Below are 56,991 nucleotides of genomic sequence, written 5' to 3'. Positions count from 1 at the left end.
GCACTTCTTCTAAGAAATGTCTGCCCGGATAAATGTCGCGTTGCCGAAGTGCTCCTTCACTTCGGCCCAAACGTCAGGCCTCACCCTTCAGCAGGTGGTCTGCCACGAGTTGCGCCACCTGCCTGAACGGCAGAACACCGGCGCTCCCCCGCCACGGCCTCGGATTGCCGGCGAGAAGCAGCGGAACCCGCTCGCGCGTGTGGTCCGTGCCTGTCCAGGTCGGGTCGTTGCCGTGATCGGCGGTCAGCATGAGCAGATCGCGGGGGCGCAGTTTTGGCAGAAGCCCGGCCAGGCGGCGATCAAACCACTCCAGCGCCCGCGCATATCCCGCCACATCGCGGCGATGACCGTAATGGCTGTCGAACTCGACGAAATTGGCAAAGACGAGATCGCCATCGGCTGCGTTCTCGACGGTCTCCAGAAGCCGGTCGAACAGCGCATCGTCGCTCGGCCCCTTCAGCACGCGGGAAATGCCCTTGCCGGCAAAGATGTCGCCGATCTTGCCCACGGCATGCACGGTGCGGCCGGCGGCCACCACACGGTCGCAGATTGTTTCTCCGGGTGGTGCGATGGCGAAATCGCGCCGGTTGGCGGTGCGGGTAAAGCCGCTTTCCGCATCCCCCACGAAAGGCCGGGCGATGATGCGCCCGACATTCATGGGATGGAAGATTTCGGCCGCTGCCTCACAGAGTTGCAGAAGCCGTTCGAGACCAAATGTCTCCTCATGCGCGGCGATCTGCACCACGCTGTCCGCCGAGGTGTAGACGATCGGCGCGCCGGTCTTCACGTGCTCCGCCCCAAAACGCTCCAGCACGTCCGAACCCGAGCCATGCGCATTGAAGAGCGTGCGCTCCAGCCCGCCCGCCTCACGAAGGCGCGCCATCGCCTCTTCCGGAAAGGCTGGAACTTCGTGCGGGAAATAGTGCCAGTCCCGGGCGAGCGGCAGGCCCGCCAGTTCCCAGTGTCCGGTCTGGGTGTCCTTGCCCGCACTTTCTTCCTGAAGTGCTGCCCACGAAGCATCGGCCTCGGGCTCGGAAAGCCCCGGCGCAGACTGGCCGCAGGCCAGTTCGAGCGCGGCCCCAAGGCCAAGCGCGGAAAGACTGGGCAGATGAAGCGGGCCGGAACGTCCTTCCTCAGCCCGGCCTGCGGCGCAGGCTTCGGCGATGTGCAGAACCGTGTTGGAACCGGCATCGCCGAACCGTTCGGCATCCGGTGCGCCGCCTATGCCCACCGAATCCAGAACGCACAGGAAGACACGACCGTTCACAGTCATCCGCTACCCTTCCGCGAAGTGCGCGTCCATGCGACGCCGCAACGCTTCAATCAGTTCATAAAAGCTCCAGCCCATGAGCAAGAGGAGCAGCACCATGCCGATCACTGTGGCCGTGTCGGCGTTCTCCTGTCCAGAGGAAAGGAGATAGCCCACGCCCTCATTGGCGCCCATCAGCCCGCCGATCAAGGCGGCTGTCATGGCAAGCGTGGTCGCCACTGTCGCACCGGCAGGAGCTGCGATCCCAGCCCGGCGCCATCGCCTCCAATGTAGATCGAGAGCAGGCCGCATGGGTTTTGCGCGGCTCACCCAAGCACCTCCGGACACTATCGCTTTCGGTGCGCGTTCGAGGGACAGCACATCGCCGGAATGGGCAATGCGCCGTGCCCTTTTGGACAGCGACTCTCAGGCTGGCGGATACAGGAGACGACCCCGCATCCGCCTGCCTCGCGAGGCCGTGTGCCTGGATCAGCAGTGGCCGATCATCCACTTCTTGCGCGGAGAAGGCGGGCCCTTTTTGCCGATATTGCACAGCGAGCAGCCGCAGCCGGCCAGATGCTCCTTCTTGACCACGCGCGGCTCACTGCCGCTCTTTTCCGAGCGCGCCAGCGCGCGCCGGAGTGTGCCGTTCATCAGGCTGAGGCTCGGTGCGGCCACGTCGCGGTTGCTCGGCGTCTGGCAGCTCGGGCAGGCGCATGCATTGCCTGCATCGGCCATGGACGTCCACTCGTCGAAAGGTCCGCAATCTTCGCAAACGTAATTGTAAAGCGGCATGTTGGTCTCCGAAAATTCTGTCTCGCATGGTGCGGCGGCCTGACGCCGCCGCACGAAAAAGCTCAGAGCATTCCCTGAAGCAGCAGGAACCCCGGCAGCCAGCCGGTGACGATGCCCGTGAGGAGCGTGACGACCGCAGTGGCCTGCAGGATCGGACGCTTCAAGGCAAGCAGCAGGAAATACATGAACCAGAGCACCGCCCAGATGGCCCAGTTGAGGCCGAGCCAGGTGTCGGTGAAGGTCTGCGCGCCGGCTAGCCCTTCAATCGCGATGGGCACGACGGTGATCGCCACGAACAGGCTGAACCAGCCGAGCCCGCGGCCATCGACCGCGACCACGCGGTTGTAGGCGACCCAGAGATAGGTGGTGGTGAACAGCAGCGTCAGCGCCGCAGACTTGATCGACGCAGCATCCGCCGCAGCGCCGAATGCCGAAGCCAGCGCGACGCAGAGCGTGACGAAGCCGGACACGACATTGATGACGACAATCTCCCTGTCGTCGATCTTTCCCATCAGCCACAGCCCGTTGAGAAACAGGACGGCGCCGACGTAAAGCAAGGCAAACCCGAGCAGCATGGCAGCTCTTCCTCCCGAAAGGCGGGTTCAGCCGGGTCCCACCCCGGCTGTCCCGTTTGTTTCATTGAATATGCCCGTTCAGGCGTCAGCTTGTTCGCGCGACATCCACGCCGGAGACCTGTTTGGTCGGCCCGGTCGAATTTGGATTGATGTCGAAATCGAAGATCGCTGTCGGAATGGCGAGCGTGGCGCACACATTCGGTATGTCCACGATGCCGGCTATTCGGCCCTCCACCGGCGCTGTGCCGAGGATACTGTAGGCCTGCTCGCCCGTGTAACCGAACTTCTTCAGATACTCGATCGCGTTGAGACAGGCCCGGCGATAGGCCACATGCGCGTCCAGATAATACTGTTCGCCCGTGTGCTCATCGACCGAGATGCCTTCGAAGATCAGGTAATCGTCGAAATGCGGATCGATCGGGCTCGGCTTGAAGATCGGGTTGACGACACCGTATTTCGCCATGCCGCCCTTGATGACATCGACGCTGATGTCGATCCAGCCGGCCATTTCGATGGCGCCGCAGAAGGTGATTTCGCCATCGCCCTGCGAGAAGTGGATGTCGCCCATCGAGAGACCGCCACCCTTCACATAGACAGGGAAATAGACCTTCGAGCCGCGCGACAGGTTCTTGATGTCGCAATTGCCGCCATGTTCGCGCGGCGGCACGGTGCGCCATGCTTCGGCAGCCGCCTTGCGCGCTGCATCACCCGACATCTGGCCCATGAGCGCCGTGTCGGAATAAGGCAGTGCTGCGAGCGGCGGCACCCGGTTCGGATCGGTCGAAACCAGCTCTTCCTCACGGCGGTTCGCTTCGGCCAGAAGCGCATGATCGGGCAGACAGCCGATCAGGCCCGGGTGAATGATGCCCGGATAGCGCACGCCCGGAATGTGGCGCGAGGTCGTGTAGATGCCCTGGAAGTCCCAGCACGACTTGGTTGCGTTCGGATAGTGCTCCGTCAGGAAGCCGCCGCCATTTTCCTTGGCGAACAGGCCGTTGAAGCCCCATTCGGATTCAGGCATTGCGCCGATATCGAGAATGTCGACGACCAGCAGATCTCCTGGCTCTGCGCCCTCGAAACCGAATGGACCGCTCAGATAGTGAACGCGGGTCAGGTCGACATCGCGCACGTCGTTGGCGCTGTCATTGTTGCCGATCTGACCACCGGTCCAGTCGTAGCACTCGACGCGGAACACTTCACCGCGCTTGAAGGTCTCAACCATCGGAATGTCGGGATGCCAGCGATTGTGCGTCTTGATCGCCTGATCCTCGGGTGCCTTGTTGAGATCGACTGAAAACACTGTTTTAGGCATAGGTCTCCTCCTCTTGAACGGCCAGTCGGAGGTTCCAGTGTCGAGCCCCCCGTCATTTTTGCGCCCGCCCGCAAGATGCGACCGGACGAAACCGTGCCGGAGAAGATTAGGTCTGGACTGTAAGCCGATTGGCTCTGGAGAACGCCCGCTTTGTAATTTTTTGTAACCGGCCGGGGACATTCCTGAGAATTCGTTTGCGCTTGAACAGCCGGAAATAAGCACGCCATTTCAGTCATTTGCCATCGGCGCATCCAGAGCCGCCAGCGTCGTGCCCGCCCCGGTTACCTTTGGCCGGATACAAAAGGCGCATTTTCCAAAAGACCGGAGCAAACTCCCTTCTCGACCGATGCAACCGTTTGCGACTATCGTATGAGCCATGGGGATCACGGACGAAAAACATCGCGTACTTGTTGTCGATGATGATCAGCGTCTTCGGCGCTTTCTTCAGCGTTTCCTCACGAGCGAAGGCTATGCCGTGACCAGCGCCGAGGATGGGCGCTCCATGCGCCGCGCAATGGCGGATGAAGACTTCGATCTCGTCATTCTCGATCTGACCTTCCCGGTCGGCGAAGACGGTGTTTCGCTGGCGCGCAGTCTGCGCGCCCAGCACGACCTGCCGCTGATCATGCTTTCAGGCAAGAACAACACGATCGACAAGGTGGTCTGCCTGGAGCTGGGGGCGGACGATTACGTGACCAAGCCGTTCGAACCGCGCGAGCTTCTGGCCCGCATCCGCACCGTCATGCGCCGCTTTGCCAAGCGCATCAGCATGCCGGAACCGCAGGAGAAAAGCCGCTCGCCGATCATGTGCTTTGCTGGCTGGCAACTTGATCCCGCACGGCACCAGCTTTCCTCGCCCCGGGGAGAATCGGTGCGTCTGACGAGCCAGGAATTCCAGCTTCTGGCGGCGCTGGTGGAGCGGCGCGGGCGCGTTCTTTCGCGCGAGCAGATCCTCGACATCGTCGCCAACCGCAACTGGAACCCCTATGACCGCAGCATCGACGTGATGATCGGCAAGATCCGCCGCAAGCTGCGCGACAATGCCCGCGACACCCAGTTCATCAAGACCATTCGCGGTGTCGGTTACATGTTCGCGCCTCAGTCCGAGGAATAGTGCGCCGGCAAATACAGATTGACACTGGTGCCCTTGCCGGGCGTGCTGAGAATGCCGAGCCGGCCACCAGCCTGCCGCACGAAACCATCCACCATCGACAGGCCAAGACCGCTGCCCTGCCCCGGCGGCTTGGTGGTGAACATGGGCTGGAGCGCGCGGCGACGCACCGCCACCGGCATGCCATGACCGGTATCGCGCACCGAGAGAAGCACATAGCGCCCCGGTAACAGCCCCGAAGCGACGCGCGCATCCTCCGGGCGGACGATCACATTCGACGCATCGAAATGCAGGCTGCCGCCACCCGGCATCGCATCGCGCGCATTGAGCGCCAGATTGACGAGGCTCGGCTCGAGTTGCCCTGCGGGAATGAGCACGCTGTTCAACCCGTCTGCGACATTGAGCGTGACGGACACCGTGTCCCCCAGCGTACGCCCCAGAACCCGCATCAGCGGCGGAAGCGCCTCGCCAAGCTCGACCACCGCAATGTCTTTCGCGCGCTGGCGGCCAAAGCGCAGCAGGCGGTCGGTGAGTTCGGAACCGGACCTGGTGGCCTCGAGCGCATCGGTGACCAGTTCGGCCAGTTCCGGCTGATCGGCCAGCCGTTCCTCCAGCCAGCGCAGATTGCTCAGGAGAACGGCGAGGATGTTGTTGAAGTCATGCGCGATGCCACTGGTGAGCTGGCCCATCGCCTCCATGCGCTGCTTCTGCCCCAGCCGCTCGGCGGCCAGCCGCTTTTCTTCCAGAAGCCGAATGCGCTCGAAGCAGCGGGCGAGCGTGGCGAGCAGGTCTTCGCTGTGAAACGGCTTGCAGAGGTAGTCATAGGCGCCGGCCTGCAGCGCCTCGACGGCCGTGTCGATGGAAGCGTAGGCGGTGACCATCACGCACACCACGTCCGGCTCGCGCTGGCGGATCTGGCGCACCAGATCGACGCCATTGCCGGTGCCGAGCCGCACATCGACCAGAGCGACCGCAATCCGCGCGTCTTCGAGGAAAGCGAGTGCTGCCTGCGGATCGTGGGCAACCACGATCCTGTAGCCTTCGAGTTTCAGGAGGCCCGACAGGCTTGCGGCGAAATCCTCGTCATCGTCGACGATCAGGACGCAATGGTCTTCCGCCGGCGTGGTCTCGCGCAGCGGATGTTCGCCGATGACTTCTGCGGGAAGGTCGATCTCGCGATCGCTCATGGCGCATGCTCTCCCGCGCATGGCAGAACGAGCGACACGGTGGTGCCGACACCCTTCTGACTCTCAATGAGCACGTCGCCGCCATGCTGCTCCACGATACGCTTGACGAGTGGCATGCCGAGCCCAACGCCAAACGCCTTGGTGCTGAAGAGTGGCTCGAACACGCGCTCTGCCACATCCTGAGACATGCCACCGCCATTGTCGGACACCGACAGGTAGACCCGGTCGCGCAGGCGCTGCGTGGAGATGATGATCTGACTGCTCTGCTTCCCGCGCTCCTCGCAGGCCTGCGCCGCGTTCTGCAGAACATTGGAGAAGGCCTGCCGCAGACGCTCGGCATCGGCAAGCACATCGCAACCGGCATCGAGCTTGAGCGTGATGAGATGCGCGATCTCCTGATCCTCTTCGCTCAATTGCTGCTTGACCCAGCGGTCGATGGCGACGGGCGACATGACGGGCGCGTGCTTGCGCGAGAAATCCAGAAGATCCTCGATGATGCGCACGCAGCGCCAGGCATTGCGCTGCAGGCGCTGCAACTCCCCGGTGACCGGCTCATCCGCATTCTTGAGCGAGCGGCGCAGAATGTCGGCGGAGGTGACCATCGTGCCCAGCGGATTGCGCAGCTCATGGCTGACCGTGGCGGTGATCTGGCCGATTGCCGCCAGACGCTCATTGGAGGCGAGTTCCTGCTGCGCCTGCCGAAGCTTTTCAAGCGATGTCACCAGATCGCGCTCCGCAAGCTCGCGGCTTTCATGCGAAAGAACGATCCACCACGCGCCGATGGCGAGCAGCGGCAGGAGCGCCAGAAACACCCGCAGGAGAAGCGCGCCGCTTTCCACATGCGGCTGAAGCGCGGTCGGCTCGATCAAGCGGTAGGTCAGCAGAAAGACGGCAGCCGTCATCACCGCCAGCGAGAACAGAACGCCGCTCACCTTGAGCAGGCGCTGCGTCATGCGTGGCGCGATCTTGCTGCGCAGGGCGCGGCCCAGATAATGCGGCGCTTCCAGATTTGCGCCGGGAACCTTGCAGGCATCGTGGCAGTGGGAATCGAGACTGCAGCAGAGCGAGCAGATCGGGCGCTGATAAAAGGTGCAATGCACCATGTCCGGCCGCTCATATTCCAGCTCGCAGATTTCGCAGCGGACCACCGGCTTGTCCGGCTCGGCAAGCGGCACGCGCGGACGGGCGAGATAATAGCGGCCGCGTGTCGCCACGCCGATAAGCACCGCGCTTGAGAGCGCGGTGAAGAAGGCGATGGGGGCGGCATAGGCTTCCGCCAGATCGCCGAAACTGCCCATGAAGCAGATGATCGCGAACAGCGAGGCAAACGCCATCGACCCGCAGCCCACCGGATTGAAATCGTAGAGATAGGCGCGCTTGAACTCGGTGAAGGGCGGGCTGACGCCCATCGGCTTCAAGATGGCGAGATCGGCGAAGATGGAGCCGATCCAGGCGGCGGCGATGACCGAATAGACCGCCAGCACCAGCTCAAGCGTCTGGAAGATGCCGAGCAGCATCAGAAGCAGCGAGATCAGGATGTTGAAGATCAGCCAGACCACGCGGCCGGGGTGATAATGGGTGACGCGGGAGAAGAAATTGGACCAGGCGAGCGAACCCGCATAGGCGTTCGTCACATTGATCTTGACCTGTGAAATGAGAACGAAGATCGCCGCCAGCGCCAGCACGGTGCGCGGGTCGTCGCTCACATATTCATAGGCCTTGATATACATGTGGATCGGCTCGAGCGCCGTCGATGGCGAGAGGCCGGCAGAGACCGCAAGCACGGCCAGAAGACTGCCGCACAGGATCTTGAAACCGCCGACCACGATCCAGCCGGGACCGGCGGAGATGACCGCCGCCCACCAGCGCCAGCGGTTTTCGCGCGTCTTGTCGGGCAGGAAGCGCAGATAATCCACCTGCTCGCCGATCTGGATGGAGAGCGCGCACAGAACACCGATGGCGGAACCGAAGGCGAGCACATCGAACCCGCCATCCGGCGTTTCGCTGCCGGCGAACGCCATCCACTGATCGAGCGTTTCGGGATGGCCGACCGCGATGTAGATGAAAGGTGCAAGCAGCATTGCGATCCAGATGGGCTGGGTGACCATCTGCAACTTGCTGATCATCGTCACGCCCATGAAGGTGATCGGAATGATGACAAGCGATGAGATGATGTAGCCCAGCACCAGCGGCACATCCGCGAACAGCTTCAGCGCCTGCGCCATGATCGCGCCTTCGAGCGCGAAAAAGATGAAGGTGAAGGTCGCATAGATCAGCGACGTGATGGTGGAGCCGATATAGCCGAACCCTGCTCCGCGCGTGAGCAGATCCATGTCGATGTTGTAGCGGCTGGAATAATAGGCGATGGGCAGGTTCGTCACGAAGACGAACAGGCAGGTGATCAGAACGGCGGGAAACGCATTGGCGAACCCGTAGCTGAGCGTGATCGCCCCGCCGATTGCCTCCAGAGCCAGAAACGAGATGCCGCCGAGCGCTGTGTTGGCGATGACGAACGGAGACCAGCGCCGGAACGACCGCGCCGCATAGCGCAGCGAATAGTCCTCCAGCGTCTCATTGGCGATCCATGAATGATAGGACCGTAAGGCAGGCGATTGCGGCGTTTCCACTAACCCGCACTCCGCCCTGCACACCGCCGGTCAGGCGAAGCCTGTGCTTTACGCATCTTGTTGAGGTTCTCCCATTCTCCCCTTCTGGATGATCACACAAAGCCGGCGTCGAAACCAGCCCACGGGCCTGCTGGCGATCCGGTGGCTGCACATTCCCGTCAATAGGTGACCGTCACGACCACCGTATCCACATAGGTTCCCGGCGATGGGGTGTGTTGTGGGGGCACACGTCCGTAGACTGTAAAACTCTGGCCGCTTCCACTGCCGCTGCCGGACACCGTCGTGCCTGCCGTGCTCCCCCAGGGCTGGCTGCGGGCGGCATCCCTGTAGAGACCGTAGATCACGGTTTCCGTTCCCTTCGACATTTCCCGCTGTGTTGGCGGGGCACCCGCATTGCCGCCATCCAGAGAGATCGTGTAGGCACTGCCGGGTGTGCATGTAACGTCGACCTGACCCGTCGCATCGACATTTGTGGCCAGCACGCCCCGTGCACCGAAGTCGACATCCTGGGTGTTCACCTGGCAATTTGCCGGCACCGTCGCTGACACGGTGAACCCTGGCCGCTCGACATTGCCAAGGGACGTGCTGCAGTCGCTGGAAGTGGTGTAGCGGTAGTAAATCTCGACGTCGCTTCCGGAAAATGAGGACAGGTAGGATCCGGGCGGCGCACTTGCCTGGCCGCCAAACAATCGTCCGTAGATTATGACGGTTCCGCTGCCCTGCCCCAGAACACTGAGTGTCAGCGGATATGCCGGCGGCCCCGGCGCAAATGGCCACGAATTTGATCCCCAGACCACACTGCGTCCGGAATCGACGTAGAGCTGGTAGTTGAGCTGGTTGCCGCCAGAAGCCAGTTGCCGCGCTGAAGCCGTTGCACCGCCACTGCCGCTGCCAATTCCCGGGCATATGAGTATGCGCGTCAACGGCAGGCCGGTACAGTTGATGCTCATTGAGGTGGAGCTGTCGGCTGGTGCGCCGGACAGCGTATCGATCTGACCGAAACTCATGCCGGATATGCCAAAGCTGCAGCTTTGTGCTTTCGCATGGCCACTGGCCAGACAGGCGAGTATTGCCGCAGCCAGCACCCGTTTGTTGAGGAAACCTATCTGCATGTGACACCCTGGATTGTCACCTGACTGCCCGGGTCGGGCTCGTAGGAAAATTCTGCGGAACATGACGTGCCGTCCTGTCGTTGAACCGTGAGGGCATTCCGGGCTCGAAGTCCGGTCAGATAGGCCTGACCGTCATAGCCCACGACGAACTCGTCCCCATCGCGTAGCCTGCCGGACAGGCCCACCGGGAGAGGAATGCCATCCGCATCGACCAGCTCCACAAGGGCTGCGTTCGGGGTGTCCGAGACACCGAAATCCAGCACAACACCGCTGCCATATGCAGGCACCACAACTTCTCTGGTGGCCGGCACACTGGCGTCCACCGGGAGATTTTCCGGGTCGATGGACACGGTGTTGCGCTCATAGGAATTCAGACGGGGAACAAGGATCCTGCCCTGCCGATTGGTCCTGCCCACCGGCCTGTTCTGGTGCTTCACGACGACATCGCTCGCCCCGACATCAACAACCGCGAACGCATCGTCAATGCGGTTCGTGGCGAACACGCCTCCGCCGGCCACCACGATGGCCCCATCGACCTGCACCGTCGCCCTGGTTTTATCGTCGTGCTGCTGTATCCCCGCTTCGAACCGCGCAAAGGACGCGCGATAGCTGGCGGATGCCCTGCGGTTCGGCGTTTCTCCTTCAGAGGTGCGGAGCCGCCAGCCGAAACTGCCATTCTCCAGCTTTTCGGATTTGGCGAGTTCGACAAATCCGTTCACGCCATCCGGCCGGCTTTCGACGCCGGAGGTCACATTAACGTCGCCGCCGAGAGGGAATGACACACCGGCGAAGACGCCGAAACTGTCGTCGTCTTCCAGATCCGTGAAGGCACTGGCATAGAGGTTGCCCCTCTCGAATATACGCTGGCTGTATGACAGGCCGAGAATCTGGCTTCTGTCCCCGTCGGCATCCTTCAGATGCGTATAGGAGAGATTGAGACTGGAAAGGTCCAGTGGCATGGGCAGGCCGATGGCGACCTGGTCGACAGCCCGGGGCACGCCCGCGCTGAACACCGGGAGCCCACTTACGGCTGAGACCCGGTCTGCGGTGATCGATGCCACATCCTGATAGGAATCGAACGCGCGCTGGATGCGCCCGTAAAAGCTCCAGTCGTTGTGGCGCAGTTCAAGCGTTGCGTTCACCAGCCCACCTGTCTGGCCGCCGCTGCGGCTTCCCGCGAGCGCAACGGAGGCGGCGCCGTAGGTTCCAAGTGGGAATGCCACTCCCGCGCCTGCATTCACGAGGTCTTCTCCAAGCTCGACATGCCCCTCAAGCGTCAACCAGTTGGTCAGCCCGTAGCGAACGCTGGCGATGCCATAGACGCGTTCGTCATAGTCACCGGATCTGAGGCCGAAATTGCGCCGCGGAAACCCGGCCTCAACCGAGAAGTCGAGCAGGCCTTCGCGCAGGAGCATGCTGGAGGTGTAGAAGGGAAGGGTTGTCACCGTTTCCCGGCCAAACCGATCGCGAAGAACGACGCGCGCTTCGCCGGAACCCGTGAAGACCGGCAGGTTGACCACCCTGAACGGCCCGGACGACACGTCTCCAGAATAGGTTCTGGCGTTTTGCGTATAGATTTCGAGCGTCGAAGGCACGGCGGCAGTCCCGGAGAATGACGGCAGGGGCAGACTGACCAGATCGGGTCGCAATGAAAAATTGCGCCGCATCTGGAGACCGCCGAGATAGACCGGCCTGGTCCAGGACAATCCTCCGGAGATGAAATCCCCCGCCTTGAAGGTGAGCAAGCGCTCCGGGTCGGAATACGCCCAGGTGGTGTTCAATCGGGTGAAGCCGTTGAAAGCACCGTCGGAATACTCAGCAATGAATGACTGGTTCAGTGTTCCGAACCGGCTGAACAAACGGCCATCGAAGCTGCCTGAAACACCCCGAAACAACGCGCCATCGCCTTCGAAAAGCGCGTTCGAACCAGCAAACAGCGCGTAGTTCAGCACCGCGCCAGTGCCTGAGCGGGGCTTGAGCCTCTCCTGATCTGCCGTAACCGAAAGATCGATCACCCTGGGAGCCCGCCCCGCATCGCCGGTCGACACATAAAGCCGCTGTGCGGCTTCATCGAGGCGATAGGTGAGGCCCGGCAGCCTGTCCAGGCTGATGAGGCCGGTGCGATCCTGCGCCTTGGTGCGTGGCCTGATGCCCAGCTCTGCCAGCTCTTCCGGCGACGAAGCCAATTCTCCATCGGATCGATGCACAAAGGCACCGATCAAATCGGTCGGTTCCTCATTGATGAAGACCTCAAGATAGAGTTCCCGGTCCACCGTGCTGGTTGCCCCCGTTTCCAGAGCCGGCGCATCGGTTGCCTGAGTTTCCGCGATTGCGGGCGATGCGACCAGAGCAAGGAGAACGAGGACCGTCAGTCGGCTAGCGAACCGGGACCGTTGCCTCGACAGGTCCAAGATGGCTCTGTGCCCTCAGCGCCGCCGGCCCGCCCCCAACGCTACCGGCACTTCCGATCGGCCATTGCATCGTTGCCCCGCCCAGGACATAGCCGACCAACCCGTCACGTCTTCCTATGCGCCTCGCGCCCTGGCTGATCCTGACGTCCGAAAGCCGGAGCCTGCCAGCTCCATTGTTCCGGGCGACAAGCATCAGTGTCGCTCCACTCCGGCTGACACTCCAGGCAACCTGAGGCGCGCCCGCATTCTCACTTCTGAAGAAGACCGGGATCGAATGCCGGACCACCAGGCTCACCGTTCCGGCCCTCTGGCGGGCCCGGTCCGGCAGTTCATCGACCACCACGCGATAGCTCTCCTCTCCCTGCACGGGATGCCTGGCCACCCGCACAATGCGGAGAACATAGTCGGCTCCAGCAGGCAATTGGGTCGCGGGAGGGCTTGCAACAACGTCCCTGGTCGGCTGGAGTCGGTCGACACCGCCTTCCTGGGTCCATCTGTAGACGCGCACCTGAACGTTGATGGGTCGATTTGCTTCGTTTCGAAGATTGAGAACCGCGGCGCTGTCGGGTGCGATCATGTCGACGGTCGTCGGCGCAACCCTTAGCGAGGCCGCACTCGAAGGCGATAGACCACACAGCGCGAAAAGTGCGATCGCACCGAGGCCTGTAAGCAGGGTTCGCATGGCGTTTTCCCTCCTGGCTAGGGTCAGGACCTAGAGCGCTTTTGCTTTTCGCTGACTCGCGGAGACGCTCTATCTTATTGTTTTGCGCAATTCCGAACGGAAAGCCGATTCCCACTTTTCCTGGAATTGCTCTGGATCAGTACGTAACGGTGACGGTGACGCTATCGGTGTAGGTGCCGGCTCCCGGCGTGGCCTGCGCGGGCACCCTGCCATACACCGTAATTGCCTGAACACTGCCGTCTCCGGTACCGGCAACCGTATCGGTACCGACCGTTTCCCCCCAGTTCTGCGTTCGTCCGGAATCCCGGTAGAGCGCATAGCCGATCGTGGCGGAGGCCGGTCCGGTCATCAGTCGGTTGGTGACGGTCGCGCCACTGCCGGCTCCCGCCCCGAGCCCTACATTGTAAGGGGTGCCGTCAGTGCATTGAACCGAGATCGTGCTGGTCTGGTCAATGTCAGAAGCAATAATGCCTTCAGTGCCAAAATCGAGATCCGTAGCCGACGTGACGAGACACTCGGCAATGATCTGTATCTGGACATTCATCGAGCCAGTGGCGGTGGCTGCGGAAGCCGGCTCTAAGGTTTCTAAAAATACACCCAGGGCGGTCATTGCGAATAGGAAATGAGTTCGCATGCTGTCCCCTCATGGTTCAGCAAACTCCTGAATCAGGAATTCATTCAGCCACCCACCCGCATAGAAGGGCTGCACAACAATTGTAATGATTCGATTAAATCGGCAAACTATTTTATACCTATATTACGACCTGTTCGGCGGTGTTTTTGATTCTTTAGTCTCTTTCTTTGATCATATGTTCAAAGAGATATAAATATTTATTGCAGCGGGGGATCCTGCATCGCTGCAACGATCCGCACGATCCCGGACTGTCCTATTCCGGAAGGATCGCATCCCATGCCGGTGACCGAAGGTTGAAGGCGACACTCGGCGTCACGTTTTGAATGTCGCGCCGGGTTTTCTGCCCGGCGCATCGACGGAAAACCGGTTTCCACTTTTCCTGGGACTGCGCTAAACACGCACCTGTTTCGGCGTCACGCCATATGCCCTTCGAAAGGCCGTCGTGAAGCTTGAAATGTTGTTGTAGCCAGCCAGATGCGCTGCGTGCGAGATCGGGATGCCATCGTCGGCAAGCGCCGTGCGTGCGGCCTCGAGACGCTTCTGCCTAATGAAGTCGAAGACCGTCATCCCGAAATGCGTCTTGAAATGCCGCTGCAGCGTGGACGCGCTGCAGCCAACTTCGCCGGCTATCAGGCCAATGGTGAGTTCCCGGTCCAGATTGCCAATGACAAAATCACGTGCGCGCTCGCAATAACGCAGGCTCATGAGTGTCGGCGCGGGAAGGTGTTCCTTCCTGTCAGCCAGCATTGTGAGCAATGACTGCCACATCAGGTCGAGCCCCTGCGCTCTCAGATAAAGGGAAGTCAACTCGCCCTCCAGCGCAGGCGGTGGATGCATGATCTTCTGAGCCGATTGCACGATGTGCTGGCCGGGCTGAAACGAAAAGTGGGCGAGGTGCTGCGCAAAAAAGCTCTGCAACGCCGATTTCTGCGCCTCATCCCGTGTGTCGAAGAGACGCTGCAACCAGGGTAATGGCGCCGAAATCATGACCTTGCGCAACGGGGTGCGGCTGTCGTTGAAGAAGCGTAATCGGCTGTCCTTGGCCACGTTCAGCAGGAACACAACCGGAGAGCTCGCCTCCTCGGTGCCCGCATCGATGACGAAATGTCTTTCATCGATCACGAAGTGCTGAGCGCCCTGCAAGAGCACCATCAGCATGAATTTCGGCCAGATGCCCAACTCACGCGTATCGGACGTGCAGTTCGACACTCCCTCGATGGCACCGACAAAAAGTTCCTGTGATGTGTACTGCATTCAATGACCCTGACATCGATCCGGCGCAGCCGCACCAGGCCGGTACAATGCCGTTTGCGCCTAAGAAATTGCGGTTCCCGACAAACTCTTTCGGCTCGACTCCTTTTCGCGGCCAAACATATACATGACTAATCTTCTCAAGATTATGCCGTGCCGGTGCGAGAAGCAAGCCCGCCACCTGAGACAGGCGATGGGCGCCCGGCACGGGGCTTGGGAAGTCCGCATGCGAGGGGGCGATTACGGTGGGGTACGGACGCAGCACGGTTGCATCAGCATGCACGCTCTCTGCGCTTCATCCGGTTTCAGCCCGCTGCATCATCAGACTTATGGCCGCCAAGCCGGGGCCAAGCGCTTGCCGGCCGGGATTAACAGGGAAAGAATATGACGTTCACGCGGATACTGCCGCTTACCGGCGTTTCGTTGCTTGCGCTTTCATCGGCATTGCAGGCGCAGGAAAACAGCCCGACCACAACCGTCCTCGATACGATCACTGTCATCAGCGACGGCAAGGAGAATATCGAGGCGACGGGTGGAACCGTCGTCACGCAGGAAGACCTGGAAACCCTGCAACCGACCAATGTTTCCGAACTTTTCACGCGTGAATCCTCGATCAGCGTCTCGGGCGGTGGCGGCCCTTCCAAGCGCATTCACGTCCTCGGGATGGAACAGTCGCACCTGGCTGTCAGCGTCGACGGCGTGCCGCAGACCGCGACAAGCTGGCATCACACGGGCTCCAACGTCGTCGATCCCGTCTTCCTCAAGCGCGTCGAGGTAGAAGCAGGCGCCGCCGCCGCCGATTCCGGCTTTGGCGCGGCAGCGGGTGCGATCCGCTACGAGACCGTCGGCGCACTCGATCTGCTTGAAGACGGAAAGAACCTCGGTGCCCGGCTCGGCCTCTCTTATGGTACGAACGGCCGCGGCTTATCGGGCAGTGCCGCCGGTTATGGCCGGCATGAAGGGTTCGACTGGTTCCTCATGACCCATGGTGCGACCGGCAAGAACTACAAGAACGGCGACGGGCTGGAAATCCTCGGCACCGAGCCTGCAGCCCGCAACATTCTCGCCAAGCTCGGCTATGAAGCAGAAGGCCATCGCATCGAGCTTGGCTATGAGCGCAGCCGCGACAAGGCCGACCGCCTGATCAAGATGAACATGGGGCTCGCCGGCGATACGCTGCATCCGCTCGAGGTCGCGCGGGATGCCGTGAACCTGAAATACACGACCACCGCCCCCACCGACATGTGGGACCCGGAGGTGACGCTCTATTACAGCGAAAACAACTACTGGCGTCCGAACTACCAGAACCGCACCAACGGCAACATGGCCCTGGATGAAGATCTGTTCGGCGGCAAGGTCCAGAACCGTTTCACCTTCGACTACGGCAACATCACCGCTGGTGTCGACTTCGGGCGGCATGGCTATTTCACCGACAATTACGGCAACAACAATCGCCGCTACCGCGACTTCTCGACCTTTCAGCTCGGCGCTTTCGCGCAGGGGCGCTTCGAATTCGACAACGGCTTCAACCTGTCGACCGGCGTGCGCTATGACGGGCATCGCTTCACCGACTGGAACGACCACAAATTCTCCGACAGCGGTGCCAGCGTGAACGCGACGGTTTCCTATAAGTTCAACGACCATTTCGAAGTGTTTGCCGGCGCCTCGCGCACCTGGCTTGGTTATGTGATCGGCGACTATGGCTATGTGCATGCCCGCGACGACAGTTTCGCCACGGACCCGGGCTTCAGCGCCGGCACGGCGCAGAACCTGAAAGTGGGTGCGAATTTCGGCGGCGAGAACTGGAACGCAGGCGTCACCTTCTTCGATACGCGCATTGACGGTCTTCCCGTTTATGAATGGGGAACGGGCGGCACGCTGCACAATTCTCCGGACGAGGCCCGCTCACGCGGTGTGACGCTGAATGCGGGTTACCGTTGGGAGAATACGAAGATCGGCGCCACGTTCACCAAGGCCAAGGTGACAGTGGGCGGTGTTTCAGCACTGCCCAACAGCGGAACGTTCATGCCAATTGGCGACATGGCCACGCTTTACATCGACCATGAGATCCCCGACTACAATCTGAAGCTCGGCGCATCACTGGCATGGGCGGGCAAGATTTCCGACGCGTATGCCACGGCAGAAGGATTTTACGACCAGCCAGCCTACACGGTGGTCAACACATATGCCGAGTGGACACCTCCATCCTATGAAAACATGACCATCCGCGTCGGCGTCGAGAACCTGTTCGATGAAACCTACTTTGAGCGCACCGGTTTTGCCGCAAGCTCGAACCGCGGTGGCATCGAGCCTGTTTATGCGCCAGGCCGCACCTTCACCTTCCACACCGCGGTGAAGTTCTAGTCTCTCCGAAACCGGTAATGCGAAGATCATCTGAAAGGCCGACCGTACGCCACGGTCGGCCTTTTCCATTTGTTCCTCATCAGTCTCGCCGCCTGGACACAGTGCTGTAACAATCCTGTCGCACGCATTCGCTACGACTACCGGCAGATGCCGCCACAGGCGGCTCGATCCAGCCAAACAGCCAGAGGACTGCCGTCATGAACAAGCAGGATATCGTTCGCCTGTCGTGGGACGAATTCGACGAAATGCGCGACCCGCGCCCTGACAACAACGCTTTCGACGCCGTTGTGGAGCGCGCCATTTCGCGTCGCGGGTTCCTGGGCGGTGTGCTCGCCTTCGGTTCCGCCGCAGCCGTTATGGGAACGGGCGTCCTTTCTTCCACGTCGTCTGCAAAGGCGGAGGGTGCAACGTTCAATTTCGAGCCAATCGGGATTGCCACCGATCACGAAATTCACGTTCCTGCCGGTTATAGCTGGAAGCCCCTGGTGCGCTGGGGCGACCCGCTCTTCAAGGATGCAGAAGGCGCCTATTCACCCGAAACGGGCGTGCCGGTCGAGATGTCGGACAGGGTGTTCGGTGAGAACACGGACGGCATGGAGACCTTTGTCGATGGCGACAGGACGATCCTTGCCATCAATTCCGAATATGTGAACCCGAAGATCAATCTCCCCGCAGAAGCGGAAGGCATGCCCCGCAATGCGGACGAGGTGAAACTCCTCAAAAACATGCAGGGCGTGACGGTGCTGGAAATCGCTGACAGTGGCGATGGCTATGCCGTGGTGCTCGACAGCCCCTATAACCGCCGCATCACGCATGAGACGCCGATGACCATGGACGGCCCTGCCGCGGGCTCCGATCTGGTCAGGACCAACGCCGATCCGGAAGGCCGCTCGCCGAAGGGCACCATGAACAATTGCGGCTCCGGCAAGACGCTCTGGGGCACCTATCTGACCTGCGAAGAAAACTTCAACGGCTATTTCGGCACGACAGCCGAACGCGAGGCCACGGAAGGCGAAGTGCGCTACGGTATCGGCGGCGAAGGCCGCTACGCCTATGAAAAATTCGACGAGCGCTTCGACCTGTCCAAAGAGCCCAACGAGCCGAACCGCCACGGCTGGGTGACAGAGATCAACCCGCTCGATCCGGAATCGACGCCTGTCAAGCACACCGCGCTCGGACGTTTCAAGCATGAAAACGCCGAGATGGTGCAGGCTGCCGACGGGCGCGTCGTGGTCTATATGGGCGACGATGAGCGCGGCGAATTCATCTATCGTTACGTATCCAATGGCACCTGGGCCGAAGGCCAGCCGACGGACGGGCTGCTTTCGGACGGCACGCTCTACGTTGCCAGGTTCAATGACGACATGACCGGCGAATGGCTGGCCCTGACGCCGGAGACCACCGGCATGCCGATCGAGGAAATCCTCGTCTTCTCCCGCATGGCCGGATCGAAAGTCGGTGCCACCACGATGGACCGTCCGGAATGGGTGGCCGCCAATCCGCTGCGGGTCGAGGTTTATTGCGCCCTGACCAACAACAAGAACCGCGGCGTCAAGGCCAATGCCGGCGGCGATGAACAGCCCGTCGGCGGCCCCAACCCGCGCGAGACCAACAATTTCGGCCAGATCGTTCGCTGGCGGCCGGAAGGCGAAGACCATGGCGCCGACACGTTCACCTGGGACCTCTACGTCATGGCCGGCAATCCGAAGGCCTACAACAATGTCTATGCCGGCTCAGACAACATCAACGAAGGCAACATGTTCAACTCGCCCGATGGCATGGCTTTCTCTTCCGACGGGATGCTGTGGATCCAGACCGATGGCGACGACAGCAATGAAGGCGAGTTCGAGGGGCAGGGCAACAACCAGATGCTGGTGGGCAATCCCGAGACCGGTGAAATCGCCCGCTTTCTCACAGCTCCGAACGGCGCCGAGGTGACCGGCCTGACCTGGTCGGCGGACAGGAAGGTCGCCTTCGTCGGCATCCAGCATCCGGGCGGCAACTGGCCGGACGGCAATGGAAAGCCACGCTCGGCAGTGATCTCCGTCTGGCGCGAAGATGGTGAAGCCATCGGCTGAGAACCGCCAACACAAATGAATGAACGAGGCAGGGAGCACTGCTCCCTGCCTCTTTTTTTGACGTGACAAAGCGTGACGCGCCTGCCTGCTCTGTGCGCATGAAGCACACGCTTGTGGCCAGACTGTTATGGACGGCTTGACGTCGCCCCATTTCCATCCCACCTGTTTGCCGCCCAATTCTACAAATCACCAACCGGACTGCCAAACGTGCAATCGCTCAAGAGCCTGATCGAATCCCGCCGCTTCGAAGCGGTCATCACCCTTCTCATCATCATCAATGCGGTTACGCTCGGTCTCGAGACCTCCGAGCGGGCCATGGACGCTTTCGGTCCACTGCTCCAGACGCTGGATCAGGCAATTCTCGGCGTGTTCGTCGCCGAGCTTCTGGCCCGCCTTGCCGTTTATCGGCAGAGTTTCTTCCGTGACCCTTGGCGTCTTTTCGATCTCGTGGTGGTGGGTATTGCCCTCGTGCCCGCAACGGCCGGGCTCTCGGTGCTGCGCGCCCTGCGTATCCTGCGCGTTCTGCGGCTGGTCAGCATGGTGCCGTCATTGCGCCGGGTGGTTGGAGGCCTTATTGCGGCCCTGCCGGGCATGGGCTCCATCATGCTGCTTCTGGGTCTCGTCTATTACGTGTTCGCCGTCATGGCCACCAAACTGTTCGGCGCTTCTTTTCCGGACTGGTTCGGCACGATTGGCCTCTCCGCCTACTCGCTGTTCCAGATCATGACCCTGGAGAGCTGGTCGATGGGCATTGTCCGTCCAGTGATGGAGGTCTATCCCCTCGCCTGGATGTTCTTCATCCCCTTCATTGTCTCGACCACTTTCACGGTGCTCAACCTGTTCATCGGTATCATCGTCTCGGCCATGCAGGCCGAGCATGATGAAGAGGCTTCGGCAGAACGCACGGCCCTGCAGGCCGAGCAGGAGATCATCCTCAATGAAATCCGCGCCCTGCGCAAAGAGGTGCAGGCACTGACTGTCGAAAAGGCGCGCGAAGAGCGCTGACCCCTGCGGTCAGCGCATGCGAAAGTGCTTGGAGAGCTTCAGCGACTGGCCCTGATAGTTGGACTTCAGGTCCGCGCCGTAGAGCGCACGGGGGCGTGAGAGCATCCGCTCGTAGACGAGACGGCCGACGATCTGGCCGTGTTCGAGAATGAACGGAACCTCATGGCTGCGCACTTCCAGAACCGCACGGCTGCCGGTGCCGCCAGCGGACGAATGCCCGAAGCCGGGATCGAAAAAGCCCGCATAGTGCACGCGAAACTCGCCCACCAGCGGATCGAAGGGCGTCATCTCGGCAGCGTGGTGCGGCGGCACATGCACCGCTTCCTGCGACACTAGAATATAGAATTCGTCAGGATCGAGAATCAGGCCGCCCGCACCGTCGCCGGTCAGCGGCTCCCAGAAATCCGCGATGTCGTGCTGATCGCGCTTGTCCACGTCGATGAGCGCCGTGTGATGTTTTGCGCGATACCCGATCAAGCCGTTTTCGCCACCACTCAGATCGACCGAAAGCGCGATACCGCCGCCGGTGATGTTGGGGTCGTCCGAAGCGACAAGCGTCTCGCGCGCATGCAGGTCCGCCAGCGCGCTTTCATCGAGCAGCGCCTTGCCGGTGCGGAACCTTATCTGCGAAAGGCGCGATCCGGTGCGCACCACGATCGGAAAGGTGCGTGGGCTAACCTCCATGTAGAGCGGACCGGAATAGCCGGCGGGGATCTTGTCGAACTCCTGCCCGTTGTCGGTCATCACACGGGTGAAGATATCGAGCCGGCCCGTCGAACTCTTGGGATTGGCGGAGGCGGAGATGCCATCTGGCAGATCGAGCCCTTCCAGAAGCGGCACTATGTAAACACACCCGGTCTCCAGCACGGCGCCCTCGCCGAGCGCGATTTCGTGCAGCTTGAGTTTCTCGAGCTTTTCGGAAACGCGGTGGTTCGGCCCCGGCAGGAAGCTGGCGCGCACGCGATAGGCAATGGTGCCAAGCCTCAGATCGAGACTGGCCGGCTGAATCTGGTCGCCATCCAGCGGGTGGGCCGAGGCGAGCGCCCCATTGTCGAACAGTGCCGCAATGTCCTTGTCCGGCAGAATTCCCGCTTTTGCCAACGCCCCTCTCCTTGCACAGGGTTTGATTGAACGAGGTTTAGCGCCGCTTGTCGTTGACGCAAGGCGCCTGAAGGTCTAATGGACCTTTATCCCGTGGTGATTTGGCCGGTCGGCTTGCAGCCACGTTAAAGAAGTCGCTAAAAGGCCGCGCTCGATCACCGGACCGGCATGCGGCTTTTCGCGGCCGGTTTTTTTGTTGGGTGTAGAAGCGATGACAGAGAATTCCGAGAACGACTGGAAAGCACAGACCGCGCTTGTTCATGGCGGGGTCACCCGCTCGCATTTTGGCGAAACCTCCGAAGCGATCTATCTGACGCAGGGTTTTGTCTATGATAGCGCGGAAGCGGCGGAAGCCCGCTTCAAGGGCGAGGAACCGGGCTTCGTCTATTCCCGCTATGCCAATCCGACCGTCGACATGTTCGAGCGCCGCATGTGCGCGCTGGAGGGCGCCGAAGAGGCGCGCGCCATGTCTTCCGGCATGGCCGCCGTCACCGCTGCGCTGCTTTGCTCGCTCAGGGCGGGCGATCATGTGGTGGCGGGCCGCGCGCTTTTTGGATCGTGCCGCTGGGTGGTTGAAACGCTGATGCCCCGCTACGGGATCGAGACAACGCTTGTCGACGGCGCGAAGCTTGAAAACTGGAAGGCCGCCGTGCGGCCGAACACAAAGCTCTTCTTCCTTGAAAGCCCCACCAACCCGACTCTTGAAGTGGCCGACATCGCCGGCGTCGCGGCCCTTGCCAACGAGGCTGGCGGGCGTCTCGTGGTCGACAACGTCTTCGCCACCCCCCTTCTGCAAAAGCCGCTTGAGCTCGGCGCGCATGTGGTCGTCTATTCCGCGACCAAGCATATTGACGGTCAGGGCCGGTGTCTTGGCGGTGTTGTTCTTTCGGACAGGGAGTGGATCGACGAGCAACTGCAGGACTTTTTCCGCCATACAGGGCCAAGCCTCTCGCCCTTCAATGCGTGGACTCTGCTCAAGGGGCTGGAAACGCTGCCGCTGCGCGTGCGCCAGCAGACCGAGAGCGCCGGCCGTATCGCCGATCTGCTCGCCGACCACCCCAAGGTCGCCCGCGTCATCTACCCGGGACGCAAGGATCACCCCCAGGCAGATATCATCGCCCGGCAGATGAAGGGCGGTTCGACCCTGATCTGCGCTGAACTGAAAGGCGGCAAGAAGGACGCATTCGCCTTTGAGAATGCCCTCAAAATCTTCCAGATTTCCAACAATCTTGGCGACGCGAAGAGCCTGATTACCCACCCTGCCACGACGACGCACAAGAATCTGTCTGACGAGGCCCGCGCCGAACTGGGCATCGGCGACGGCACGCTGCGCCTTTCGGTGGGGCTTGAGGACGGTGACGATCTTCTCACTGACATCGAACGGGCACTGGACGCGACCTGAAGCGGGTTCAGCCGAACCGTCTGCCCGCCAGAACAATGCGTGACACGGTGGTGTAGGCGGTAAGCACGGCGAACCCGTAGGCAAAAACCGGGAACCAGGACGGTAAGAGACACATGGCCACGAATACGGCCAGTGTCTCGCTCGCTTCGGCAAGCCCCGTGGTGAAGAACAGCGATTTCTCACCGCGCGCATCGCTCTTGAGCCTGCGCTTTTCCGCCATGATCGCATAGGCGAGGAAGCTCGCCCCGTTCACGTAGAACGCCAGCAACAGGACGGCGCCGGCGATTGCGTTGGCACCGGGATCGGCGATGATGAAGCCGAGCGGCACGGCCCCGTAAAAGGCAAAATCCAGAACGATGTCGAGATACCCCCCGAAATCGGTCTTGCCGTGTATCCGGGCAACGGCTCCGTCCAGCCCGTCGCATAAACGGCTGGCCAGGATGAGGGCGAGCCCGGCCCAGTAAGCCTGAAATGCAATGGCGGCAGCGGCGGCCAACCCCAGGACAAGCCCCGCATAGGTGACAGCGTTGGCGCGCACCCCCGCTGCCGCAAGCTGAGCGGCCATGGCCGATAATCCGGGATCGATCTTTCGGTGCGCCCAACCGTCAAGCATGTTTCACCAGCACGTTGTCCTCAATGCCCCATGCTTAACGCCATTCGACCTCTCATGCCGCTCACAATGGCGTCATGAAAGATCATCGAACCTCATACATGAACCGCCATGTCATCTCTGTTATGCTCTTGATCTTTCACGGGAAGGACCCACCCTTCCTGCGTCGGATGCGCGCAAGGCGAGTTTGAACCATGTACAGAGCTGTCACCCAATCGATCGAAGTAAGCGCCGAACCCAGCTACCTGTCCGCGCAGTCGGACCCCGAAAACGGGCATTTCGTCTGGGCTTACCGGATCACGATCACGAACCATTCGCCCGAGACCGTGCAGCTCGTCGCGCGCTACTGGCACATCACCGACGAAACGGGGCGGGTACAGGAGGTGCGCGGAGAGGGCGTCGTGGGGGAACAGCCGGTGCTGCAGCCGGGCGACAGTTACACCTACACATCCGGCTGCCCGCTAACCGCCCCCTCGGGCATCATGGTCGGGCGCTATACGATGCGCGGGCCGCGCGGTGCGTTCTTTGACGTGGACATCCCGGCATTCTCGCTCGATCTGCCGGGTGCCGCCACGCGGATCAACTGAAATCGCCGGGGTCGAACACGTATTCGGTCGAACAGAATTCGCAGGTGACGCGAATGACGCCATCCTCGATGCTGTCAGCCACCTCTTCCGGCGTGAACCCGTCCAGAACAGACCTGATCTTGTCGCGCGAGCACGAACAGTCGTCGCGCACGTCCGCTCCTTCATAAACGCGCACGCCATGCTCATGAAAGAGACGGTAAAGCAGGCGCTCGGCGCCGACCGTGGGGTCAACCAGCTCCGTCATCTCCGCGGTGGCGAGCAGCATGCGCGCTTCCTGCCAGGCGTCGTCTTCGGGATGGGTCGAGCCGTCGTGGTCCTCGTCGCCATCGCCGCCGGGAAGGTCGACGCCGCGCATGCGCTCTGGAGACCCCGGCAGGAACTGCAGAAGTAACCCGCCTGCACGCCAGTGTTCCTGCCCGCTCTCGCCCCCCGGAAGCACCATCTTGGCGACACCGAGACGGACCTCGGTCGGGATCTGCTCGGACTGACGGAAATAGGTGCGTGCCACGTCCTCGAGCGTGGTGCCGTCGAGCTGCACAATGCCCTGATAGCGCTGCATGTCGGAGCCCTGATCAACCGTCAAAGCCAGAACGCCGGCGCCAAGCAGATCCTCGGGAGCGTCCCTGCCTGCAGCGATCGCTTCTTCAAGGCGCGCCTCGTCAAAGCGCGCATAGGCCCGCATGGAACTCGGCGTGGAGAAATCCGCCACCAGCATGTCGACCGGCCCGTCGGAGCGGGTCTGGACGATGAACTTGCCCTCGAATTTGAGCGAGCTTCCCAGAAGCACCGTCAGAACGATGACTTCGGCAAGCAGCCGCGCCACCGGTTCGGGATAGGTGTGGCGGGCAAGGATCTGGTCGAGCATGGGCCCAAGCTGGACCGCGCGACCGCGCACATCCAGCGTATCCACGTCGAACGGAACGACGTGATCGTCGCCGGCAAAACCGAATTCGCCCAACTGCCTCGTTTCGCTCGTCACCGGTTGAGACACCATGCAAGTACCGCTTTCTGTGCGTGCAGACGGTTTTCCGCCTCGTCGAACACCACCGAGTGCGGCCCGTCGATGACCTCGTCCGTCACTTCCTCGCCGCGATGCGCGGGCAGGCAATGCATGAACAGCGCATCGGATTTCGCGTGCTTCATCAGCGCCTCATTCACCTGGAAGGGCTTGAACACGTTGTCGCCACGCGCGCGATGCTCCTGCCCCATCGACACCCAGGTGTCGGTCACAACGCAGTCGGCATCGGCCACCGCTTCCTCGGCCGTTTTCGTGAAAGTCACCCGGCCACCATTGGCGCGCGCCCAGTCGACATATTTTTCCATCGGCTCGCTGCCTGGAGGGACGGCAATGTTAAGCCGAAACTCCATGCGAGCCGAGGCTTCGATCAGCGAGTGCAGCACATTGTTGCCGTCACCCGTCCAGGCAAACAGCCTGTCCCTGACGGGACCGCGATGCTCTTCGAAAGTCAGGATATCGGCCATGATCTGGCAGGGGTGCGTGTCGTCGGTCAGGCCGTTGATCACCGGAACGGTGGCGTTTTCCGCCAGCTCGACAAGACGCTCATGGGCTGTCGTGCGGATCATGATCGCGTCTACATAGCGCGACAGCACCTTTGCCGTATCGGCAATGGTCTCGGAACGGCCGAGCTGCATTTCCGCACCCGTGAGCATGATCGTCTCGCCGCCAAGCTGGCGCATGCCGACATCAAAGGAAACGCGGGTACGGGTCGACGGCTTGTCGAAGATCATCGCCAGCGCCTTGCCCTCGAACGGCTTTTCACGCTCGCCGGCTTTCAGGCGTTCCTTGCGCGCCCGCGCATCGTCGAGCATGAACCGCAGGTCCTGCGGATCAACGGTCGAAAGATCAATGAAATGGCGCAGACCGCTGGCCATGCCCGTCTCCCTGGTTTTCTCAAGCATCGGCTTTTTCAGTCGCCCTCACCGCAGCGGCAGCGTCGTGAATGCGTTTCACTGCCTCGCGGATCTCATCCTCGGTGATGATCAGGGGCGGAAGAAGGCGCAGCACATTGTCGCCGGCCGGCACCACAAGCATCTTCTGGTCGCGCAGCGCTTCCAGAAGGCGCAGGTTCTGCACCCTGCACTTGATGCCCAGCATAAGGCCCTCGCCGCGGACACCTTCAACGATGTCCGGGAACTCGTCCGCAACGGCAGCCAGGCTCTGCTTGAACAGCAGCCCCCTCTGGCTGATGCTCTCCATGAAGCCGTCTTCCAGCACGACATCCAGCACGGCATTGCCCACGGCCATCGCAAGCGGGTTGCCGCCGAAGGTCGTGCCATGGGTGCCCGGGGTCATGCCCTTGGCCGCTTCCGCCGTTGCCAGGCAGGCGCCCAGCGGAAAGCCGCCGCCAATGCCCTTCGCCACCGCCATCAGGTCCGGTGTGATCTCGGCCCATTCATGCGCAAACAGCTTGCCCGTGCGCCCGACGCCGCTCTGAACTTCATCGAGAATGAGCAGCAGACCGTGCCTGTCGCACAATTCCCGCAAACGCCGCAGCGATGCGTTGGGGATCGGGCGAACGCCGCCCTCGCCCTGGATCGGCTCAACCAGGATGGCCGCGGTCTCCGGGCCTATGGTTTTCAGAAGCGCTTCCGTATCGTCGAACGGCACCTGGTCGAAACCCTCGACCTTCGGGCCAAAGCCCTCAAGATACTTGGCCTGTCCGCCGGCTGCGATCGTTGCCAGCGTACGGCCGTGGAACGCCCCCTCAAACGTGATGACGCGGTAGCGTTCCGGGTGCCCGTTGACGTGGTGATAGCGCCGTGCGGTCTTGATGGCGCATTCCAGCGCCTCGGCGCCGGAATTGGTGAAGAACACTTTGTCGGCAAAGCTGTTTTCGACCAGCCGCTCGCCGAGCCGGGCCTGGCCGGGGATCTCGTAAATGTTGGAGACATGCCATAGTTTGCCAGCCTGCTCCGTCAGCGCGGCAACAAGGTGCGGATGGGCATGGCCCAGCGAATTGACCGCGATACCGGCGGCGAAATCCAGATAGCGATCGCCGTCGGCAGTCTCTATCCAGCACCCTTCGCCCCGCTCAAACGCGAGAGGTTGACGAGCATAAGTTCCATAAAGCGCAGATTCACGCATCCACACGGTCTCCGCTGAGCCTGAGATTGGTTTTCGCCCCGCACAGCCACGGGTACGAAAGAATGAAATCAAAATGCCGCCCAAGGGGCGGCACTCGTGAGATTTATCGGTTGTTTCCGCTTGCCTGTCAACGCACGCAGGCACGACAGCTCAGTGACAGCAAAAAGCAGCAAATTGGGGAAAACCCCAAAAACCGAATCAGCTTACGGTAAGGACTCTTGTCACGGAGTCTGCCGATAAGGTAGTTTCAGCCCAAGCAAAAAGACTACATTTTGTGCGGCGGACCACACCTACCATGATCATATGGTGCTCCCTCGGCTTTGGCTGAGCGGGAATGGATTCGGATTCCGCACGCTGGACAGGAGCGTGTCCCGATGAACTGGACTGACGAAAGAGTCGAAACCTTAAAGAAATTGTGGGCGGAAGGCCTGAGCGCGAGCCAGATCGCAGCTCAGCTTGGCGGTGTCAGCCGCAACGCCGTGATCGGCAAGGTCCACCGCCTCAAGCTGTCCAGCCGTGGCCGCGCGACCAGTCCGCGTACCCGCCAGAAAAAGGCGGCGCCATCGACCCAGGGCACGACCACGACGCGCCGCCCCCGCAACGCCCGGCCGACCACGGTCAGTGTTGGCGCGACGGCCCTTCAGGCACAGTTCGATGAAGAGCCGGTGGCGCGGACCTACCTTCGCCCAACCGCGGACGTGGTGGTTCCCATCTCGCGCAAGCTTGAACTCGTGCAACTCACGGAAACCACCTGCAAGTGGCCGAATGGCGATCCGCTCTCGGAAGATTTCAGCTTCTGCGGCAATGAAGCCGGTGAAAACGGCCCTTACTGCACCTATCACTCCCGCCTTGCCTACCAGCCAGCATCGGAGCGGCGCAGGAGCCGCTGATACAGCTAAAACTCTCCTCTGGACTACCCGGCTGACGCATCGTCGCAGCCGGGTTTTTCTTTGCCCGAAGGGATCAGCCTGCTCCAGAAAGGGCGGAACACCACCATTGCCACACGGCCTCCTGCACCGAATTTTTCCTCCCGCGCGGGCGCACAAGGCGGAATTGCCCATAAGAGATGACCGGGCCATCCAGCCGCTGCAGAACGCCTGTGGCGAGCTCTCGCCCGAGCAGGCTGAGGTTTGCAAGGAGGGCGCCCTGACCGCCCATCGCCGCCTGCACGGCGTGGCCCTCATCCGAAAACCACACGATGCGACCGGCGTTTAAGCGCCCGAGACCAGCCGACCGCCACCAGCGCTCCCAATCGGGTGCTTCAGGGTGCGGTGAAGCCCATTCGAACGCCAGAAGAGGCGTATCCTGCAGCGATTGCGGATCAAGCGAGGGAGCCGCCACAGGCGCAAACCGACCCGGCGCAAGATCGAAGCTTTCGAGGTTCGGATCAATATCTCGCTGGAACCGAACGGCAAGATCGGCATCCCCGCTCGACAGGTCGACCACATCATCGGAGGCGAGGATGCGACAGCCCAATTCCGGAAACGCCGCGCGAAACGCACGCACCTGCGGTCCAATCCAGAACGTCGAGACGGCCATGGTCGCCGCGACAACAAGAGAGCTCTGCGAGGCATCGCGCCGCACCGTTTCCAGCGCCTCGCCAATGCGCCCGAAGGCCTCATCCAGCACCGGATAAAGGCGCGCGCCCTCCCGGGTCAGCGATATGCGCCGGACATGGCGTTCGAATAGGGCGACGCCCAGTTGCTCCTCCAGCTTTCTGATCTGATGGCTGACCGCCGTTGGCGTCACATTGAGTGAATCGGCCGCTCTCTTGAAACTCGTGAGCCGTGCCACTTCCACAAAAGTGCGCAGCGCCGGCAACGGCATCCAGGTCAAGATACGTCTCCGCTATAGATGAATAGAACTCATTTATATGATGAGAAATCGCCTTTTGTCACAGGCCAACGCGGAGTTCATAGCTGCTCCATAACCTGACTGGAGAACAGCCATGCAACTCAAGCAAATTGTCACCGATCCCGATCCCTATGCCCCCTACCTGCTTTCTCAGGGGATTCAGGCGGGCAATCTCGTCTTTGTCTCGGGACAGGCCGGTTACGGCGATGACGGCAAGATCGTCGAAGGTGACTTTCTCACGCAGGGCCGGCGCGCTTTCAAAAACCTGGAACGGGCGCTCAGAAGCGGTGGGCTGAGGCTAAGCGACATCGCCAAGGTGACCATCTTCGTGACCGACATGCAGAAATTCGACGATGTCGTCACCCTGCGCCGGGAGTTCTTCTCCGCGCCCTACCCCGCAGACAGCATTGTCGAGGTCAAGGCACTCTACACGCCCCAGGCGATGATCGAGATTGAGGCGATTGCTGTCGCCAATGCATGACGCAACGCTCCGGCCTGCGCGCAGAGCGTGGGCCGGAGCGCAGCAGCACCGGGTTTTAAAGAAGCGCCTACGCGTCCGGCTCCGCAACCACGCTGTGGCTCTGGTCTTCCTTCGGACGCTCGAGCGGCAACTGACGTCCGGTTACGATGTGGTGCACCGTCTCGGCAATGTTGGTCGCGTGATCGCCGATGCGTTCGATGTTCTTGGCGCAGAACAGTAGATGCGTACAGGCCGTGATATTGCGCGGATCTTCCATCATATAGGTCAGGAGTTCCCGGAACAGCGACGTGTACATCGCGTCGATTTCCTCGTCCCGGTCGCGCACGAAACCGATCCGCTCCACCGAACGGGATGCATAGACGTCCAGCACTTCCTTGAGCTGGGTAAGCGCCAGGCTGGCCAGCGCTTCCAGCCCACGAAAGAGACGGACGGGCTGCTTGCCTTCGGTGACGGCGACGACACGCTTGGCAATGTTCTTGCCGAGGTCACCGATGCGCTCCAGGTCCGAGGAGATGCGGATCGCGCCGACGATTTCCCGAAGGTCATCGGCCACCGGCTGGCGCTTGCCGATGATGATGACGGCCCGTTCGCCGATCTCGCGTTCCTTCGCGTCAAGAAAAGCGTCGTCTTCCACCACTTTGCGGGCAAGCCCGGAATCCGATTGCACAAGTGCTGCAACGGCCTCCGCGACCATGCGCTCAGCATATCCCCCCATCGCCGCGATCTGGTCCGACAGGTAATTCAACTCATCGTCGAAGGACCGCATGGTGTGCTGGTTTTGCATGGTTTCATTCCTCCTCGGCCGATCCGGCGTCGCTATATCCCGCACTTTCTAAGTTATTGTGATGGCGGGAAAATGAAAGTCTGACGGTTGAAGCTGGGCCTGGTTTCAGGCGCTTTCGGCGCCGGTGCCAGATGGTGGGACAGGCGGGAAGTGAACCACAAACGTCGCGCCTTTGCCCGATGCCGATTTGACCGACAATCGCGCATCGTGCCGTGTCAGAATGTGCTTCACGATGGACAATCCAAGACCTGTGCCCTTCTGCGTGCGGCTGGTCTCGACGTCGACCCTGTAAAAACGCTCCGTGATGCGGGGAATATGTTCTTCGGGAATGCCGGGACCGAAATCCTGCACCCTGACCCGCACCTCGTCCATGGGGCTTGCCTGATCCGCCGAGACCAGTATCCGTTCGCCCGAACTGCCATATTTGCAGGCATTTTCGAGCAGGTTTTCGAACACCTGAACCAGTTCATCGGAATGCCCGGCCACAAGCAGCGGCGCATCGCCAAGTTCCGAAACGATTTCGACCCCGTTTTCCCGGGCGATATGCCGCATGGATTCAATCACCCCCTTGACCAGCGCCACCACATCAAGCTGGGCGTTCGGCTTCTGATAGGGCTTCATCTCCAGCCGCGAAAGCGAAAGCAGATCATCGATCAGGCGTGCCATGCGCTGCGTCTGGTTCTGCATGATCTGCAGAAAGTTCTCCCGTGCCTTTGGATCATCGCGCGCGGGGCCGCGCAGCGTCTCGATGAAGCCCGCGACGGAGGCAAGCGGCGTGCGCAACTCATGGCTCGCATTGGCGATGAAATCTGCCCGCATCCGATCGATCCGGCGCGCCTCGCTCTGATCCTTGAACATCAGCACGTAGAGACCAGTGTCGTTTCCGATGCGGCTCGCCACCACACGGTAGGCACGCTCCACCGGGACACGCTCCGAATAATTGATCGCCGTCGATTCCTCCGCGCCTGAAATGACACGGCTGACCAGCTCGTGCATTTCGGGAGCGCGGAATTTCAGGCGCAGCGAAACGCTCTTGGTCATCGGCCCAAAAGCAAGGTCCGCAGCCTCGTTGGAATAAAGAATGCTTCCGGCGCCATCGAAAATGTAAAGCGGATCAAGCACGGCCGCCGCCAGATAAACTGCCGGCAGCGAGTCGATGTCGCCACGCACGACACGGGGGCGCTCGCTCTGCTCGGTGGTATTTTTCCGGTTCGCCAAAGCCTGAAGCGCCTGCTTCAGGGGCGCAGCGCTCTTTGCAATGTACCGCAGCATCCGTCTTCGCGGCGTCTGCCGCTCTTCATCACTCATACCGCCAACCAACTCCCACCAACCACCTTCATCGCCGCGGTCGCCAGAGAGCCCTTCATCGAGCTCGTTTCATGAAGACCTGTTGCCGCTTCTTCTTCGCCGCTGGACCTTGTATCAAGCTGCAAATAGCATGGACACTCCCACGGTTCAGGATCGATTTTATGAATAAGCCTCTGGATAACCCCGCATTTGAAAAGATCGAGCCCTTCAAGCTGACACTATCAGGCAAGAAGCGGGTGTTCGATATTGATGACCCGGATCTGCCCGACTGGATCAAGGACAGGGAACTGACTGCGGGCGGCTATCCCTACGAGGAAAAGCTCGACAAGGACGATTACGAGGAGCAGCTGGAGGCGCTGCAGGTTGAGCTCGTCAAGCTTCAGTCCTGGATGCAGGCAAGCGGCGCGCGCGTCATGGCGCTCTTCGAGGGCCGCGATGCTGCTGGCAAAGGCGGAACGATCTCGCGTATCCGCGCCTATCTCAATCCACGCAATGCGCGAAATGTTGCCCTGCCAAAACCAAGCGAGACCGAGCGCGGCCAATGGTATTTTCAACGCTATGTCGCGCATTTTCCGACCAGCGGGGAATTGGTCACCTTCGACCGCTCCTGGTACAATCGGGGCGGCGTGGAACCCGTGATGGGCTTCTGTACACCCGCCCAGCACGAGCAATTCCTGGATGAAACACCCGATTTCGAACGCGCGATCGTCAATGACGGGATTCATTTCTTCAAGTTCTGGCTGAACATCGGTCAGGAAACGCAGCTCGGGCGGTTTCACGACCGCCGGCACAGCCGGCTTAAATACTGGAAATTCTCGCCAATGGATGTGGCCGGCATCAAGAAGTGGGACGACTATACCCACTTCCGCGACCTTATGCTCGAGCGGACACACAGCGCCCATGCACCGTGGACAGTGGTGCGCGCCAACGACAAGCGGCGGGCAAGGCTCGCCGTTATTCGGCGAATGCTCCTGTCGATCTCCTATGATCACCGCGATCTCGGGGCCATCGGCCAGGAGGATCAGCTGGTCATCGGTTCAGGTCCCGGTTTTTTGGAGTGAGGCGCACCCGGTTGCGGCGTTTGTGCGGCGTCTTCTCCCAGTGATGGGGGTTCCAGTAGAGCTGCCAGACGCAGCGCCAGGCAGCGATGGACATCAGGCACCAGTAAGCCGGCGTCCAGAGGATGCATTTCCAGAAGCCCGGCTTCTCGGTCTTCTGGAGTGCGGACCAGCCCAACAGCAGAAAGGCGACGTGACCGAGCACGACATTCAAAACATCGACCAGAAGCAGGATGCTCTCGGTGGGGCGGAACACGCCGCCTAGATACCAATGGATGCCAATTCCCAGCGCGGTCGCCCAGAAGACACTGTAGGCGAGCGCTGAAAAGACCATGCCCGCAAACAGGACCTGCATGACGATGAAGGACAGAAGCCCGATTTCACGGGCGGTCGCGGCCGGATCCCGCATGTGAACCAGCCAGGTCTGCACCCATCCCTTGAACCAACGCGTGCGTTGCGGCACCCAGGTGCGAATGTCGGTGGGGGCATCTTCCTGTGTTGGATTGCAGATCACGTCCGCCCGGTACCCATAGCGATGAAGACGCGCCCCCAGATCGGCGTCTTCCGTCACGTTGTAGGGATCCCACCCCCCCACCGCCTCGAGCGCGGACCGGCGAAAATGATTGGACGTACCGCCCAGAGGCAACAGGAGGCCGCGGCGCGCGAGCCAGGGCAGAACCGCTCGAAAGAGCGCGGCATATTCCAGCGCAAACATCGCCGAAATCCAGCTCTCCCGCCGATTGGAGATGGTCAGGGGAGCCTGCACGCAGGCAAGGCGCTCATCCGCACCGCGAAATGCATGCCAGGCCTCGACCAGTTGAAACGGATGCGGCCTGTCTTCAGCATCGTAGAGCGCGACAAACGCGCCCGACGTCATCGGAAGTGCATAGGACAGTGCCTTCGGCTTTGTGCGCGGCACACCCGGCGGCACCTCAATCACCTCAATGTAGGGGCGTAACTCCTGAGCTCTCAGGGCGGCGAGCGTTTCCTCGTCATCCTGCTCGCAGACCAGTTTGATCTCCAGTTTGGCGCGGGGCCAGACGATCCTGCCAAGCGCGACGAGGAGATCCGGCACAATCTCCGCCTCCTTGTAGAGTGCGATCAGCACCGAGTAGACAGGCATCTCTGCGGGCCGGACCGTCGTCATCCGCGGCTCTGTCGAGACCCGCCCGCCCAACCGGACCATGACTCTCAGCAGAACGCAGGCGAGGAATGCCACCGAAAACAGCACATGCAGTGCGAGCAGGGTCGCCGAAGGCGCAAACAGCGCTGCAAAGGCGAACGATACGGTTGCAGCACCCAGCACCGCCCCCTGCCAGGCATTGGCGACAATGCGCGCCGACATCTCCGGTGCGATTGTAAACAACCTCTCCGTCGCGATGCGCATGAGCGCCTTTTGCGAGCGGACGGAGATCGCGTCACGCAGAACGGTCGGCTGTACCACGCGTATGCGGGTCGACGCTCTCGGGTATCGCTCTACGAACGATCTCAAAGCAGGGATATTCAGCCTGTCTGGCGCGATCAGAACGATCGACTGACCACGCTCATCGACGATCAGGCTCACCCTAGCACCGCCACGCCGTGCCAGCGCAGCCAGACCCTGCCGCTCACGCATGACCAGAGCGTCTGGATCCGGGTGGGCAACAAAGGCAAGTCCCATGTGCTTTGCAAGGGCAAGAAACAATGCCCGTTCCGACACCAGGCCGGAAGACAGAAGCTCCGTCTGGAAACAGACCCCCGCGAGCCTTGCCCGCGCATTCACGCGGTGGGCCTCTTCTTCGTCGATCGACAGAGATCTCAGGATCGGCAGCCAGTCCCCCATCGGCGAAGGAGACACGGCGACCGGCAATCCATCGGCTTCATTCAGTTTGTCGCGATTGCTTCCCGCATCCCAACTCCCGGCGAGATGATCCATCATCGATCATCCCTGTCAAGTTAACAGCCTGAACCCCAAATCTGTTTTCTTGAAAAAAAGAGATCCTCTGAAATAAGATCCTGAAAAATCCCAGATATCACAAGACCGCAATCTGCGCGTAAACTGGAAGTTACACATCATGATTCCCCGTCCCCCGCAATATTTCAACTATAGCATCACAATCTCTCAGCTTCCGCAACTTTCGTGTGATCTGGAATGAAAATGTCCTTCTTCCTGTAAGACCGCTTCATTCAAAGACGCCGCACCGGATGGCTTCAGCAACGGCGTGAACGCGATTTGACGCTCCCAGCTTTGTTTTTGCATTGAGGAGATGTTTCTCTGCCGTATGCTCGGATATGCCGAGTATCTGCGAAACCTCCCATTCCGATTTTCCCAATGCCGCCCATTGCAGGCATTCCTTCTCCCGTGGTGTAAGGCGCGGTTCTCCACCCTGCCGGTAAAGTGTGTGGCCCGGGCCGAGTTTCCGCTTCGCCTGCTCCAGATGAGCGCTCACCTCCTTTTCCGACAAAGCAAGCTTTTCGGCGATTTCCGGGACAGAGCGCCCGCGCGTGGAGAGTTGCAAGCACTCCTTTTCAAGAGCTTCAAGTTGGCCGAACCGGTCATCTCCGCGCAGGCTCAGCGCATGGCCGAGCGCGTATGAGGAGACAAATGACACGATATTTAGGTCATTTGGGGAGAGTTCGACCCGCTCACCGGCGAACGACATGACGATCTGGCATCCCTCAAGCGTTGTGAACGACATGGCTATACCGTCCACGAGCCTGAACTCCCGCGCTTCGCTCAACAGTTTTGATGCTTTGCAGGATTCCTGTTGCGCTTTCAGAATATCGCGCCACAGAATGGCACTTCCGCTCTGGCGGGCATGGTTTACGATGGGATCATGAAAGATGTAGTTGCACGAAACATATCGATCGATCCACTCTGCCGGCCAACTGCTCAGAACCAGATGCCCGACCTGATCGCCGGGTGTACTGCCTTTTGCCGGAAGTGTGCCTGCACACACGGCATGAAGACCGTAGTGCTCCGTGAACGAAACCAGTGTATTACAGATAGCCAAAGGGCTTCGGGCCTTTTGAATCTGCTGAATAATCGCCCGCGTCTTTCCAAAATCGAACATATGTATTCATCCCCGCCGACATTCTATGCCGCCGCGCAAAATCTATGCGCGTATCCATCACTATACCTCGCCATGGTGAAAGATGATAACAATGATATTTAATAACCCGCAAAACCCTGTTCAAAAGAAAATTGATATTTATTTGCCGGCTATATGGACTTAGCCATGAATCTCTGCTCTCTCCACATAGTGGTCACCCTCTTCTTCTTGCTGCCTGCTCATGTCGCCATCGCGCAGAATCCGGCTCCTCCCGGCTTTTCCGAGCCCAAGCAGCGGCAGTCGAAACCGGACCTTTCAGCACTGCCGAGACTGCGCTTCCTGACCACCGTCGACTTCTTTCCATTCAACTATCTGGACGCCGACAACCGACTGAGTGGCGTCCACATCGATCTGGCCCGGCAGATTTGTGCCGAACTCGACATGATGGAGCGGTGCCAGGTGCAGGCGCTGCCCTGGGACGAACTCGACACGGCCATCGAAAACAAACAGGGCGAGGCAATCATCGCAGGCCTGGCGATTACCGCCGAGAACCGGGAACGTTATCTGTTTTCGCGCCCCTATATGCGTTTTCCCGCGCGCCTCGTAACGCTCAGGGGAGCAACGCTATCGGAACCGCTTCACGCATCCATTGCCGGAAAACGCATCGGCGTTATCGGTGCGTCGGCGCACGAGATGCTGTTGCGTGATCTCTTTCCGAATGCCCAGAGCGTCGTCTACACTAGGCGTGACTGGCTTTACGAAGATTTGAAATCCGGCAGGCTCGACGGCATCTTCGGCGATGGCGTGAAGCTGAGCTTCTGGCTCGCCGGCCAGGCCTCCGACGATTGCTGCGCCTTTTCCGGCGGCCCCTATCTCGCGCCGGAGTATCTGGGGCAGGGTCTGGCAATCGCGGTGCCCAGCGACATGCCGCAGCTCGCCGAAGCCATCGATTTCGCGCTTCAGAGCATCGACGTCAGTGGCCGCTTCACCGATATTTATCTGCGCTACTTTCCGGTCGATTTCTACTGATCCCGACGCAATGTGCGAAACGGCAGGGCGAGCATCCACAAAAGCCGCGCCGTGAATGAGCCTCTGTAGGCCGACAGGCCGATATTCATATCTTCATGCCCGAGTTTCGGCTGGGCAATATAGGTGCCGAACAGACGGTCCCAGAAGGGAAAATTGAAGCCATAGTTGGAATCCGTCTCCCGCCTGATGGTGGAATGATGGACGCGATGCATGTCCGGGGTGACCACGAAAAACCGTAGCAACCGGTCAAGACCAAGCGGAATTTTCACATTCGAATGGTTGAACATGGACGTCCCGTTGAGGACGATCTCGAACAGGAGCACGGATAGAACAGGTGCGCCCAGAGCCACGACGACTGCCGCCTTCCAGACCATCGAAAGGAGGATTTCGAACGGATGGAAACGCAGCCCCGTTGTCACGTCGAAGCCGTTATCGGCGTGGTGCATGCGGTGGATGCGCCAGAGAAGCGGGATTTTGTGGCTTGCCACATGTTCGAGCCAGACCGCGAAATCGAGCACGACAAACGAGATCAGCCCCGCAAGAAGCGGATCGATGCGCAGGGCATTGAAAAAGCCCCAATCCGATGCTTCCGCCCAAAGGGCAGTCCCCACGGCAGCGGCCGGAAAGACCACCCTGAGCATCACCGATGAAATGACAACCATGGAAAGGTTGGCGAACCACCGGCGCGATTTCAGTGCGCCGGTCATTTCCGGCCGCTCCAGGCGCGGCGACCAGAGCTCGTAGAGCGCCATGGCCACAAATATGCCGATGAATGCGAAGAGACGGATGGCCGCTTCAGAGAGCAGAAACGAGGTCATGCCGCCATTATTCCGCTACCCCGTTCAAACACCAGTCACATGCGCTTGACCGAACAACCGGTCAGGCAAGGGTGCGTTTGCGGGCCTGAACAGTTCGCTCGATCGCAGCCGCCACAAGCGGTTCCAGATGCAGTCGGCTGCGCACGATGTGCAGCATGCGCTTTTCTTCCGGCTCCACATGCATGTCGGCGGCGGCGACCTCGACTGCCAGCGCATAGGCCGTGTCGTGCAGCTTCGCCGGCACGGTGTCGCGCACGGCGTTCAGGATGCGTTCAAGCCCGCTATCTTCCTGCAGAATCTGCTGGCACTGACGCGCCACGTCGATGATGCGATTGTCGTCGAACTCCCGAAACACCGGCCAGGAACGGATCGTGTCGCCGATAATGGCGAGCTCCGCGTCGGTCATATCGCGGTCGGCGGCCGACATGACGACCATCAGGTAGATCAGGGCTTCGTGGGCGGTCGGCTCAGCCATTACGTTCTCCGCTGGTAAAATACTGGAGCCCGAAAGTAAGTAGCCGGGCGTCATGCCGCAATGAAAAATCGTCGCTTCGATTGACGCACCGGCTGAGCCGCCTTACAGGCTTGGCCCTTGATCGAAACATAATTCTGGAAAGCGACATGACGACGGCAAGCCAGGACGCGCTTGAATTGACGCCCGATGTGATGGAGGCCGCAGCCGAGAGCAAGGCGTGGCCCTTCGAAGAGGCGCGCAAGATCGTCAAACGCTACGAGGGCGGCTTCCCCGAAACCGTGCTCTTCGAGACGGGCTACGGCCCCTCGGGCCTGCCGCATATCGGCACGTTCGGCGAGGTGGCCCGCACCTCCATGGTGCGCCATGCCTTCCGCGTGCTCACCGAGGACAGGATCAAGACGAAGATCCTGTGCTTCTCCGACGATATGGACGGCCTGCGCAAGGTGCCGGACAATGTGCCCAACAAGGAGATGCTGCGCACGCATCTGGGCAAGCCGCTGACGAAAGTGCCGGACCCGTTCTCCAACGAGTACCCGTCCTTCGGGGCGGCCAACAATGCACGGCTTCGGGCGTTCCTCGACCGGTTCGGCTTCGACTACGAATTCGCTTCCTCGACCGAGTACTATGCCGCCGGCCGCTTCGACGAGATGCTGCTGACCATGCTCGAGCGCTATGACGCGGTGATGGACATCATGCTGCCGTCGCTACGCGAAGAGCGCGCGCAGACCTATTCGCCCTTCCTGCCCATCCACCCGAAAACGGGCGTGGTGATGCAGGTTCCGCTGGAAGAGCGCAAGGTGGACGCAGGCAGCATTGTCTGGCGCGATCCCGAGAGCGGCGAACTGTTCGAGACGCCCGTGACCGGTGGGCACTGCAAGCTGCAGTGGAAGCCCGACTGGGCCATGCGCTGGGCGGCCCTTGGCGTCGACTATGAAATGTCCGGCAAGGACCTGATCGACAGCGTCAAGCTGGCTGCGCAGATCTGCGCAGCACTCGGCAAGGAGCCGCCGGAAGGGTTCAACTACGAACTGTTCCTGGATGAGAACGGCCAGAAGATCTCCAAGTCCAAGGGCAATGGCCTGACCATCGACGAGTGGCTCGCCTATGCCCCGACCGAGAGCCTCTCGCTCTACATGTTCCAGAAGCCGAAGGCGGCCAAGAAGCTCTATTTCGACGTGATCCCGCGCGCGGTGGACGAGTACTACACCTTCCTTTCGGCCTATGACCGCCAGGACTGGAAGAACCGTCTGGGCAACCCGGTCTGGCACATCCATGACGGCACACCGCCGGCAATCGAACTGCCGGTGCCGTTTGCGCTGCTGCTCAACCTGGTGAGCGCCTCCAACGCGCAGAACACGGATGTTCTGTGGGGCTTCATCTCGCGCTATGCGCCCGGCGTCACGCCGCAGACGCATCCAGAGCTCGACCGCCTCACCGGCTATGCGCTGCGTTACTTCGAGGATTTCGTAAAGCCGTCAAAGGCGTTCCGCGCGCCCGACGAGATCGAGCGCGAAGCACTTGCCGGCATCAATGAGGCTCTTGGAGCGCTGCCGGCGGATGCCGATGGCGAAGCCATCCAGAACGCCATTCTGGATGTGGCGCGCGGCATCGAGCGTTACCAGGACCACAAGCGCAAGAGCCCGAATGGCGGGCCGGGTGTCTCGGTCGCCTTCTTCCAGATGCTCTATCAGGTGCTTCTGGGCCAGGAACGCGGCCCCCGCTTCGGCTCCTTCGCAGCGCTTTACGGCATCGCCGAAACGCGCGGCCTCATCACCGCCGCGCTGAACGGCGAACTCTGAGGCAAAAGAACTCAGGCTTTCGTTAGAGCGGTTCACCGTTTCACGGAAACGCTGCTCCGTTCTATCTGTCTGACTTCCTGCATTTGTGCTGCCGTCAGGTGTTTCCACCAGACTGCAAAATGCTCTACGAACCGGACGGCCCGCCACTGAATATGCCTTTGCCGGCATTGCGGGCCGCCCTGGATTTTTCGGCATAGGGACCTCCGGTCTCGGCAAGCGCCCAGCCGTTCTCCACCAGCCACGTGCCGACGTCATAGCCTGCAAGCGAACAGCGCATCGGCCTGTCGCTTTCTTCCTCCGCAGCGGCGTCCTCACCTGCTCCTTCAACGTGACACTCCACGGCGCGCCCGCGCAGCCAGTAGCGAAACGCGGTGCGCGCGCGCTTGCCGCAGGGCCACACGCCACCGTCACTGGCATCGCAGACCTGATCCGGCGCAATGATGCGGATACCGTCAACGGTTATGGTGCGGCCTTCGGATTCGAACATACCCGCAGCAATTGCCATCGGCCGGTAGTAGAGCGTGTCCTGGGGCTTGGGTTCGGGCGCTGGTGCCCCAAGCTCGCTGAGCGGCGTGCGCGGATCGGCACGTTTCAATCCCGTGGCGTCAATGGGTGGCGGCGCGACGAGTTCCGGTGCGATGACGCGTGGTTGCCGCCTCTCCTGTGCCTCCATGGGGCTGAAGCCGGACGATGCGAGGATCGCTGCACAGGCCAGAAACAGGGACCGACAGCAATATCGCCCCGCCATCACTGGCTCGCCCAGATGATGCGCGCCATCCATTCCATCTGCGTTTTTTCCAGCAAGCGATTGGGATGTTCGGGGTTGAGGGAAAGCAGTTCCACCTGCCGGCTCGTCTGCCGCAGAAGAACCTTTGCCATGACTTCGCCACCCGCCGTCTTGACCACCACACGGTCGCCGCGTCGCAGGCGCGCGGTCGGGTCCACGATCAGCGTGTCGCCGTCACGGTATAGCGGCATCATGGATTCGCCCTGGACCTGCAGCGCATAGGCCCCTTCATGTGCCGGTCCGGGCAGGTCGACGTGCTCCCATCCTTCTCCGAGCGGAAAACCCGCATCGTCAAAGAACCCGCCGGCGCCTGCCTGGGCAAAACCGATCAGCGGAACGCTGGATGAAGGCTGCTCATAGGGTTCAGCCGGCTTGCCGTCATTCTGCAGAAGCGCCACGAACTCCCAGAGCGTGGTGCCGGTTGCATCCATGATCTTTGACAGGGATTCCGTCGAGGGCCAGCGCGGGCGTCCATCCGCCGAAAGCCGCTTGGATTTGTTGAAAGCAGTCGAATCCAGGCCTGCCTTCCGGGCCAGGCCGGAGGCGGAAAGCGAGTGACGCACAGCCAGTGCGTCTATGGCTGCCCAAACCTTGTCGTGCGAAAGCACGCGACTCATCCTTCCGGAATCTCGAAACAGGAAAAAATACCTGTTTCTCAGTTTTACCGCTGGTTATGGAACTTGTCCATAAACCCATGCTTGCCGGCAGACACCACAATCCCGGAAACAGGCTCCCTGTAGGCACCAAGAGCCATAGGAAGTGCCTTAGCGCGGCGCGCGCTTGGCAAGGATGCGCTGCAGGGTGCGCCGATGCATGTTCAGCCGGCGCGCCGTTTCCGAGACATTGCGGTCGCACATCTCGTAGACCCGCTGGATATGCTCCCAGCGCACGCGGTCGGCGGACATGGGATTTTCCGGGGGTGCAACCTTCTCACCGGCCTGCCGGGTAAGTGCTGCGTAGATGTCATCGGCATCGGCGGGCTTTGCCAGGTAGTCGACCGCGCCAAGCTTCACCGCAGTGACCGCGGTGGCGATGTTGCCGTAGCCGGTCAGAATGATCGTGCGGGAATCCTTGCGCTTTTCGCGGATGGTGGCCACCACGTCGAGGCCATTGCCATCTGCAAGGCGCATGTCGACCACGGCAAAGGCCGGCGGGGTCGCCCTGGCCCGCGCCACGGCTTCTTCCACGCTCTCGGCCGTTTCCACCGTGAAACCACGGCTTTCCATCGCCCGCGCCAGACGCGTCAGAAACGGCTTGTCATCGTCAACGATGAGAAGGGAGCGGTCTTCACCCAGCGCAGCTTCCGGGTCTTCCTCGGTGTTGCTTGTCATATCCAGCACGTTCAGCACGTTACTCTTCCTAGAATCTTTCTAACCTAAATCTGTCAGCTTTCCAATTTAGGACTCTTTTCGCCTGATTCCAGATTGTCGTCAGGCACCACGAAAATCGAGCGCTGCCAGATGACCTCTGCATAGGCGCCCTTGCCCTTCTCGGCGAGATTGCCGAAGCGGATCTGCGCTCCGGAACGCTCAAGCAGCGTCTTGGCAATAAAAAGCCCCAGCCCCAGCCCGCCGCCGCTGCTGCCACCGGAGGATCGCTTCGACATATAAGGCTCTCCGATCCGGTCAAGGATCTCGGCCGGAAAGCCGTTTCCGTCATCGACAACCAGGAGCCCGACCGTATCCGCATCCCAGTGCCAGCGGATCGTCACGCTCTCCTTGGCAAAATCGACCGCGTTCTCGACCAGATTGCCAAGCCCGTAGATCACGCCCGGGTTGCGTCGCCCCACCGGCTCCGGGCCCTCTGTCGTGCCCGGCTCCAGGTGGATATCGATGCCGAAATCACGGTGTGGTGCTGCCGTTTCCTCGATCAGCGACGTAAAGGGCTGGCGCGCCATATGCGCCTCACCTTCCGAAGACAGGCTGGTTAGCTGGCGCAGAATTTCACGGCAGCGCTCACTCTGCGTGCGCAGCAGGGTGACATCCTCACTAAAACGTTCGTCCTTGCCGAGCGCACGTTCCATCTCGCGTGCCACCAGCGCGATGGTGGCCAGCGGCGTTCCAAGCTCGTGCGCGGCCGCGGCCGCCAGCCCGTCCAGGGCCGAGATGTGCTGTTCACGCTGCAGCACCAGTTCGGTGGCGGCCAGCGCATTGGCCAGAAGCCGCGCCTCCTTCGCCACCCGGTAGGCGTAGACCCCGGTAAAGGCGATGCTTGACACCACGGCGATCCACACGCCGATGATGTAGATCAGCGGCATCACCAGTTCCGTGCCCGGGAACCAGGGAAGCGGACGGTGGAACACGGCGAGCGCCGTTGTCAGCGCTACCACCAGAAAGCCCAGAAGCGCGGTCCAGCGCAGCGGCAGCGATGTGGCCGAGATCACCACGGGCACCGTCATCAAAAGCGAGAACGGGTTGGTGAGGCCGCCCGTCATATAGAGCAGGCCGGCAAGCTGAAACGCATCGAATGTGAGAATGCCAAGTGCCGCCAGCGGCGCGAGGCGGTGCGCCGCCGAATAGCGGATGGCGAGGTGCACGTTGAGCCATGCGGATGCCGCAATCAGCGCGAAACACAGGCCCACAGGCAGCGGAAAATCGAGCCCGAAGGCAACGACGATCACCGCTGCGCTCTGGCCGATGATCGCCAGCCAGCGCAACTTGATCAGCGTGTTGAGCCGCAGGCCGTGGTTCGGATCGTGTGCCCTGATATCCTCAAGCATTGCGGGGTTATGGGGGAAGTCCGCCCGCACTCCAAGAACTATTTTTTGCGCGGTTTGGCGCGATGTGTCGCGGCCGCGTTCGCCGGATCTTCCGGCCAGACATGCTTGGGGTAGCGCCCACGCATGTCTGCGCGCACATCCGCCCATGATCCGGCCCAGAAGCCCGGCAGATCCCGCGTGGTCTGGATCGGTCGGTGCGCCGGAGACAGAAGCTCAAGCTTCAGCGGAATGCCATCGGCGACCGTCGGGTGTTCGGTCAGGCCGAAAAGCTCCTGCACGCGGATCGCCAGAACCGGTCCCTCCGCCTCATAGCGAATGGGCACATGGCTGCCCGAAGGCGCGTCGTAATGGCTGGGCGCCATCTTACCGATGCGCCTTTGAAATTCGTGCGGCACCAGCGCGGTCAACCCCTCGCGCAGGATGTGCGGCGCCAGTCTGGAAAACGACGATTCACCGGTGAGAAACGGCAGAAGCCAGTCATCCAGCCGTTCGAGAAGCGCCTCGTCGGACATGTCCGGCCATGGATCGCCCTTCGCCGCATGGAGCCAGGCAAGCTTGCCCCGGAGCGCCTTCGCCTCCTTGTCCCATGGCAGAAGCGACAGCCCGTGCGCCCGCACGGCGTCGATCACCGCGCGGTCGGCGGCAGCACCCGATGGGGGCGGCAGAGCCTGCTCGGCCAGCACCAGCGCGCCCAGCCGGCGCACCCGCCGCTGCCTGAGCGTGCCCGCGCCCCGGTCAAAGCGCGTCTCCGTGACCTCTTCGATCAGATGCCCGAGTGCCGCCACGATCTCTTCCTCGTCAATCGCCGCCGCCGAGGCGATGCGCGCATTCTGCGCGCGCCCCTGAAGATCGGCGACCACCAGAAAGGCGCTGCCGGCAAGCCGCTCCTCCGGGGCCAGCACACCGCCACGACCATTCACCATGACGAAATGCCCATGCGCGCCCCGCGCCTTCGCGACACGGTCGGGCCAGGCATGGATGAGCAGAGCGCCCGCATGCGGCGCATCGCCGGCGCGTTCGCCACCGGCAGACTTGGCAAGCCGTGCGGCCAGCCCGCGCGCCTGTTCCGCCCGCGCGCCCCGCTCCCTGCGGAAGCGCTGCAACCGGTCGTCCAGATCGGCAGACCGGCCGCCCAGCCCGCGCTCCGAAAGGAGAACGGCAAGTTCGGCTGCGGCGAGCGCGTGACCGTCTTCCGCCGCGCGCGCCACCATATGCGCCAGCCGCACCGGCAGGGCGAGCCTGCGCATTGCTTCGCCCGTCGCCGTCAGCCGACCCGCCTCGTCCAGCGCCTCAAGCCGCTGCAAGAGGCTGCGCGCCTCGGCAACCGCCGCGGCCGGCGGCGCATCGAGAAAGGAAAGAGAGGCCGGATCGCCCACGCCGAAGGCAGCGCAGTCGAGCAGCAGGCCCGACAGATCCGCCTCCAGAATTTCCGGCGGCGTGAAGGCGGGCAGCGCCGCCGTCTGCTCCGCCCGCCAGAGCCGAAGCGCGATGCCCGGCGCAGTGCGCCCCGCACGGCCAGCCCGCTGATCGGCGGAAGCGCGCGAAACGCGCACCGTTTCAAGCCGCGTCAGGCCCGTTGAGGGCTCGAATTTCGGCAGGCGCGACAGGCCGCTGTCGATCACCACGCGCACACCGTCAATGGTGACCGAGGTTTCCGCAATGGCCGTCGCCAGAACCACCTTGCGCCGCCCCGCACCCGCCGGGCGGATGGCTGCATCCTGCGCCCGCCCGTCGAGACCGCCATAAAGCGGCGTGATGTCCACATCGGCAGGCAGCCGTTCGGCAAGGCGCTCCGCCGTTCGCTCGATCTCGCGCTGACCGGGCAGGAAGGCGAGCACGCTGCCCTCCTCCTCCGCCAACACTGTGCGCACCGCACGCGCCATCGTCTCCTCGATGGCCTCGCCGGCGGGCCGTTCCGCATGGCGCAGTTCGACGGGAAAGCTCCGCCCCTCGCTCTCGATCACCGGCGCATCGCCAAGAAGCGCCGCCACCCGCGCGCCATCGAGCGTGGCCGACATCACCAGAAGCCGCAAATCCGGCCGCAGCGCGGCCTGCGCATCGAGCGCCAGCGCCAGCGCGAAATCGCCATCGAGCGAGCGTTCGTGAAACTCGTCAAACAGCACCGCCGCGATGCCGGAAAGCTCCGGGTCATCGACAATCATGCGCGCGAGAACACCTTCCGTCACCACGAGAATGCGGGTTCTGGCGGAGACCTTCCGCTCCATGCGCATGGCGTAGCCGACGGTCTCGCCCGGCTCCTCGCCGAGGATCGCCGCCATGCGCCGGGCCGCAGCCCGCGCGGCGAGCCGGCGCGGCTCCAGAAGCACGATGCGCCCGCGCGACGCCCACTCGGCGTCCAGAAGCGCAAGCGGCGCAAGCGTCGTCTTGCCCGCTCCCGGCGGCGCGACCAGCACCGCCTTGCCCTGCGTCTCCAGCGCCGCGCTCAGCGCCGGCAGCACTTCCGTTACCGGCAGGTCGGGGAGTTCCGGTCTCTCCATCACGCGCCAATCCGCACGATGTCGCCACCGGCGGCTTCCGCGTCGGCCTCGTCATGCGTCACCAGAAGCACCGGCAGTCCGCTTTCGCTCGCCTTGGAGAAAACCAGTTCGCGGGTCTGCGCACGCAGTTCCGCATCGAGCTTGGAAAAGGGCTCGTCCAGAAGCAGGGCGCGTGGTGAGGAGGCCAGCACGCGCGCCAGCGCCACCCGCGCCTTCTGCCCGCCAGACAGCGTTGCCGGATCGCGCGCCTCAAGCCCCGCAAGGCCCACGCCCTCAAGCGCCTGTGCGACACGCTCCGCCCGCGCCGCGCGGCCACGCACCGCCTCCGGCAACGCGAACATCAGATTGCCGCCCACGCTCATATGCGGAAACAGAAGCGGATCCTGAAAAAGCACGCCCACATGCCGGTCTTCGGGCTTCAGCGCCGTCACCTCGGTTCTATCGACGAAAACCCTGCCGCGCGCCGAAAACACCGGATCGAGAAACCCGCCAATATAGGCGAGCAGCGTGGATTTTCCCGCGCCCGACGGCCCCATGACCGTCAGCACCCCGCCGGGCGCAACCCGTCTGGTCAGCGAAACGATCTCGCGCCCTTCAAGCGCAATCGTCACCCGGTCGATGAAAAGTCCGGCTTCCGTCAAATCCCGTATCCGTTCAAACATGCATGTCGCGATACCGGCGGAATATCAGCGCCGGCACGATTGTGGCAACGGCAAAGCCGGCGGCCGGCAGCACCATCTGCATGAAGGCATAGATGCCGATCACGCGGCGATTGCCGCCCGAGGCGAGCGCCACCGCCTCCGTGGTGATCGTCGTCAGCCGCCCTGCGCCGATCAGCACCGTGGGCAGGTAGAGCCCCACCGACACCGAAAAGCCGATGGCCGCAACGGCAAGAAGCGGCCGCGCCAGCATGGGAAGGCGTATCTGGAAGAACCGCGGCACCGGCCCCTTGCCGAGCCCCGCCGCGATCTGGTCGTAACGCCGGTCGAAGGCGCGCCAGGGGTCTTTCAGGGCGAGCCAGGCATAGGGCAGCACGAAGACGAGATGGGCAAAGACGAGCGCCGCCAGCGTCGCCTCCACACCGGTCAGGATGAAGAGAAGCTGGAGCCCGAACAGGAACGCCACCTGCGGCACCAGAAGCGGCAGATAGAGAAGCGCCAGCGCGCCACGCCCCGGCGGATGCCCCATCTCGTCCTCCCGCACGAAGCACAATATGGCGATCACCGCCGCAACGAATGTGGAGATGAACGCCACGAACAGCGTGGTTGCCAGCGGCTCCACCAGATTGGGCAAAACCCGCATCCAGTTGCGCAGGTCAAAGCGCGCCGGCAGCACGTCTGGATATTGCCACAGCCCCGCCACCGACCACAGGCCGAGCGCCACAAGCCCGGCGAAGATTGCGCCGGCAGACACAAGCATCGCGGCAAGCGCGCCCCAGCGCAGAACACTGTCGCGCCGAAGCCGCCGCCCGGAGCAGGCAAGCCGGTCGCGCACCCGCGCGCCGAGCTTCTCGAAACCGATCCAGATCAGGATCGCAGCGGCCGTGACGCCCAGTTGCAGCACCGCCCCCGCCGACGCCAGAAAGCGCATGGAGAGGTCGGGATCGTTCATCCAGTTGACCAGCCGCACCGCCAGCGGCGCGGGCGTGGTCGGGCCGAGAATGGCGGCCACATCCACCACCGATGTGGCAAAGGCGATAACCGCGAAAACCGGCAGACGGATCTGCGGATAGATCGACGGCCAGAGGCCGAACACGAAACCGGAAATGCGCCCGTATCCCATAGATGCGATGAGCGCCCGCGTGCGCGCCGGTTTCACCTGCGGTAGCGCCGCCAGCGTGACGAGAAGCAGGAACGGAATTTCCTTCACGATCAGCCCCGCCATCATCGACAGGCCAAACGGGTCGTGCACGATCAGCAGGTCGGGCGGGCGCTCCCAGCCGGTCAGTCCCGGCGAGATCAGCCGCGCGATCATGCCCGATGGCGCAATGAGAAAGGCGAGCGCAAAAGCGCTGGCCGCGTGCGGCACGGAAAGCAGCGGCGAAATCAGATGCTGGATGCGCGCAAAGAGCCGCGTGCCGCCCCAGGCGGCGGTGAAGAGCATCACCACCGCAAGCGAGATCGCCGCCGTCGCAAGCCCGCTGACGAGGCTCATCAGCGCCGACATGAGAATGGCCGGCTCGGCAAACAGCATGGCGAAGGGCGCGAGCCCGAACTCCATGCCGCCCAGCGCCGGCAGATAGCCGAAGGCCGGCAGCAATGTGCCGGCCAGCCCGAACGCGACCGGAACGGTCAAAAGCCCGATGGCGAGAACGGGACCGAGGCGCGTCAGCATCAGGCTGGCCCCGTGCCTTGGCTAGTTGCCAACCCCATAGCGCCGCTTCCACTCGGTTTCGATACGCTCCATCCAGCTCGGATGCGGCTCGTCCAGCGCAGGGCCGAGTTCATCGGGCCGCAGCGTTGCGACGCCGAGATCGATGGCGTCGAAACGGGCGCGGTCTTCCACATCCAGCTTGTCGAGCGCGAGCACCGTCGGATCGCCCCAGATGGCTGGATCCTGCTTGCGCGCCTGCGCCTCGGGCGACATCAGGAAATTGGCCGCCACCAGCGCCCCCGCCTTTGCCGAAGCATTGTAGGGGATGGTCAGGAAGTGGGTGTTGGCCAGCGTGCCGCCGGGAAAGGTGAAAGAGCGCACCGTGTCCGGCAGCTCGCCATTGGCAATGGCGTTCGAGGCTTCAGCCGGATTGAAGGCGAAGATGATGTCGAGCTCGGAATCGGCCAGAAGCTGCTTCATCGCCGGATAATTCTGCGGATAGGCACGGCCGGAACGCCACATGACCGGGTTCAGCGCGTCGAGATAGTCGAACAGCGGCTTCGTCACCTGATCGAACGCATCTTCATCGACCGGTTTTTGCAGCAGTGCCGGGTCTTCGACCGTTTCGGCCAGAACCTGCTTCAGGAAGGACGAGCCGATGAAATCCGGCGGCTGCGGATAGGAGAAGCGACCCGGGTTTTCCTGCGCCCATTTCAACAGCCCGTCGGCATCCTGCGGCAGGTCTTCCACATGGATGCGCGCGGTGTCGTAGAAGAAGACGAGTTTCGCCATGCCCCACGGGCTTTCCAGCCCTTCCACCGGCACGGTGAAGTCGGAGCGGACGGTCGGCTTGTTCTCGACATCGACAAAGGCCCAGTTCGGCAGCTTTTCCGCCCAGCCCGGCGAGAGGATCAGCCCCTGCCGCTTCATGGCGGCAAAATTCTCGCCATTGATCCAGATGAGATCGACCGTTCCGCCCATATCGCGACCGGCGGCCTTTTCCGCCACCACGGTGGCGACCGCGCTAGCGGTATCCTCGAGCTTCACATGTCTGAGCGTGACGCCGTAGCGCTCTTTCAGCTCCGCGCCGGCCCAATCGATATAGGCATTGATGTTCTGCGACCCGCCCCAGGCATTGAAATAGACCGTCTCGCCCCGCGCATCCTTCAGAACCGCATCCCAGTTCGAGGGATCGGGCTGTGTCGTATCGGCCGCGGCTGAAACCACGCCAATGGCCAGAAGTGCAGTCGAGAAAAGCAGTGCGCGCAAGCGAAACCCCTTTGTTGCCCTTGGTTGAAACCCGTTGGGATAGAGCACGTCAGGGCAGATCAAATCAACGTAAACCGCCTCGCGCTACGGTCACTTCACGGTGAGTGTCAGGTGAAGTGCAGCGTCAGTCGCCTGTCTCCATGCCAGCGCCGGGAATGTGCAGCTCGATCCGGTCTGCGGCAAAGCGGGTCTGCGAATACTGGACGGGGCGGCCGTCGGTATCGACATTGATGGCGATGGTGACGAGAACGATTGCACCGGGCGAGAGATTCAGGTCTTTCAGGTCACCGGCATCGGCGTGCTGCGCTGTCACCGTGGTGCTCTGGCGCAGATAATCGGCGAGCCCAAGCTCCCTGAACGACGCCGTGATCGAACGCGAGCGCTCAAATGCTTCCGCCATGCCGGAAAACCGGTGCGCATCAAACCAGCTTCTGGCCCGGGAAACAGGCCGCCCGTCAGCATGCGAGCGTGTTTCAAGCCGGATCACGGGCGAGCCGGGAGCAAGCATCAGAGCGCGAGCAACATCAATCGGCGCCGCTTCAACCGCGTGGTCGAGCAGATCGGCCGCAAGCCCGCGCGACTGCCCAGCCAGTCCCTCGGAGAACCGCGTACGACTGCGGATGGGATAAGCCAGCCGCTTTCGCCCTTCCACGAAGGTGCCGCGCCCCTGCTCTGCGCGCAGGACGCCCTCCTGCACCAGAGCTGCAATGGCGGTGCGCACCGTGTGCCGATTGACACCAAAGCGTTCGGCCAACGCCATCTCGGGGGGCATACGCCCCTCGCTGCCGAGCACGCCTTCGCCGATCTCGCGCCGCATACGGTCGGCGATCTGCCGCCAGAGCGCTACGCCGCTGCGCCGCTCGATCACCGCTTCCTTTTCCTTCGCCTGCGCCAAAATTCCGTTCTCCCCGGCTGCGCTGTCATCAGCGCGTCATGGACACCCGTTAGGCAAAAACCCATAATATGTTTAGTTGTCTAGAACAATAGACAAATTGGCGAGCGAGGAAGGAGACATCATGGTCTCACGACAGGAAAGACAGGCGGTCACCGAGCGGCGGCGTGAAGCGATGGCGGTGCTGGCCATGGCGAGCGGCGCCGATCTCATGCAGCTCTGGAACGAAGCCGGGCTGCCCGACGAAGCTGAAACGCTGCGCGGACCCGAAACCGGCCTCGTAACCGTTCGCGGCCGCGTGGGCGGCGGCGGCGCGCCGTTCAACTTCGGCGAAGCCACCGTCACGCGCGCCACCGTCAAGCTTCCCGGCGGCGAGGTTGGCCATGCCTATGCGCTTGGCCGCGAGAAAATGAAGGTGCGGGTTGCCGCCCTGATCGACGCGCTGCGCCAGAAACCGGACCTTGAAGCCCAAATCGAGGCAAAGATCCTCGCGCCGCTGCGCGCCCGCCGCATCGAGGCCGACGCGACCCGTCGCGCCGAAACGGCGGCCACCAAGGTCGACTTCTTCACCATGGTTCGCGGAGAGGACTGATGACGCTCGATTCCATCGCCATCGAAGGCGGTTTCCAGAACCCGGTCTTCGACGCCCAGACCATTTTTCGCGCCGTCATGCAGGCCATGGCCGAGCCGGGCACGATCCACAGGGGCGTAGCGCTTGCCAAACCGCCCGCACCGCTGACGCCAGAGGCCGCCGCCGTTGCGCTGGCGCTTTGCGATCAGGACACGCCGATCTGGCTCGATCCCGCGCTTGCGGACGACGATGCCGTCCGCGCCTGGCTCGCCTTCCACACCGGCGCGCCGCTCGCCAACACGCCGGCCGATGCGCATTTCGTCCTGTCGGCCGATCCCGAGCACCTGATCGGGCTGGAGAATTTTGCTCAAGGCTCGCAGGAATATCCCGACCGTTCGGCCACACTCGTTCTTCAGGTGAGCGATCTTTCGGGCGGTGAGGAACTGGTTCTCGACGGCCCCGGCATCGAAAACGAGGCCCGCCTCGCGCCCCATCCCATGCCGCGTCACTTCACCCGCCAGTGGGCGCAGAACCACGCCCGCTTTCCGCGCGGCATCGACCTGATCCTGGTCAGCCGCGAGGGCCTTGCGGCCCTGCCCCGCTCCACCCGCATCACCAGCCAGGAGGCCTGAGCCATGTATGTAGCCGTCAAGGGCGGCGAAGCCGCCATCCAGAACGCGCACCGGCTTCTGGCCGACCGCCGCCGCGGCGACCGCAACGTGCCCGCCATCACGCTCGAACAGATCGCCAGCCAGCTTTCGCTCGCCGTCGACCGCGTCATGTCCGAAGGCTCGCTTTACGACACGGGCCTTGCGGCGCTCGCCGTCAAGCAGGCGCGCGGCGACATGATCGAGGCGATCTTCCTTCTTCGCGCCTACCGCACCACCCTGCCGCGCTTCGGCTACACGCGCCCCGTCGACACGGCGGCCATGCTGGTCGAGCGGCGCGTCTCCGCCACCTACAAGGATCTGCCCGGCGGGCAGCTTCTCGGCCCCACCTTCGATTACACGCACCGCCTGCTTGACCCGGAACTGGCCGAAGACGCCGAACCGGCAGCGCCCGAGGCGCGCAGCGAAGCCGAAGAAGCCATGCCCCGCGTGTCCGACATTCTCGCCAATGAAGGCCTGATCGAGGAAGACGGCTCCCTGCCGGAAGACCGCGAGCCCGGCGACATCACCCGCGAGCCGCCAGAATTCCCCATGGAGCGCGACCAGCGCCTTCAGGCCCTGTCGCGCGGCGACGAGGGTTTCCTTCTGGCGCTCGGCTATTCCACCCAGCGCGGCTATGGCCGCAACCACCCCTTTGCCGGCGAAATCCGCATTGGCGAAGTGGATGTGGAGATCGACGTGCCGGAACTCGACTTCCCGCTCACGCTCGGCCGCATCCGCGTCACCGAATGCCAGATGGTCAATCAGTTCAAGGGGTCGAAGAAGGTGCCGCCGCAGTTTACCCGCGGCTATGGGCTGGTGTTCGGCCAGTCTGAGCGCAAGGCCATGGCCATGTCGCTGTGCGACCGGGCGCTGCGCGCAAACGAACTCGACGAAGACATCACCGCACCGGCGCAGGACGAGGAGTTCGTCATTTCGCACTGTGACAACGTGCAGGCGACCGGCTTTGTCGAGCACCTGAAGCTGCCGCACTATGTCGACTTTCAGGCCGAGCTCGGTCTGGTCCGTCAGATGCGCCGCGAATATGAGGAGCGCCGCGAGAGCGCAGCCACAGACACCGAGCGCCGGGAGGCCGCCGAATGAACGCCCACACCGACAACATCGCCCAGTACAATTTCGCCTATCTGGACGAGCAGACGAAGCGCATGATCCGCCGCGCAATCCTCAAGGCCATCGCCATTCCCGGCTATCAGGTGCCCTTCGCCAGCCGCGAAATGCCGATGCCCTATGGCTGGGGCACCGGCGGCGTGCAGGTCACCGCATCCGTGATCGGAACCGACGATGTGCTCAAGGTCATCGACCAGGGTGCGGACGACACCACCAATGCCGTCTCCATCCGCGCCTTCTTCCAGAAGGTCGCCAATGTGGAGGTGACCACCCACACCGCCGACGCCACCATCATCCAGACGCGCCACCGCATTCCCGAGGAACCGCTGAAAGCCGGTCAGGTGCTCGTCTATCAGGTGCCGATCCCCGAGCCGCTGCGCTTCCTCGAACCGCGCGAGACCGAGACGCGCAAGATGCATGCGCTTGAGGAATACGGCCTCATGCATGTGAAGCTCTACGAGGACATCGCACAGCACGGCCACATCGCCACCACCTTCGCCTATCCGGTCAAGGTCGAGGGGCGTTACGTGATGGACCCCTCGCCGACGCCGAAATTCGACAATCCGAAAATGCACATGTCGAAGGCGCTCCAGCTTTTCGGCGCAGGCCGTGAAAAGCGCATCTACGCCGTTCCGCCCTACACGCGGGTCGAAAGCCTCGACTTCGAGGACCACCCATTTGAGATCCAGAGCTTCGATGAGCCGTGTGCGCTGTGCGGCGGCACGAATGTCTATCTCGACGAAGTGGTTCTCGATGATCGCGGCGGGCGCATGTTCGTCTGCTCCGACACCGACAATTGCGAGGCGCGCCGCGCGGAAGGCCATCGCGGACATCTGTCCGGCGAGGAGGCTGCAACGTGAGGAACGACAGCGCATCGATGACAGCGCCCGGATCGCGGCCGTCCTCCTTCTCCCTGCTGGCGGGGGGAAGGTGCCGGCAGGCGGATGAGGGGCTGCGCAAACTTCTGAAAATTCGCGGAGAAATCCAATGACCGACGAACCGCTGTTTCGCGTTCGCTCCATCTCGAAATTCTACGGCAACCGTATCGGCTGCAACGACATCTCCTTCGACCTGTGGCCGGGCGAGGTTCTGGCTGTGGTGGGCGAGTCCGGCTCGGGCAAGACCACCCTCCTGAACTGCCTCTCGACCCGCCTGCTGCCGACATCCGGCACCGTGTCCTACCGGATGCGCGACGGGGCCTTCCACGACCTCTACCGCATGAGCGAGGCCGAACGGCGCTTCCTGATGCGCACCGACTGGGGCTTCGTGCACCAGAACCCGTCCGACGGGCTGCGCATGACGGTCTCCGCCGGCGCGAATGTCGGCGAGCGGCTGATGGCCGTTGGCCAGCGCCACTATGGCGACATCCGCGCCACCGCCACCGACTGGCTCGGCCGCGTTGAGATATCCAGCGACCGCATCGACGACCAGCCGCGCGCCTTCTCCGGCGGCATGCGCCAGCGCCTGCAGATCGCCCGCAACCTCGTCACCGGCCCGCGCCTCGTCTTCATGGATGAGCCGACCGGCGGTCTCGACGTGTCGGTGCAGGCCCGCCTGCTCGATCTCCTGCGAGGCCTCGTTCACGAACTGGGTCTCTCGGCAATCGTCGTTACCCACGACCTTGCGGTCGCCCGCCTTCTCTCCCACCGCATGATCGTCATGAAGGACGGTCACGTGGTCGAAAGCGGCCTCACCGACCGGGTGCTCGACGATCCGCAGGCGCCCTACACCCAGCTTCTCGTTTCCTCCATCCTGCAGGTGTGATCATGGCAACGCCCCTCGTCGTCTCCGAAGTCTGCAAGAGCTTCACCATGCATCTCCAGGGCGGCATTCGCCTGCCCGTGGTGGCCGATGTCTCCTTCTCGCTCTCCGCCGGCGAATGCGCCGTTCTTGGCGGCCCGTCGGGCGCCGGCAAGAGCTCTATCCTCAAGATGATCTATGGCAGCTACGCCATCGACAGCGGCCAGGTGATCGTCACCCATGACGGCAATCTGGTGAACCTCGCCACCGCCGATCCGCGCACGGTCATCGCCATCCGCCGCGACACGATTGGCTATGTCAGCCAGTTCCTGCGCGCCGTGCCGCGCGTTTCCGCCCGCGATGTGGTGGCCGAACCGCTCATCGCACGCGGCGAAGTTCTGGAAACCGCGCGCGGCAGGGCCGAGATGCTGCTCGAGCGCCTCAACCTGCCGGAGCGCCTGTGGGATCTGCCGCCCGCCACCTTCTCCGGCGGCGAACAGCAGCGCGTGAACATCGCCCGCGGCTTCATCACCGACCATCCGGTGCTGCTTCTCGACGAACCCACCGCTTCTCTCGACAAGGCAAACCGCGAGATCGTGGTTTCCATGATCGACGAGAAGAAGAAGGCGGGCGTCGCGCTTCTCGGCATCTTCCACGATCAGGATGTGCGCGAGATCGTCGCCGACCGCATCATCGACGTCACCGACTTCGCACCGGGCAGGAAAGCGGCATGAAACAGCTCTCGGAAAAACCTTCGGTTCACCCCTCTGCCGAAATCGTCGAATCCACGCTCGGCCGCTACACGGAAATCGGCGAGCGGTCGCGCGTGCATGAAACGGTCCTGGGCGATTATTCCTACATGACGCAGGATTGCAGCGTCTGGTGCGCGGAGATCGGCAAGTTCTCCAACATCGCCGCCGCCGTGCGCATCAACGCCACGAACCACCCCACATGGCGACCGACCCTGCACCATTTCACCTACCGCTCCGGCGACTACTGGCCCGATGCCGAGCATGACGCCCAGTTCTTCGAATGGCGGCGGGAGAACATGGTGCGGATCGGTCACGACACATGGCTTGGCCATGGCTGCACCATCCTGCCCGGCGTCACAATCGGCGATGGCGCGGTGATCGGCGCAGGCGCGGTCGTGTCGAAGGATGTCGCGCCCTACACGATTGTGGGCGGCGTTCCCGCCCGCCCGATCCGCGAGCGTTTCGACCGCAAAACCGGCGAGCGCTATCAGGCACTTGCGTGGTGGGACTGGAACCATGACAGGCTGCGCACCGCACTGAACGATTTCCGCTCGCTGAACGCAGAGGAATTCCTGGAAAAGCACGGAGGATAGGACCCGCGCCATCGCGTCGCAGCTTTCCCTGAATATAGTTGTCAGGTTTTTATTGACAGAACCGCAGCCGTGCGGTTTCTATAATCCCGCATCCGCGCGATGCGTCCATGATGTCTGGGCCTTTAACCCTTTCGATCGCAGGACGTCTGTCGTCGCCCGCCAACCTGTATGCCGTCGAACCTGCCGGCACACATGGAGATGGTCCGGGTTCTTCCTCCGACAAACTCCCGCCTCGAGGGTTCTGGCTCTGCACCTGGGCCCGACCTTGCAAAGCCACGGAGTTTCCGACGTCGCCATGCTCGTCTGTCAGTGTAACATGATCACCCAGAAAGAGGTCGAGGATACGATCATCTCCATGCTGGACGAAGATCGGTGGCAGCTCATCGTGCCGGCCAAGGTCTATCACACGATGTCAAAGCGCGGACGGTGTTGCGGCTGCTTCCCAAATGTGGTGGAAACGATCATCCGAGTTACGGAAGAGTACCACCAGCGTCACGATCAAAGCGAGGGAGCTGAAGTCGTGACATATCTAGACCAGGTTCGCGCCCTGCGCGAACGCTACGGGAGCAGGTTCAATGAAAGGCGACAAAAAGGTTATCGAGCGGCTTAACGAAGCGCTCACCCACGAACTCGGTGCGGTCAACCAGTACTGGCTGCACTATCGCCTTCTTGAGGATTGGGGCTACACCAAGCTTGCCAAGAAGGAACGCGAGGAATCCATCGAGGAGATGCACCACGCCGACAAGCTGGTCGAGCGCATCATCTTCCTCGAAGGCCACCCCAACCTTCAGGTCGTCGGACCGCTTCGCATTGGCCAGAACATCAAGGAAGTTCTTGAGGCCGACCTCGCCGGCGAGCATGACGCCCGCAAACTCTACAAGGAGTCGCGCGACGACTGCCACGCCGCAGGCGATTACGTCTCCATGAAGCTGTTCGAAGAGCTTCTTGCAGACGAGGAAGGCCACATCGACTATCTCGAAACGCAGCTCGAACTGCTTGAGAATATCGGCCTGGAAAAATACGGCCAGCTCAACGCCGGTTCAGCCGACGAAGCCGAGTAACCTCATCCCGGGTTGGCCGGTTCAAGCTCTGCTCCCGGCCAGCCCTTTTTGCATTTTGCGTATCGGACCGAAAAGACGCACAGCAGTCTAGTACTACAGTTGCAGATGGCCTCTTTTCTTGTAGTGAGCGATCATGGCCTGGGCTTGATGCCGTCGTCGCCAAAGCGACCAGGCGAAAATGAAG

At 62.1% G+C, this 56,991-nt stretch carries 53 protein-coding genes and 1 riboswitch; of the genes, 20 read left to right on the top strand and 33 right to left on the bottom strand.

Annotated features, from left to right (window positions below; all coding sequences use genetic code 11):
* Window positions 1-73: 73 nt before the first annotated feature.
* The 5 genes from AC07E3_RS17505 to fmdA form a co-directional block, all read right to left on the bottom strand.
* Window positions 74-1,273 (bottom strand): phosphopentomutase, encoded by a 1,200-nt coding sequence (locus AC07E3_RS17505; protein WP_478363648.1) that lies wholly within the window; start codon window positions 1,271-1,273, stop codon window positions 74-76.
* Between the two features lie 3 nt (window positions 1,274-1,276).
* Complete coding sequence (locus AC07E3_RS17500; RefSeq protein ID WP_478363646.1) at window positions 1,277-1,489, bottom strand: hypothetical protein; 213 nt, start codon at window positions 1,487-1,489, stop codon at window positions 1,277-1,279.
* A gap of 249 nt (window positions 1,490-1,738) precedes the next feature.
* Window positions 1,739-2,044: an FmdB family zinc ribbon protein gene (locus tag AC07E3_RS17495; protein WP_336072015.1), complete on the bottom strand. Its 306-nt coding sequence runs from the start codon at window positions 2,042-2,044 to the stop codon at window positions 1,739-1,741.
* 62 nt (window positions 2,045-2,106) lie between these two features.
* Complete coding sequence (locus AC07E3_RS17490) at window positions 2,107-2,619, bottom strand: AmiS/UreI family transporter (protein ID WP_336072014.1); 513 nt, start codon at window positions 2,617-2,619, stop codon at window positions 2,107-2,109.
* 85 nt (window positions 2,620-2,704) lie between these two features.
* Window positions 2,705-3,931: a formamidase gene (fmdA, locus tag AC07E3_RS17485; RefSeq protein ID WP_223019540.1), complete on the bottom strand. Its 1,227-nt coding sequence runs from the start codon at window positions 3,929-3,931 to the stop codon at window positions 2,705-2,707.
* A gap of 376 nt (window positions 3,932-4,307) precedes the next feature.
* Here fmdA and AC07E3_RS17480 point away from each other — a divergent pair, with 376 nt between their 5' ends.
* A complete protein-coding gene (locus tag AC07E3_RS17480) occupies window positions 4,308-5,045 on the top strand; it encodes a response regulator (protein WP_478363642.1) in 738 nt (245 codons plus the stop codon).
* Here the strand turns inward: AC07E3_RS17480 and AC07E3_RS17475 are convergent.
* From AC07E3_RS17475 to AC07E3_RS17445, 7 genes are all read right to left on the bottom strand, one after another.
* Window positions 5,030-6,229, bottom strand: a complete 1,200-nt coding sequence (locus AC07E3_RS17475) for a sensor histidine kinase (protein WP_478363639.1) — start codon at window positions 6,227-6,229, stop codon at window positions 5,030-5,032. The two genes, AC07E3_RS17480 and AC07E3_RS17475, sit on opposite strands and share 16 nt — an antisense overlap.
* Window positions 6,226-8,856: an ATP-binding protein gene (locus AC07E3_RS17470; RefSeq protein ID WP_478363637.1), complete on the bottom strand. Its 2,631-nt coding sequence runs from the start codon at window positions 8,854-8,856 to the stop codon at window positions 6,226-6,228. Before AC07E3_RS17470 ends, AC07E3_RS17475 begins: the two co-directional genes overlap by 4 nt.
* A gap of 158 nt (window positions 8,857-9,014) precedes the next feature.
* The gene (locus AC07E3_RS17465; RefSeq protein ID WP_336072010.1) at window positions 9,015-9,968 is read right to left on the bottom strand and encodes a Csu type fimbrial protein; all 954 of its coding nucleotides are present in this window, start codon (window positions 9,966-9,968) and stop codon (window positions 9,015-9,017) included.
* Window positions 9,959-12,373 (bottom strand): fimbria/pilus outer membrane usher protein, encoded by a 2,415-nt coding sequence (locus tag AC07E3_RS17460; RefSeq protein ID WP_478363670.1) that lies wholly within the window; start codon window positions 12,371-12,373, stop codon window positions 9,959-9,961. Before AC07E3_RS17460 ends, AC07E3_RS17465 begins: the two co-directional genes overlap by 10 nt.
* On the bottom strand, window positions 12,345-13,061 hold the full coding sequence (locus tag AC07E3_RS17455; protein ID WP_478363635.1) for a fimbrial biogenesis chaperone: 717 nt from the start codon (window positions 13,059-13,061) through the stop codon (window positions 12,345-12,347). The genes AC07E3_RS17460 and AC07E3_RS17455 overlap by 29 nt, the downstream gene beginning before the upstream one ends.
* Before the next feature lie 136 nt (window positions 13,062-13,197).
* On the bottom strand, window positions 13,198-13,695 hold the full coding sequence (locus tag AC07E3_RS17450; RefSeq protein WP_478363632.1) for a Csu type fimbrial protein: 498 nt from the start codon (window positions 13,693-13,695) through the stop codon (window positions 13,198-13,200).
* A 390-nt stretch (window positions 13,696-14,085) separates the two neighbouring features.
* Window positions 14,086-14,853, bottom strand: a complete 768-nt coding sequence (locus AC07E3_RS17445; protein WP_478363668.1) for a helix-turn-helix transcriptional regulator — start codon at window positions 14,851-14,853, stop codon at window positions 14,086-14,088.
* A 477-nt stretch (window positions 14,854-15,330) separates the two neighbouring features.
* Here AC07E3_RS17445 and AC07E3_RS17440 point away from each other — a divergent pair, with 477 nt between their 5' ends.
* The 3 genes from AC07E3_RS17440 to AC07E3_RS17430 all read left to right on the top strand — a co-directional run bounded on the left by AC07E3_RS17440 (window position 15,331) and on the right by AC07E3_RS17430 (window position 20,393).
* Window positions 15,331-17,310, top strand: coding sequence for a TonB-dependent receptor domain-containing protein (locus AC07E3_RS17440; protein WP_478363630.1), 1,980 nt, complete (start codon window positions 15,331-15,333; stop codon window positions 17,308-17,310).
* A gap of 197 nt (window positions 17,311-17,507) precedes the next feature.
* Window positions 17,508-19,388 (top strand): PhoX family protein, encoded by a 1,881-nt coding sequence (locus AC07E3_RS17435; RefSeq protein ID WP_478363628.1) that lies wholly within the window; start codon window positions 17,508-17,510, stop codon window positions 19,386-19,388.
* A 207-nt stretch (window positions 19,389-19,595) separates the two neighbouring features.
* A complete protein-coding gene (locus AC07E3_RS17430; protein WP_478363626.1) occupies window positions 19,596-20,393 on the top strand; it encodes an ion transporter in 798 nt (265 codons plus the stop codon).
* 9 nt (window positions 20,394-20,402) lie between these two features.
* Here AC07E3_RS17430 and AC07E3_RS17425 read toward each other — a convergent pair whose 3' ends face one another.
* Window positions 20,403-21,494 carry a 2'-deoxycytidine 5'-triphosphate deaminase gene (locus tag AC07E3_RS17425; protein WP_478363624.1) on the bottom strand — a complete coding sequence of 364 codons (1,092 nt, stop codon included), beginning with the start codon at window positions 21,492-21,494 and terminating at the stop codon, window positions 20,403-20,405.
* 83 nt (window positions 21,495-21,577) lie between these two features.
* A riboswitch (SAM riboswitch) is annotated at window positions 21,578-21,655 on the top strand.
* 50 nt (window positions 21,656-21,705) lie between these two features.
* Between AC07E3_RS17425 and AC07E3_RS17420 the strand changes: the two genes are divergently transcribed.
* A complete protein-coding gene (locus tag AC07E3_RS17420; RefSeq protein ID WP_478363622.1) occupies window positions 21,706-22,896 on the top strand; it encodes an O-succinylhomoserine sulfhydrylase in 1,191 nt (396 codons plus the stop codon).
* 7 nt (window positions 22,897-22,903) lie between these two features.
* Here AC07E3_RS17420 and AC07E3_RS17415 read toward each other — a convergent pair whose 3' ends face one another.
* Complete coding sequence (locus AC07E3_RS17415) at window positions 22,904-23,509, bottom strand: CDP-alcohol phosphatidyltransferase family protein (RefSeq protein ID WP_223004697.1); 606 nt, start codon at window positions 23,507-23,509, stop codon at window positions 22,904-22,906.
* 191 nt (window positions 23,510-23,700) lie between these two features.
* Between AC07E3_RS17415 and apaG the strand changes: the two genes are divergently transcribed.
* Window positions 23,701-24,093, top strand: coding sequence for a Co2+/Mg2+ efflux protein ApaG (apaG, locus tag AC07E3_RS17410; protein ID WP_007007647.1), 393 nt, complete (start codon window positions 23,701-23,703; stop codon window positions 24,091-24,093).
* On the opposite strand, the gene AC07E3_RS17405 is transcribed toward apaG, so the two are convergent.
* The 3 genes from AC07E3_RS17405 to AC07E3_RS17395 are packed head-to-tail and all read right to left on the bottom strand — an operon-like array spanning window position 24,086 to window position 27,199.
* Window positions 24,086-25,087: an Hsp33 family molecular chaperone gene (locus AC07E3_RS17405; protein ID WP_478363619.1), complete on the bottom strand. Its 1,002-nt coding sequence runs from the start codon at window positions 25,085-25,087 to the stop codon at window positions 24,086-24,088. The genes apaG and AC07E3_RS17405 overlap by 8 nt on opposite strands.
* Window positions 25,069-25,986, bottom strand: coding sequence for an ornithine carbamoyltransferase (argF, locus tag AC07E3_RS17400; protein WP_025029930.1), 918 nt, complete (start codon window positions 25,984-25,986; stop codon window positions 25,069-25,071). The genes AC07E3_RS17405 and argF overlap by 19 nt, the downstream gene beginning before the upstream one ends.
* A 19-nt stretch (window positions 25,987-26,005) precedes the next feature.
* Window positions 26,006-27,199 carry an acetylornithine transaminase gene (locus tag AC07E3_RS17395; protein WP_478363617.1) on the bottom strand — a complete coding sequence of 398 codons (1,194 nt, stop codon included), beginning with the start codon at window positions 27,197-27,199 and terminating at the stop codon, window positions 26,006-26,008.
* A 374-nt stretch (window positions 27,200-27,573) separates the two neighbouring features.
* Between AC07E3_RS17395 and AC07E3_RS17390 the strand changes: the two genes are divergently transcribed.
* The gene (locus AC07E3_RS17390) at window positions 27,574-28,089 is read left to right on the top strand and encodes a GcrA family cell cycle regulator (protein ID WP_478363615.1); all 516 of its coding nucleotides are present in this window, start codon (window positions 27,574-27,576) and stop codon (window positions 28,087-28,089) included.
* Window positions 28,090-28,162: 73 nt separating this feature from the next.
* Here AC07E3_RS17390 and AC07E3_RS17385 read toward each other — a convergent pair whose 3' ends face one another.
* Window positions 28,163-29,026, bottom strand: coding sequence for a LysR family transcriptional regulator (locus AC07E3_RS17385; protein ID WP_478363666.1), 864 nt, complete (start codon window positions 29,024-29,026; stop codon window positions 28,163-28,165).
* Between the two features lie 121 nt (window positions 29,027-29,147).
* Between AC07E3_RS17385 and AC07E3_RS17380 the strand changes: the two genes are divergently transcribed.
* The gene (locus AC07E3_RS17380; RefSeq protein WP_336071993.1) at window positions 29,148-29,534 is read left to right on the top strand and encodes a RidA family protein; all 387 of its coding nucleotides are present in this window, start codon (window positions 29,148-29,150) and stop codon (window positions 29,532-29,534) included.
* A gap of 67 nt (window positions 29,535-29,601) precedes the next feature.
* Here the strand turns inward: AC07E3_RS17380 and phoU are convergent, their stop codons facing one another.
* Together phoU and AC07E3_RS17370 are read right to left on the bottom strand one after the other, a co-directional pair.
* The gene (gene phoU, locus AC07E3_RS17375; protein WP_065817205.1) at window positions 29,602-30,318 is read right to left on the bottom strand and encodes a phosphate signaling complex protein PhoU; all 717 of its coding nucleotides are present in this window, start codon (window positions 30,316-30,318) and stop codon (window positions 29,602-29,604) included.
* A 105-nt stretch (window positions 30,319-30,423) separates the two neighbouring features.
* Window positions 30,424-31,626: a sensor histidine kinase gene (locus AC07E3_RS17370; protein WP_336071990.1), complete on the bottom strand. Its 1,203-nt coding sequence runs from the start codon at window positions 31,624-31,626 to the stop codon at window positions 30,424-30,426.
* Between the two features lie 161 nt (window positions 31,627-31,787).
* Here AC07E3_RS17370 and ppk2 point away from each other — a divergent pair, with 161 nt between their 5' ends.
* Window positions 31,788-32,687 carry a polyphosphate kinase 2 gene (gene ppk2 / locus AC07E3_RS17365; RefSeq protein WP_478363611.1) on the top strand — a complete coding sequence of 300 codons (900 nt, stop codon included), beginning with the start codon at window positions 31,788-31,790 and terminating at the stop codon, window positions 32,685-32,687.
* On the opposite strand, the gene AC07E3_RS17360 is transcribed toward ppk2, so the two are convergent.
* A complete protein-coding gene (locus tag AC07E3_RS17360) occupies window positions 32,656-34,602 on the bottom strand; it encodes a glycosyltransferase (protein WP_336071986.1) in 1,947 nt (648 codons plus the stop codon). The two genes, ppk2 and AC07E3_RS17360, sit on opposite strands and share 32 nt — an antisense overlap.
* A 244-nt stretch (window positions 34,603-34,846) precedes the next feature.
* Window positions 34,847-35,737 carry a helix-turn-helix transcriptional regulator gene (locus AC07E3_RS17355; protein ID WP_336071984.1) on the bottom strand — a complete coding sequence of 297 codons (891 nt, stop codon included), beginning with the start codon at window positions 35,735-35,737 and terminating at the stop codon, window positions 34,847-34,849.
* Window positions 35,738-35,902: 165 nt separating this feature from the next.
* Here AC07E3_RS17355 and AC07E3_RS17350 point away from each other — a divergent pair, with 165 nt between their 5' ends.
* Entirely contained in the window at window positions 35,903-36,745 is an 843-nt protein-coding gene (locus AC07E3_RS17350) for a transporter substrate-binding domain-containing protein (RefSeq protein ID WP_478363608.1), read from the top strand.
* On the opposite strand, the gene AC07E3_RS17345 is transcribed toward AC07E3_RS17350, so the two are convergent.
* Complete coding sequence (locus tag AC07E3_RS17345; RefSeq protein WP_478363606.1) at window positions 36,739-37,563, bottom strand: sterol desaturase family protein; 825 nt, start codon at window positions 37,561-37,563, stop codon at window positions 36,739-36,741. The two genes, AC07E3_RS17350 and AC07E3_RS17345, sit on opposite strands and share 7 nt — an antisense overlap.
* Before the next feature lie 61 nt (window positions 37,564-37,624).
* On the bottom strand, window positions 37,625-38,038 hold the full coding sequence (locus AC07E3_RS17340; RefSeq protein WP_336071979.1) for a tellurite resistance TerB family protein: 414 nt from the start codon (window positions 38,036-38,038) through the stop codon (window positions 37,625-37,627).
* A 146-nt stretch (window positions 38,039-38,184) separates the two neighbouring features.
* On the opposite strand from AC07E3_RS17340, the gene AC07E3_RS17335 reads away from it, so the two are divergent.
* Window positions 38,185-39,837, top strand: coding sequence for a lysine--tRNA ligase (locus AC07E3_RS17335; protein ID WP_336071978.1), 1,653 nt, complete (start codon window positions 38,185-38,187; stop codon window positions 39,835-39,837).
* 124 nt (window positions 39,838-39,961) lie between these two features.
* On the opposite strand, the gene AC07E3_RS17330 is transcribed toward AC07E3_RS17335, so the two are convergent.
* From AC07E3_RS17330 to phnF, 9 genes are all read right to left on the bottom strand, one after another.
* Window positions 39,962-40,585, bottom strand: coding sequence for a thermonuclease family protein (locus AC07E3_RS17330; RefSeq protein ID WP_478363604.1), 624 nt, complete (start codon window positions 40,583-40,585; stop codon window positions 39,962-39,964).
* Window positions 40,585-41,232: a S24 family peptidase gene (locus tag AC07E3_RS17325; RefSeq protein WP_007010528.1), complete on the bottom strand. Its 648-nt coding sequence runs from the start codon at window positions 41,230-41,232 to the stop codon at window positions 40,585-40,587. Before AC07E3_RS17325 ends, AC07E3_RS17330 begins: the two co-directional genes overlap by 1 nt.
* Window positions 41,233-41,388: 156 nt before the next feature.
* A complete protein-coding gene (locus AC07E3_RS17320) occupies window positions 41,389-41,955 on the bottom strand; it encodes an ActR/PrrA/RegA family redox response regulator transcription factor (RefSeq protein ID WP_336072058.1) in 567 nt (188 codons plus the stop codon).
* A gap of 53 nt (window positions 41,956-42,008) precedes the next feature.
* On the bottom strand, window positions 42,009-43,343 hold the full coding sequence (locus AC07E3_RS17315) for an ActS/PrrB/RegB family redox-sensitive histidine kinase (RefSeq protein WP_065817212.1): 1,335 nt from the start codon (window positions 43,341-43,343) through the stop codon (window positions 42,009-42,011).
* A 38-nt stretch (window positions 43,344-43,381) separates the two neighbouring features.
* The gene (hrpB, locus tag AC07E3_RS17310; RefSeq protein ID WP_478363663.1) at window positions 43,382-45,841 is read right to left on the bottom strand and encodes an ATP-dependent helicase HrpB; all 2,460 of its coding nucleotides are present in this window, start codon (window positions 45,839-45,841) and stop codon (window positions 43,382-43,384) included.
* Window positions 45,841-46,503, bottom strand: a complete 663-nt coding sequence (locus AC07E3_RS17305) for an ATP-binding cassette domain-containing protein (protein WP_478363602.1) — start codon at window positions 46,501-46,503, stop codon at window positions 45,841-45,843. Before AC07E3_RS17305 ends, hrpB begins: the two co-directional genes overlap by 1 nt.
* A complete protein-coding gene (locus tag AC07E3_RS17300; RefSeq protein ID WP_478363600.1) occupies window positions 46,496-48,175 on the bottom strand; it encodes an ABC transporter permease in 1,680 nt (559 codons plus the stop codon). The genes AC07E3_RS17305 and AC07E3_RS17300 overlap by 8 nt, the downstream gene beginning before the upstream one ends.
* A gap of 21 nt (window positions 48,176-48,196) precedes the next feature.
* Entirely contained in the window at window positions 48,197-49,423 is a 1,227-nt protein-coding gene (locus AC07E3_RS17295) for an ABC transporter substrate-binding protein (protein ID WP_336071967.1), read from the bottom strand.
* Between the two features lie 124 nt (window positions 49,424-49,547).
* A complete protein-coding gene (gene phnF, locus AC07E3_RS17290) occupies window positions 49,548-50,321 on the bottom strand; it encodes a phosphonate metabolism transcriptional regulator PhnF (RefSeq protein WP_478363661.1) in 774 nt (257 codons plus the stop codon).
* A 118-nt stretch (window positions 50,322-50,439) separates the two neighbouring features.
* Between phnF and phnG the strand changes: the two genes are divergently transcribed.
* From phnG to bfr, 9 genes are all read left to right on the top strand, one after another.
* Entirely contained in the window at window positions 50,440-50,907 is a 468-nt protein-coding gene (gene phnG / locus AC07E3_RS17285; RefSeq protein ID WP_478363598.1) for a phosphonate C-P lyase system protein PhnG, read from the top strand.
* Complete coding sequence (gene phnH, locus AC07E3_RS17280) at window positions 50,907-51,518, top strand: phosphonate C-P lyase system protein PhnH (RefSeq protein WP_478363596.1); 612 nt, start codon at window positions 50,907-50,909, stop codon at window positions 51,516-51,518. Before phnG ends, phnH begins: the two co-directional genes overlap by 1 nt.
* Before the next feature lie 3 nt (window positions 51,519-51,521).
* Window positions 51,522-52,637 (top strand): carbon-phosphorus lyase complex subunit, encoded by a 1,116-nt coding sequence (locus AC07E3_RS17275; protein ID WP_336071962.1) that lies wholly within the window; start codon window positions 51,522-51,524, stop codon window positions 52,635-52,637.
* Entirely contained in the window at window positions 52,634-53,521 is an 888-nt protein-coding gene (locus AC07E3_RS17270; protein ID WP_478363594.1) for an alpha-D-ribose 1-methylphosphonate 5-phosphate C-P-lyase PhnJ, read from the top strand. The genes AC07E3_RS17275 and AC07E3_RS17270 overlap by 4 nt, the downstream gene beginning before the upstream one ends.
* Window positions 53,522-53,648: 127 nt before the next feature.
* Entirely contained in the window at window positions 53,649-54,425 is a 777-nt protein-coding gene (phnK, locus tag AC07E3_RS17265; RefSeq protein ID WP_478363592.1) for a phosphonate C-P lyase system protein PhnK, read from the top strand.
* Window positions 54,426-54,427: 2 nt separating this feature from the next.
* Window positions 54,428-55,135 (top strand): phosphonate C-P lyase system protein PhnL, encoded by a 708-nt coding sequence (phnL, locus tag AC07E3_RS17260; RefSeq protein WP_065817223.1) that lies wholly within the window; start codon window positions 54,428-54,430, stop codon window positions 55,133-55,135.
* Window positions 55,132-55,746, top strand: a complete 615-nt coding sequence (locus AC07E3_RS17255) for a DapH/DapD/GlmU-related protein (RefSeq protein ID WP_349366309.1) — start codon at window positions 55,132-55,134, stop codon at window positions 55,744-55,746. The genes phnL and AC07E3_RS17255 overlap by 4 nt, the downstream gene beginning before the upstream one ends.
* A 295-nt stretch (window positions 55,747-56,041) precedes the next feature.
* Window positions 56,042-56,356 carry a (2Fe-2S)-binding protein gene (locus tag AC07E3_RS17250; protein WP_223005213.1) on the top strand — a complete coding sequence of 105 codons (315 nt, stop codon included), beginning with the start codon at window positions 56,042-56,044 and terminating at the stop codon, window positions 56,354-56,356.
* Window positions 56,322-56,807, top strand: a complete 486-nt coding sequence (bfr, locus tag AC07E3_RS17245; RefSeq protein ID WP_065817226.1) for a bacterioferritin — start codon at window positions 56,322-56,324, stop codon at window positions 56,805-56,807. Before AC07E3_RS17250 ends, bfr begins: the two co-directional genes overlap by 35 nt.
* The last annotated feature ends 184 nt before the right edge of the window (window positions 56,808-56,991 follow it).

Source organism: Nitratireductor lacus (assembly GCF_056431025.1).
Note: the sequence above shows the minus strand (reverse complement) of the source record. Positions and strands in the feature narration are given on the sequence as shown.

Bases quoted from the DNA above. Each gene is read 5' to 3' on its own strand.
- AC07E3_RS17490 (WP_336072014.1), bottom strand. From the start codon at position 2,619: ATGCTGCTCGGGTTTGCCTTGCTTTACGTCGGCGCCGTCCTGTTTCTC.
- argF (WP_025029930.1), bottom strand. From the start codon at position 25,986: ATGGCCAGCGGTCTGCGCCATTTCATTGATCTTTCGACCGTTGATCCG.
- AC07E3_RS17495 (WP_336072015.1), bottom strand. From the start codon at position 2,044: ATGCCGCTTTACAATTACGTTTGCGAAGATTGCGGACCTTTCGACGAG.
- AC07E3_RS17390 (WP_478363615.1), top strand. From the start codon at position 27,574: ATGAACTGGACTGACGAAAGAGTCGAAACCTTAAAGAAATTGTGGGCG.
- phnL (WP_065817223.1), top strand. From the start codon at position 54,428: ATGGCAACGCCCCTCGTCGTCTCCGAAGTCTGCAAGAGCTTCACCATG.
- ppk2 (WP_478363611.1), top strand. From the start codon at position 31,788: ATGAATAAGCCTCTGGATAACCCCGCATTTGAAAAGATCGAGCCCTTC.
- AC07E3_RS17360 (WP_336071986.1), bottom strand. From the start codon at position 34,602: ATGATGGATCATCTCGCCGGGAGTTGGGATGCGGGAAGCAATCGCGAC.
- AC07E3_RS17445 (WP_478363668.1), bottom strand. From the start codon at position 14,853: ATGCTGATGGTGCTCTTGCAGGGCGCTCAGCACTTCGTGATCGATGAA.
- AC07E3_RS17275 (WP_336071962.1), top strand. From the start codon at position 51,522: ATGTATGTAGCCGTCAAGGGCGGCGAAGCCGCCATCCAGAACGCGCAC.
- AC07E3_RS17435 (WP_478363628.1), top strand. From the start codon at position 17,508: ATGAACAAGCAGGATATCGTTCGCCTGTCGTGGGACGAATTCGACGAA.
- phoU (WP_065817205.1), bottom strand. From the start codon at position 30,318: ATGCAAAACCAGCACACCATGCGGTCCTTCGACGATGAGTTGAATTAC.
- AC07E3_RS17300 (WP_478363600.1), bottom strand. From the start codon at position 48,175: ATGCTGACGCGCCTCGGTCCCGTTCTCGCCATCGGGCTTTTGACCGTT.
- phnK (WP_478363592.1), top strand. From the start codon at position 53,649: ATGACCGACGAACCGCTGTTTCGCGTTCGCTCCATCTCGAAATTCTAC.
- AC07E3_RS17270 (WP_478363594.1), top strand. From the start codon at position 52,634: ATGAACGCCCACACCGACAACATCGCCCAGTACAATTTCGCCTATCTG.
- AC07E3_RS17415 (WP_223004697.1), bottom strand. From the start codon at position 23,509: ATGCTTGACGGTTGGGCGCACCGAAAGATCGATCCCGGATTATCGGCC.
- AC07E3_RS17475 (WP_478363639.1), bottom strand. From the start codon at position 6,229: ATGAGCGATCGCGAGATCGACCTTCCCGCAGAAGTCATCGGCGAACAT.
- AC07E3_RS17455 (WP_478363635.1), bottom strand. From the start codon at position 13,061: ATGCGAACCCTGCTTACAGGCCTCGGTGCGATCGCACTTTTCGCGCTG.
- phnH (WP_478363596.1), top strand. From the start codon at position 50,907: ATGACGCTCGATTCCATCGCCATCGAAGGCGGTTTCCAGAACCCGGTC.
- apaG (WP_007007647.1), top strand. From the start codon at position 23,701: ATGTACAGAGCTGTCACCCAATCGATCGAAGTAAGCGCCGAACCCAGC.
- fmdA (WP_223019540.1), bottom strand. From the start codon at position 3,931: ATGCCTAAAACAGTGTTTTCAGTCGATCTCAACAAGGCACCCGAGGAT.
- AC07E3_RS17250 (WP_223005213.1), top strand. From the start codon at position 56,042: ATGCTCGTCTGTCAGTGTAACATGATCACCCAGAAAGAGGTCGAGGAT.
- AC07E3_RS17450 (WP_478363632.1), bottom strand. From the start codon at position 13,695: ATGCGAACTCATTTCCTATTCGCAATGACCGCCCTGGGTGTATTTTTA.
- phnG (WP_478363598.1), top strand. From the start codon at position 50,440: ATGGTCTCACGACAGGAAAGACAGGCGGTCACCGAGCGGCGGCGTGAA.
- AC07E3_RS17320 (WP_336072058.1), bottom strand. From the start codon at position 41,955: ATGACAAGCAACACCGAGGAAGACCCGGAAGCTGCGCTGGGTGAAGAC.
- bfr (WP_065817226.1), top strand. From the start codon at position 56,322: ATGAAAGGCGACAAAAAGGTTATCGAGCGGCTTAACGAAGCGCTCACC.
- AC07E3_RS17370 (WP_336071990.1), bottom strand. From the start codon at position 31,626: ATGAGTGATGAAGAGCGGCAGACGCCGCGAAGACGGATGCTGCGGTAC.
- AC07E3_RS17345 (WP_478363606.1), bottom strand. From the start codon at position 37,563: ATGACCTCGTTTCTGCTCTCTGAAGCGGCCATCCGTCTCTTCGCATTC.
- hrpB (WP_478363663.1), bottom strand. From the start codon at position 45,841: ATGGAGAGACCGGAACTCCCCGACCTGCCGGTAACGGAAGTGCTGCCG.
- AC07E3_RS17350 (WP_478363608.1), top strand. From the start codon at position 35,903: ATGAATCTCTGCTCTCTCCACATAGTGGTCACCCTCTTCTTCTTGCTG.
- AC07E3_RS17405 (WP_478363619.1), bottom strand. From the start codon at position 25,087: ATGGTGTCTCAACCGGTGACGAGCGAAACGAGGCAGTTGGGCGAATTC.
- AC07E3_RS17465 (WP_336072010.1), bottom strand. From the start codon at position 9,968: ATGCAGATAGGTTTCCTCAACAAACGGGTGCTGGCTGCGGCAATACTC.
- AC07E3_RS17505 (WP_478363648.1), bottom strand. From the start codon at position 1,273: ATGACTGTGAACGGTCGTGTCTTCCTGTGCGTTCTGGATTCGGTGGGC.
- AC07E3_RS17315 (WP_065817212.1), bottom strand. From the start codon at position 43,343: ATGCTTGAGGATATCAGGGCACACGATCCGAACCACGGCCTGCGGCTC.
- AC07E3_RS17480 (WP_478363642.1), top strand. From the start codon at position 4,308: ATGGGGATCACGGACGAAAAACATCGCGTACTTGTTGTCGATGATGAT.
- AC07E3_RS17305 (WP_478363602.1), bottom strand. From the start codon at position 46,503: ATGTTTGAACGGATACGGGATTTGACGGAAGCCGGACTTTTCATCGAC.
- AC07E3_RS17340 (WP_336071979.1), bottom strand. From the start codon at position 38,038: ATGGCTGAGCCGACCGCCCACGAAGCCCTGATCTACCTGATGGTCGTC.
- AC07E3_RS17395 (WP_478363617.1), bottom strand. From the start codon at position 27,199: ATGCGTGAATCTGCGCTTTATGGAACTTATGCTCGTCAACCTCTCGCG.
- AC07E3_RS17420 (WP_478363622.1), top strand. From the start codon at position 21,706: ATGACAGAGAATTCCGAGAACGACTGGAAAGCACAGACCGCGCTTGTT.
- AC07E3_RS17335 (WP_336071978.1), top strand. From the start codon at position 38,185: ATGACGACGGCAAGCCAGGACGCGCTTGAATTGACGCCCGATGTGATG.
- AC07E3_RS17380 (WP_336071993.1), top strand. From the start codon at position 29,148: ATGCAACTCAAGCAAATTGTCACCGATCCCGATCCCTATGCCCCCTAC.
- AC07E3_RS17330 (WP_478363604.1), bottom strand. From the start codon at position 40,585: ATGGCGGGGCGATATTGCTGTCGGTCCCTGTTTCTGGCCTGTGCAGCG.
- AC07E3_RS17385 (WP_478363666.1), bottom strand. From the start codon at position 29,026: ATGCCGTTGCCGGCGCTGCGCACTTTTGTGGAAGTGGCACGGCTCACG.
- AC07E3_RS17355 (WP_336071984.1), bottom strand. From the start codon at position 35,737: ATGTTCGATTTTGGAAAGACGCGGGCGATTATTCAGCAGATTCAAAAG.
- AC07E3_RS17440 (WP_478363630.1), top strand. From the start codon at position 15,331: ATGACGTTCACGCGGATACTGCCGCTTACCGGCGTTTCGTTGCTTGCG.
- AC07E3_RS17255 (WP_349366309.1), top strand. From the start codon at position 55,132: ATGAAACAGCTCTCGGAAAAACCTTCGGTTCACCCCTCTGCCGAAATC.